This is a genomic window from Xanthomonas floridensis, assembly GCF_001642575.1.
GTDB classification, from domain to species: Bacteria; Pseudomonadota; Gammaproteobacteria; order Xanthomonadales; family Xanthomonadaceae; genus Xanthomonas; species Xanthomonas floridensis.
Genome location: NZ_LXNG01000022.1, coordinates 1 through 57,120, shown reverse-complemented (window position 1 = coordinate 57,120; position 57,120 = coordinate 1). Strand labels below are relative to the sequence as shown.

48 protein-coding genes, 4 tRNA genes and 1 pseudogene (1 of these 53 only partly in view) are annotated in these 57,120 nt (G+C 65.4%); 35 read left to right on the top strand and 18 right to left on the bottom strand.

Going from position 1 to position 57,120, the window contains the following annotated elements; all coding sequences use genetic code 11:
* Positions 1–2,218 carry the 3' portion of an efflux RND transporter permease subunit gene (locus A7D17_RS13440; RefSeq protein WP_064509553.1) on the top strand. It extends 869 nt beyond the left edge of the window, so the window shows 2,218 of its 3,087 coding nt (coding positions 870–3,087); its start codon lies off the left edge, out of view; it ends in the stop codon at positions 2,216–2,218.
* Positions 2,219–2,564: 346 nt separating this feature from the next.
* On the opposite strand, the gene A7D17_RS13435 is transcribed toward A7D17_RS13440, so the two are convergent.
* The 5 genes from A7D17_RS13435 to zwf all read right to left on the bottom strand — a co-directional run bounded on the left by A7D17_RS13435 (position 2,565) and on the right by zwf (position 8,537).
* Entirely contained in the window at positions 2,565–3,224 is a 660-nt protein-coding gene (locus A7D17_RS13435) for a bifunctional 4-hydroxy-2-oxoglutarate aldolase/2-dehydro-3-deoxy-phosphogluconate aldolase (RefSeq protein WP_064509552.1), read from the bottom strand.
* 49 nt (positions 3,225–3,273) lie between these two features.
* Positions 3,274–5,190, bottom strand: coding sequence for a phosphogluconate dehydratase (edd, locus tag A7D17_RS13430; protein ID WP_064509551.1), 1,917 nt, complete (start codon positions 5,188–5,190; stop codon positions 3,274–3,276).
* A 196-nt stretch (positions 5,191–5,386) separates the two neighbouring features.
* The gene (pgl, locus tag A7D17_RS13425) at positions 5,387–6,106 is read right to left on the bottom strand and encodes a 6-phosphogluconolactonase (protein ID WP_064509550.1); all 720 of its coding nucleotides are present in this window, start codon (positions 6,104–6,106) and stop codon (positions 5,387–5,389) included.
* Positions 6,103–7,110 carry a glucokinase gene (glk, locus tag A7D17_RS13420; protein ID WP_064509549.1) on the bottom strand — a complete coding sequence of 336 codons (1,008 nt, stop codon included), beginning with the start codon at positions 7,108–7,110 and terminating at the stop codon, positions 6,103–6,105. The genes pgl and glk overlap by 4 nt, the downstream gene beginning before the upstream one ends.
* On the bottom strand, positions 7,107–8,537 hold the full coding sequence (gene zwf, locus A7D17_RS13415; protein WP_064509548.1) for a glucose-6-phosphate dehydrogenase: 1,431 nt from the start codon (positions 8,535–8,537) through the stop codon (positions 7,107–7,109). Before zwf ends, glk begins: the two co-directional genes overlap by 4 nt.
* Before the next feature lie 419 nt (positions 8,538–8,956).
* Here zwf and A7D17_RS13410 point away from each other — a divergent pair, with 419 nt between their 5' ends.
* Complete coding sequence (locus tag A7D17_RS13410; protein WP_064509547.1) at positions 8,957–10,051, top strand: ABC transporter ATP-binding protein; 1,095 nt, start codon at positions 8,957–8,959, stop codon at positions 10,049–10,051.
* 184 nt (positions 10,052–10,235) lie between these two features.
* Here A7D17_RS13410 and ygfZ read toward each other — a convergent pair whose 3' ends face one another.
* Positions 10,236–11,108, bottom strand: coding sequence for a CAF17-like 4Fe-4S cluster assembly/insertion protein YgfZ (gene ygfZ / locus A7D17_RS13405; RefSeq protein WP_064509546.1), 873 nt, complete (start codon positions 11,106–11,108; stop codon positions 10,236–10,238).
* On the opposite strand from ygfZ, the gene A7D17_RS25110 reads away from it, so the two are divergent.
* From A7D17_RS25110 to lolD, 9 genes are all read left to right on the top strand, one after another.
* Complete coding sequence (locus tag A7D17_RS25110) at positions 11,010–11,318, top strand: DUF1674 domain-containing protein (protein ID WP_228961328.1); 309 nt, start codon at positions 11,010–11,012, stop codon at positions 11,316–11,318. The genes ygfZ and A7D17_RS25110 overlap by 99 nt on opposite strands.
* A 56-nt stretch (positions 11,319–11,374) precedes the next feature.
* Positions 11,375–11,767 (top strand): succinate dehydrogenase, cytochrome b556 subunit, encoded by a 393-nt coding sequence (gene sdhC, locus A7D17_RS13400; protein WP_064509545.1) that lies wholly within the window; start codon positions 11,375–11,377, stop codon positions 11,765–11,767.
* A complete protein-coding gene (sdhD, locus tag A7D17_RS13395) occupies positions 11,764–12,150 on the top strand; it encodes a succinate dehydrogenase, hydrophobic membrane anchor protein (protein ID WP_064509544.1) in 387 nt (128 codons plus the stop codon). Before sdhC ends, sdhD begins: the two co-directional genes overlap by 4 nt.
* 34 nt (positions 12,151–12,184) lie before the next feature.
* Complete coding sequence (gene sdhA / locus A7D17_RS13390) at positions 12,185–13,975, top strand: succinate dehydrogenase flavoprotein subunit (protein WP_064509543.1); 1,791 nt, start codon at positions 12,185–12,187, stop codon at positions 13,973–13,975.
* 229 nt (positions 13,976–14,204) lie between these two features.
* A complete protein-coding gene (locus tag A7D17_RS13385; protein ID WP_029219952.1) occupies positions 14,205–14,987 on the top strand; it encodes a succinate dehydrogenase iron-sulfur subunit in 783 nt (260 codons plus the stop codon).
* 111 nt (positions 14,988–15,098) lie between these two features.
* Complete coding sequence (locus A7D17_RS13380; protein WP_014507842.1) at positions 15,099–15,347, top strand: FAD assembly factor SdhE; 249 nt, start codon at positions 15,099–15,101, stop codon at positions 15,345–15,347.
* Entirely contained in the window at positions 15,298–15,750 is a 453-nt protein-coding gene (locus A7D17_RS13375; RefSeq protein ID WP_064509542.1) for a protein YgfX, read from the top strand. The genes A7D17_RS13380 and A7D17_RS13375 overlap by 50 nt, the downstream gene beginning before the upstream one ends.
* Before the next feature lie 23 nt (positions 15,751–15,773).
* Positions 15,774–17,015 carry a lipoprotein-releasing ABC transporter permease subunit gene (locus tag A7D17_RS13370; protein WP_029219950.1) on the top strand — a complete coding sequence of 414 codons (1,242 nt, stop codon included), beginning with the start codon at positions 15,774–15,776 and terminating at the stop codon, positions 17,013–17,015.
* Between the two features lie 37 nt (positions 17,016–17,052).
* The gene (gene lolD / locus A7D17_RS13365) at positions 17,053–17,763 is read left to right on the top strand and encodes a lipoprotein-releasing ABC transporter ATP-binding protein LolD (protein WP_161946547.1); all 711 of its coding nucleotides are present in this window, start codon (positions 17,053–17,055) and stop codon (positions 17,761–17,763) included.
* Positions 17,764–17,848: 85 nt separating this feature from the next.
* On the opposite strand, the gene A7D17_RS13360 is transcribed toward lolD, so the two are convergent.
* Positions 17,849–18,913, bottom strand: a complete 1,065-nt coding sequence (locus tag A7D17_RS13360) for an SDR family oxidoreductase (RefSeq protein ID WP_064509540.1) — start codon at positions 18,911–18,913, stop codon at positions 17,849–17,851.
* 388 nt (positions 18,914–19,301) lie between these two features.
* Positions 19,302–19,544: a hypothetical protein gene (locus A7D17_RS24120; RefSeq protein WP_153041944.1), complete on the bottom strand. Its 243-nt coding sequence runs from the start codon at positions 19,542–19,544 to the stop codon at positions 19,302–19,304.
* A 164-nt stretch (positions 19,545–19,708) separates the two neighbouring features.
* Between A7D17_RS24120 and A7D17_RS13355 the strand changes: the two are divergent.
* The 13 genes and pseudogenes from A7D17_RS13355 to A7D17_RS13295 form a co-directional block, all read left to right on the top strand.
* A pseudogene (locus tag A7D17_RS13355) lies at positions 19,709–22,252 on the top strand (DNA internalization-related competence protein ComEC/Rec2); the annotation flags it as partial.
* Positions 22,146–22,808, top strand: coding sequence for a MotA/TolQ/ExbB proton channel family protein (locus A7D17_RS13350; protein WP_064509538.1), 663 nt, complete (start codon positions 22,146–22,148; stop codon positions 22,806–22,808). The pseudogene A7D17_RS13355 and the gene A7D17_RS13350, both read left to right, overlap by 107 nt.
* A gap of 3 nt (positions 22,809–22,811) precedes the next feature.
* Entirely contained in the window at positions 22,812–23,267 is a 456-nt protein-coding gene (locus A7D17_RS13345) for an ExbD/TolR family protein (RefSeq protein WP_064509537.1), read from the top strand.
* On the top strand, positions 23,264–25,033 hold the full coding sequence (gene msbA, locus A7D17_RS13340) for a lipid A export permease/ATP-binding protein MsbA (protein ID WP_064509536.1): 1,770 nt from the start codon (positions 23,264–23,266) through the stop codon (positions 25,031–25,033). The genes A7D17_RS13345 and msbA overlap by 4 nt, the downstream gene beginning before the upstream one ends.
* Complete coding sequence (lpxK, locus tag A7D17_RS13335; RefSeq protein ID WP_064509535.1) at positions 25,030–26,067, top strand: tetraacyldisaccharide 4'-kinase; 1,038 nt, start codon at positions 25,030–25,032, stop codon at positions 26,065–26,067. Before msbA ends, lpxK begins: the two co-directional genes overlap by 4 nt.
* Before the next feature lie 296 nt (positions 26,068–26,363).
* Positions 26,364–27,143, top strand: a complete 780-nt coding sequence (kdsB, locus tag A7D17_RS13330) for a 3-deoxy-manno-octulosonate cytidylyltransferase (protein ID WP_064509534.1) — start codon at positions 26,364–26,366, stop codon at positions 27,141–27,143.
* Positions 27,140–27,604: a low molecular weight protein-tyrosine-phosphatase gene (locus tag A7D17_RS13325; RefSeq protein WP_064509533.1), complete on the top strand. Its 465-nt coding sequence runs from the start codon at positions 27,140–27,142 to the stop codon at positions 27,602–27,604. Before kdsB ends, A7D17_RS13325 begins: the two co-directional genes overlap by 4 nt.
* A gap of 23 nt (positions 27,605–27,627) precedes the next feature.
* Positions 27,628–29,046, top strand: a complete 1,419-nt coding sequence (locus A7D17_RS13320; RefSeq protein WP_064509532.1) for a hypothetical protein — start codon at positions 27,628–27,630, stop codon at positions 29,044–29,046.
* Positions 29,043–30,899: an excinuclease ABC subunit UvrC gene (gene uvrC, locus A7D17_RS13315; protein ID WP_064509531.1), complete on the top strand. Its 1,857-nt coding sequence runs from the start codon at positions 29,043–29,045 to the stop codon at positions 30,897–30,899. The genes A7D17_RS13320 and uvrC overlap by 4 nt, the downstream gene beginning before the upstream one ends.
* Complete coding sequence (gene pgsA / locus A7D17_RS13310; RefSeq protein ID WP_047694836.1) at positions 30,899–31,531, top strand: CDP-diacylglycerol--glycerol-3-phosphate 3-phosphatidyltransferase; 633 nt, start codon at positions 30,899–30,901, stop codon at positions 31,529–31,531. The genes uvrC and pgsA overlap by 1 nt, the downstream gene beginning before the upstream one ends.
* A 36-nt stretch (positions 31,532–31,567) precedes the next feature.
* A tRNA-Gly gene (locus tag A7D17_RS13305) sits at positions 31,568–31,643 on the top strand.
* Between the two features lie 67 nt (positions 31,644–31,710).
* A tRNA-Cys gene (locus A7D17_RS13300) sits at positions 31,711–31,784 on the top strand.
* Between the two features lie 81 nt (positions 31,785–31,865).
* Positions 31,866–31,941 (top strand) — tRNA-Gly (locus A7D17_RS13295).
* Positions 31,942–32,508: 567 nt separating this feature from the next.
* Here A7D17_RS13295 and A7D17_RS13290 read toward each other — a convergent pair.
* Positions 32,509–32,592, bottom strand: a tRNA-Leu gene (locus tag A7D17_RS13290).
* Between the two features lie 140 nt (positions 32,593–32,732).
* Between A7D17_RS13290 and A7D17_RS13285 the strand changes: the two genes are divergently transcribed.
* Positions 32,733–34,025: a nucleotide sugar dehydrogenase gene (locus A7D17_RS13285; protein WP_064509574.1), complete on the top strand. Its 1,293-nt coding sequence runs from the start codon at positions 32,733–32,735 to the stop codon at positions 34,023–34,025.
* On the opposite strand, the gene A7D17_RS13280 is transcribed toward A7D17_RS13285, so the two are convergent.
* Both A7D17_RS13280 and A7D17_RS13275 read right to left on the bottom strand, forming a co-directional pair.
* Positions 34,009–35,271 carry a TIGR03862 family flavoprotein gene (locus tag A7D17_RS13280; protein ID WP_064509530.1) on the bottom strand — a complete coding sequence of 421 codons (1,263 nt, stop codon included), beginning with the start codon at positions 35,269–35,271 and terminating at the stop codon, positions 34,009–34,011. The two genes, A7D17_RS13285 and A7D17_RS13280, sit on opposite strands and share 17 nt — an antisense overlap.
* Before the next feature lie 11 nt (positions 35,272–35,282).
* The gene (locus A7D17_RS13275) at positions 35,283–35,714 is read right to left on the bottom strand and encodes an FKBP-type peptidyl-prolyl cis-trans isomerase (protein ID WP_064509529.1); all 432 of its coding nucleotides are present in this window, start codon (positions 35,712–35,714) and stop codon (positions 35,283–35,285) included.
* A gap of 59 nt (positions 35,715–35,773) precedes the next feature.
* Here A7D17_RS13275 and A7D17_RS13270 point away from each other — a divergent pair, with 59 nt between their 5' ends.
* The 3 genes from A7D17_RS13270 to A7D17_RS13260 all read left to right on the top strand — a co-directional run bounded on the left by A7D17_RS13270 (position 35,774) and on the right by A7D17_RS13260 (position 37,912).
* On the top strand, positions 35,774–36,139 hold the full coding sequence (locus tag A7D17_RS13270) for a DUF6164 family protein (protein ID WP_064509528.1): 366 nt from the start codon (positions 35,774–35,776) through the stop codon (positions 36,137–36,139).
* A gap of 154 nt (positions 36,140–36,293) precedes the next feature.
* The gene (locus tag A7D17_RS13265; RefSeq protein ID WP_064509527.1) at positions 36,294–37,055 is read left to right on the top strand and encodes a sulfurtransferase; all 762 of its coding nucleotides are present in this window, start codon (positions 36,294–36,296) and stop codon (positions 37,053–37,055) included.
* Between the two features lie 209 nt (positions 37,056–37,264).
* A complete protein-coding gene (locus tag A7D17_RS13260; protein ID WP_064509526.1) occupies positions 37,265–37,912 on the top strand; it encodes a response regulator in 648 nt (215 codons plus the stop codon).
* A 114-nt stretch (positions 37,913–38,026) separates the two neighbouring features.
* On the opposite strand, the gene A7D17_RS13255 is transcribed toward A7D17_RS13260, so the two are convergent.
* Both A7D17_RS13255 and A7D17_RS13245 read right to left on the bottom strand, forming a co-directional pair.
* Entirely contained in the window at positions 38,027–39,592 is a 1,566-nt protein-coding gene (locus A7D17_RS13255) for a DUF1963 domain-containing protein (protein WP_064509525.1), read from the bottom strand.
* Positions 39,593–40,040: 448 nt separating this feature from the next.
* On the bottom strand, positions 40,041–43,706 hold the full coding sequence (locus A7D17_RS13245; RefSeq protein ID WP_064509523.1) for a ribonuclease E/G: 3,666 nt from the start codon (positions 43,704–43,706) through the stop codon (positions 40,041–40,043).
* Between the two features lie 410 nt (positions 43,707–44,116).
* Between A7D17_RS13245 and A7D17_RS13240 the strand changes: the two genes are divergently transcribed.
* Complete coding sequence (locus A7D17_RS13240; RefSeq protein WP_064509522.1) at positions 44,117–45,103, top strand: RluA family pseudouridine synthase; 987 nt, start codon at positions 44,117–44,119, stop codon at positions 45,101–45,103.
* Between the two features lie 252 nt (positions 45,104–45,355).
* On the opposite strand, the gene A7D17_RS13235 is transcribed toward A7D17_RS13240, so the two are convergent.
* The 4 genes from A7D17_RS13235 to A7D17_RS13220 form a co-directional block, all read right to left on the bottom strand.
* Positions 45,356–47,176 carry a DUF3300 domain-containing protein gene (locus A7D17_RS13235; RefSeq protein ID WP_064509521.1) on the bottom strand — a complete coding sequence of 607 codons (1,821 nt, stop codon included), beginning with the start codon at positions 47,174–47,176 and terminating at the stop codon, positions 45,356–45,358.
* Between the two features lie 536 nt (positions 47,177–47,712).
* Entirely contained in the window at positions 47,713–48,531 is an 819-nt protein-coding gene (zupT, locus tag A7D17_RS13230) for a zinc transporter ZupT (protein ID WP_064509520.1), read from the bottom strand.
* Positions 48,532–48,772: 241 nt separating this feature from the next.
* Complete coding sequence (locus A7D17_RS13225) at positions 48,773–49,195, bottom strand: energy transducer TonB (protein ID WP_064509519.1); 423 nt, start codon at positions 49,193–49,195, stop codon at positions 48,773–48,775.
* Positions 49,192–49,548, bottom strand: a complete 357-nt coding sequence (locus tag A7D17_RS13220) for a 4a-hydroxytetrahydrobiopterin dehydratase (RefSeq protein WP_064509518.1) — start codon at positions 49,546–49,548, stop codon at positions 49,192–49,194. Before A7D17_RS13220 ends, A7D17_RS13225 begins: the two co-directional genes overlap by 4 nt.
* Positions 49,549–49,636: 88 nt before the next feature.
* Between A7D17_RS13220 and A7D17_RS13215 the strand changes: the two genes are divergently transcribed.
* From A7D17_RS13215 to A7D17_RS13205, 3 genes are all read left to right on the top strand, one after another.
* Positions 49,637–50,236 carry an NfuA family Fe-S biogenesis protein gene (locus A7D17_RS13215; protein WP_064509517.1) on the top strand — a complete coding sequence of 200 codons (600 nt, stop codon included), beginning with the start codon at positions 49,637–49,639 and terminating at the stop codon, positions 50,234–50,236.
* Positions 50,237–50,249: 13 nt separating this feature from the next.
* The gene (locus tag A7D17_RS13210) at positions 50,250–52,043 is read left to right on the top strand and encodes a hypothetical protein (protein ID WP_064509516.1); all 1,794 of its coding nucleotides are present in this window, start codon (positions 50,250–50,252) and stop codon (positions 52,041–52,043) included.
* A 122-nt stretch (positions 52,044–52,165) separates the two neighbouring features.
* Complete coding sequence (locus tag A7D17_RS13205; protein ID WP_064509515.1) at positions 52,166–52,816, top strand: TraX family protein; 651 nt, start codon at positions 52,166–52,168, stop codon at positions 52,814–52,816.
* Positions 52,817–52,961: 145 nt separating this feature from the next.
* Here A7D17_RS13205 and A7D17_RS13200 read toward each other — a convergent pair whose 3' ends face one another.
* Positions 52,962–53,831: an NmrA/HSCARG family protein gene (locus A7D17_RS13200; RefSeq protein WP_064509514.1), complete on the bottom strand. Its 870-nt coding sequence runs from the start codon at positions 53,829–53,831 to the stop codon at positions 52,962–52,964.
* Positions 53,832–53,991: 160 nt separating this feature from the next.
* Between A7D17_RS13200 and A7D17_RS13195 the strand changes: the two genes are divergently transcribed.
* The 3 genes from A7D17_RS13195 (at position 53,992) to A7D17_RS13185 (ending at position 57,024) form a co-directional block, all read left to right on the top strand.
* Positions 53,992–54,867, top strand: a complete 876-nt coding sequence (locus tag A7D17_RS13195) for a LysR family transcriptional regulator (RefSeq protein ID WP_064509513.1) — start codon at positions 53,992–53,994, stop codon at positions 54,865–54,867.
* A 224-nt stretch (positions 54,868–55,091) separates the two neighbouring features.
* A complete protein-coding gene (locus tag A7D17_RS13190) occupies positions 55,092–55,739 on the top strand; it encodes an SMI1/KNR4 family protein (RefSeq protein WP_064509512.1) in 648 nt (215 codons plus the stop codon).
* Between the two features lie 595 nt (positions 55,740–56,334).
* Positions 56,335–57,024, top strand: a complete 690-nt coding sequence (locus A7D17_RS13185) for a tyrosine-type recombinase/integrase (RefSeq protein ID WP_239692192.1) — start codon at positions 56,335–56,337, stop codon at positions 57,022–57,024.
* Positions 57,025–57,120: the final 96 nt, after the last annotated feature.

The window sequence follows — 57,120 nt, the reverse complement described above, 5'->3', positions numbered from 1 at the left end:
GGAAGTCTCGCGGCTGGCCTTGAAGGAAGTCGAAGACATCCGCGCAGAACCTGCGATGCGCGACGTGCAGATCAAGGTCATCGACAACCAGGGCAAGGCCGTGACCTCGTCGCTGGCCGAACTCGCCGAAGCCGGCGCGGTGGGCCTGCTGTTGTCGATCACCGTGCTGTTCTTCTTCCTGCGGCATTGGCCATCGACCCTGATGGTGACCCTGGCGATTCCGATCTGCTTTGCGATCACGCTGGGCTTCATGTATTTCGTCGGGGTCACGCTCAATATCCTGACCATGATGGGCTTGCTGCTCGCGGTCGGCATGCTGGTGGACAACGCGGTGGTGGTGGTGGAAAGCATCTACCAGGAACGCGAGCGCATGCCGGGTCAGCCGCAGCTGGCGGCCTTGCTGGGCACGCGCAGCGTGGCGATCGCGCTCAGCGCCGGCACCCTGTGCCACTGCATCGTGTTCGTGCCGAACCTGTTCGGCGAAACCAACAACATCTCCATCTTCATGGCGCAGATCGCGATCACCATTTCGGTGTCGCTGCTGGCGTCGTGGCTGGTGGCGATCAGCCTGATCCCGATGTTGTCCGCGCGCATGAAGACGCCGCCGATGGTGACGTCCGAGCGCGGCGTCATCGCCAAGCTACAGCGGCGCTATGCCCGTATCCTGGCGTGGACGCTGGCGCACCGTGGCTGGAGCGTGACCGGCATTATCCTGGTCAGCGCCATCAGCCTAGTGCCGATGAAGCTGACCAAGGTCGACATGTTCGGCGGCGATGGAGGCAACGAGGCCTTCATCCAGTATCAGTGGAAAGGCTCCTACACCCGCGAGCAGCTGGGCGAAGAGATCGGCCGTGTGGAAAATTACCTCGAAGCCAATCGCGCCAAGTACCACATCACGCAGATCTATTCGTGGTTTAGCGAAGTGGAAGGCAGCAATACGGTGGTGACTTTCGACGCGAGCAAGGTGAAGGATCTGCCGCCGCTGCTGGAGAAAATTCGCAAGGAGCTGCCGCGCTCTGCGCGCGCCGACTACAGCATCGGCAATCAGGGCGATGGCGGTAACGGCAACCAGGGCGTACAGGTGCAGTTGGTTGGCGACTCCACCGAGGCGCTCAAGGCGCTGGCCGACGAGGTGGTGCCATTGCTGGCGCAGCGCAAGGAACTGCGCGACGTGCACGTGGATACCGGCGACCGCACCAGCGAGTTGGCGATCCGCGTGGACCGGGAGCGTGCCGCCGCCTTCGGTTTCAGTGCGGAGCAGGTGGCCAGTTTCGTGGGCCTGGCATTGCGCGGCACGCCGTTGCGCGAGTTCCGCCGTGGCGATAATGAAGTGCCGGTGTGGGTGCGGTTTGCCGGCGCCGAGCAAAGCAAGCCCGAAGACCTGGCCGGCTTCACCGTGCGCACCAAGGATGGCCGCAGCGTGCCGTTGCTGAGCCTGGTGGACGTGCAGATTCGCCCGGCCGCCACCCAGATCGGGCGCACCAATCGCCAGACCACGCTGACCATCAAGGCCAACCTGGCCGAAAAAGTCACCGTACCGGAAGCGCGCGCGGCGATGGAAAAGCCGCTCAAGGCGATGAGTTTCCCCGCCGGCTACAGCTACACCTTCGACGGCGGCGATTACCAGAACGATGGCGAGGCGATGGGCCAGATGGTGTTCAACCTGGTGATCGCGCTGGTGATGATCTACGTGGTGATGGCGGCGGTGTTCGAATCGCTGCTGTTCCCGGCAGCCATCATGAGCGGCGTGCTGTTTTCGATCTTCGGCGTGTTCTGGCTGTTCTGGATCACCGGCACCTCGTTCGGCATCATGTCCTTCATCGGCATCCTGGTGCTGATGGGCGTGGTGGTGAACAACGGCATCGTGATGATCGAGCACATCAACAATTTGCGTCGCCGCGGCATGGGCCGTACCCAGGCGCTGGTGGAGGGCTCACGCGAGCGGCTGCGGCCGATCATGATGACGATGGGTACCGCCATCCTGGCGATGGTGCCGATTTCGCTGACCAGCACCACCATGTTCAGCGACGGCCCGCCGTACTTCCCGATGGCCCGCGCCATCGCCGGCGGCCTGGCGTTTTCCACCGTGGTGAGCCTGCTGTTCCTGCCGACGATCTACGCCATGCTCGACGACATGAGCAACGGCGCAGCGGCACTGGTGCGACGTGCACGCGGTCTGCCGAAGACGCCGCCGGCAAGCGTTGCGTTGGAGTCGTGATCGACCCACCACGCGTCGTTTGAAGCCGCTCTCCCGGCGGGAGCGCCGCTGGCGTGATCGCCTGCCGACAAGCCTCCCCCATCCGCCCTGCGGGCACCTTCCCCCGCACGCGGGGGAAGGGACGTCGTAGCTGGGGAAGGGACGGCGCACGCGAGGAAGGGGCCTCGCAGGTGTGCTGGAACACCAAGATCGCCTGCGCTCTGTCGCGCGGGAGTGGAACACCAAGATCGCCTTGCACCTTAGCCCCTCTCCCGCCTGCGGGAGAGGGGTTGGGGTGAGGGCGCAGATACTCCAAGTACAGCCACTCAGCCGCCCAGCGTCACCACCAGATGCAGCGCTCGGTCAATCAGCCCGCCCGCACCTGCCGCACGATCGCCGCCGCCTTGGCCGAGCTTTCCTTGACCTTGTCCCATTGGCCCTGGGCCAACCAATCCTTGGGCACCATCCACGACCCGCCGATGCAGACCACATTCGGCTGCGCCAGGAACTCGGCGGCGTTGGCTTCACTGATGCCGCCGGTGGGGCACAGCTTGAGGTCGGACAGCGGGCCAGCCAGACCCTTGAGCATCTGCAGGCCGCCTACGGCGGTGGCCGGGAACAGCTTGCAGACGCGGAAACCCAGTCCCATCAGGGTCAGCAGTTCGGTTGGCGTGGCCGCGCCGGGCACCGCCGGGATCGGCGCATCGGCCAGCAGGCGTGCGAGCGGGGCGGGCGTGCCCGGGGTCACCAGGAAGTCCGCGCCGGCATCCACCGACTGACGCAGTTGCAGTTCGCTCAGCACCGTGCCGGCGCCGATCACGATGTTGGGCAGTTCGCGCTTGAGCATGGCCAGCGCATCGATCGCCACCGGCGTGCGCAGGGTCAGCTCGATGGCGGGCAGGCCGCCTTCCAGCAATGCGTCGGCGACGCGGCGTGCCTGGTCCAACGTATCGACGGTGACCACCGGCAGGATGCCGGCGTCGCGCAGCAGCTGTTCGGCGGTGTTCTGGGTCTGGGCAATCGTCATTGCAACTCCATTAGACGGCGGCCCATAGCGGCCGCGCAGAGGGAAGGGATCAGGCGTCCTTGGACTCGTGCGGCGCAGCGGCGGCAGCGGCGTCGGCGCCCAGTTCATATTCGGCGTCGTAACTCCACAACGCGCCGTCCGGATGGGTCGGACCGCAGGAAATGGAGATCGCGCCCTGGTCGGCCGGGCCGACGACCTGGCGGTTGATGCCGAACAGGTTGCGGCCCAGGTCGTTGCCGGCCACCGCGGTGTTCGGCGCCACCTCGCGCGAGGCCCATTCTTCGGCCGATACCAGTACTTCCAGGGTGCCGGCTTCGCCGTCCAGGCGCACGATGTCGCCTTCGCGCACGCGTCCGATCGGGCCGCCGCGCGCGGCTTCGGGGGTCAGGTGGATGGCGGCCGGGAACTTGCCCGACGCACCGGACAGGCGGCCGTCGGTGACCAGCGCCACGCGCCGGCCCTGGTTCTGCAGCAGGCCCAGCAACGGCGCCATCGAATGCAGTTCCGGCATGCCGTTTGCCCGCGGGCCCTGATAGCGCAGCACCACCACGAAATCGTGCGGCAGCACGCCGGCCGCATGCAGCTTGTTGAGCACCTGCGGGGTGTCGATCACCACGGCGGGCGCTTCGATGCTGCGGTGCTGCGGTTTGACCGCAGACAGCTTGATCAGCGAACGGCCCAGGTTGCCGCGCAACAGGCGCAGGCCACCCTGCGCTTCAAACGCATCGCTGACCGGGCGCGCGACGCTGTCGTCGGCGGTGGTCGCGGTGCCGGGCACGTAGCTGACCTTGCCGTCCTGCAGGCGCGGCTCGTTGACGTAGGCGCGCATGCCGCCTTCGACCACGGTGGGCAGGTCGTCGTGCATGTAGCCGGCGTCCATCAGTTCGCGGAACACGAACGCGGTGCCGCCGGCAGCCTGGAAGCGGTTCACGTCGGCCTCGCCGTTGGGATAGACGCGGGTCAGCAGCGGCACGGTCTGCGAGATCAGGTCCATGTCGTCCCAGGTCAGCACGATGCCGGCCGCACGGGCTACTGCGATCCAGTGGATGGTGTGGTTGGTCGAGCCGCCGGTGGCCATCAGCGCGACCACCGCGTTGACGATGGCGCGCTCGTCGATCAGGCGGCCGAACGGGCGGAAATCCTGGCCCAGTGCCGAGATCGCCAATGCACGCGCGGTGCCCTCGCGGGTGAGCGCATCGCGCAGCGGCAATTCCGGGTTGACGAACGAGGCGCCGGGCAGCTGCACGCCCATCGCCTCGAGCAACACCTGGTTGGAGTTGGCGGTGCCGTAGAAGGTGCAGGTGCCGGGCGAGTGGTAGGAGGCCGATTCGGCTTCCAGCAGCTCGGCGCGGGTGGCTTCGCCGGCGGCGTAGCGCTCGCGCACTTCGGCTTTCTGCTTGTTCGGAATGCCGGGCGTCATCGGGCCGGCCGGCATGAAGATCGCCGGCAGGTGCCCGAATGCCAGCGCGCCGATCAGCAGGCCGGGCACGATCTTGTCGCACACGCCCAGGTACACCACGCTGTCGAACATGTCATGGCTCAGGCCAATCGCGGCGGCCTGGGCGATGTTGTCGCGCGAGAACAGCGACAGCTCCATGCCCGCGCGGCCCTGGGTGACGCCATCGCACATCGCCGGCACGCCGCCGGCCACCTGCGCGGTGGCGCCGAGCGCACGCGCGGTATCGCGGATCAGCTGCGGGTAGTGCTCGAACGGCTGGTGCGCCGACAGCATGTCGTTGTAGGAGGTGATGATGCCCAGGTTGGGCGTGGCGGCGCCGCGCAGGCGCGATTTGTCGGTGGGCTCGGAGGCCGCGAAGCCATGCGCGAGATTGCCGCAGCTCAATCGGCTACGGAACGGACCCTCACGCAGGGCGGCATCGATGCCGGCCAGATAGGCCGCGCGCGAAGGCGCGCTGCGCTTGCGGATGCGGTCGGTGACAGCTTGGATGTTCGGATGCAGGCTCATTGGCTACCGGCTATGAGAAACGGGGGGATGTGGTGCGTGGACTTGGAATTCTGCATGTCTGCGCGGCGGCTGGAACGGGCAGGGGGGCACCGAAGCGGCATTCGCCTATCGACACTCTTGCGCGCGCCCTGCAGCGTGCTGGCTGCTGCAGGAGCGCGCCATCGCGTGCATGCCGTAACGGCAACCGCGCTGCGTATTAGGCACACCAGTGCACACGCAGTCTGGGGCCGGGCTGCTGCAAGGCCACGCGGATCGGATACTGGCTGATGTCATCGCCGGCCAGCGCCGCCGTCAGGACGTCGAGCTTCTGCTTGCCGCGCAGCAACAACAGGCGGCTGGGGATCGGTGCCAGCCCGGCAGGGGTCAGGGTGATGCGCAGCGGCCATTGATTGGCGCCCGGACAACCGGTGGCATCCAGCGACGCGTACGGCTGTGGGCTGGCGAGCGCTTTCGGCAGCTCGGTCGAGCCGGGGAACAGCGAGGCGGTATGGCCGTCGCCGCCCATGCCCAGCACCGCCAGGCAGGCCGGCTCGGCATGCGTGGCCTGCAGGTTGGCGGTGTGCACGCATTCGGGCAGTTGCTTGCCAGGGCGAACCAGCGGGATGAAGGTCGCCGCTGGCGCGTGGGTCAGGAAGCTGTGATTCACCAGCCAGGCGTTGCTGTCCTGGTCCTGCGGCGAGAGCCAGCGCTCATCCACCAGGCCCACTTCGACCCGCGACCACTCCAGCGGACGATGTGCCAGCGATTCGTAGACCGGCGCAGGCGTGGTCCCGCCGGAGAGCAGCATGCGTGCCTGCCCGCGACGCGAGATTTCCTGTTCCAGCAGGTCGGCCATTTCGCTGGCCACCGCCTCGGTCCATTCGGCCGGGTCGTCGTAACGCACCAGGGTGATGCGCGGGTCGTCCTGCAGGCTCATCGCTGTTCTCCTGGATGCTGCCGTTCGGCATCCACGGCATATGCGGCCGCGCCGAGCAGTCCGGCATGCGGATGCATGACGGCCAGCGAGGGCACCTTCGACATGATCGCGGAGAACCGGCCCTTGTGCTCGAAACGCTGGCGAAAGCCGGAGTGCTGCAGTGAATCCAGCACCTTGGGCACCAACCCGCCGGTAAGAAACACGCCATCCCAGGCACCTTGCATCAACACCATGTCGCCGGCGATCGCACCGAAGATGGCGCAAAACAGGTCGATGGTGCGTGCCGAGCGCGGGTCGCCTGCGGCTGCGCGCGCGGTAATGTCCTTGGGCTCCAGCGGACCCGGGTCGACCCCGGCAATCTCACTCAGCGCACGGTGGATATTGACCAGGCCCGGGCCGCAGATCAGGCGTTCGTTGGAGACCCGGCCGAATTGCTCGGAAAGGATTTCCAGCACGCGGATCTCTTCCGGCGTGCCCGGCGGAAAGCTGACGTGGCCGCCTTCGGTTTCCAGCGGGAAACAGCGTCCGTTGCGGATGATCAGGCCACCCACGCCCAGCCCGGTGCCCGGGCCGATCACGCCGTAGTTGCGCGGCTGATCGATCGACGCCGGCCGCCAGCTGGCCCCACCCACCTGCACCACGTCCTGCGGACGCAGCAGGCTGATCGCCATGGCCTGTGCGGCAAAGTCGTTGATCAGGTGCAGGGTGCTGAAACCAAGCATGCTGGCGGTGCGCGTGCGCGAGATCACCCACGGATGGTTGGTGATGCGCGCTTCGTCGCCATCCACCCGCCCGGCCACCGCGAACACGCCCTTGGTGGCCTGTACGCCGATCTGGTCGAGGTAGTACCGGGCCGCTTCACCGAGCGAGGCGAACTCCACTACCGCAAATTCGCGCGAGGTGTCGTCCAGCAACGGTACCGAGGCGTCGACGTCGGCCAGCGCAAAACGCGCATTGGTTCCGCCGATATCGGCAACCAGCACCGGCTTGGAAGGAGCGGTCATGCGTTGTTTCCCTGTGCGTCGGTGGCGGGAGGCAGGAACGGGGCAGCGGTGTCCGGGCCCCAGCTGCCGGCCGGGTAGGGCTGCAGCGGAAGTTGGGCCGCAGCCCAGGCATCGCTGACGCTGTCGATCCAGGCCCAGGCGGCCTTGACCTCGTCGTCGCGTACGAACAGCGCCGGGTTGCCGTTGAAGGCATCCACGAACAGGCGTTCATAGGCGATGCGGCGATGCAGGCCGGTAGGCACCGACAGCTCCAGCTCCAGCGGCTGCAGTTCGATCGCGCCCCATTCCGGGCCGGCCAGGCTGCTCATCAGGCCCAGCTCGATGTTTTCCTGCGGCTGCAGCTGGAAGGTGAGGCGGTTGGGCACCGCATTCTGCCGGTCGGGCCGCTCGAACAGCCAATGCGTCACCGGCTTGAGCGTCACCACGATACGGGTGGAGCGCTCGGCCAGGCGCTTGCCGGTGCACAGATGGAACGGCACCCCGGCCCAGCGCCAGTTGTCGATATGCGCGGTCACCGCGACGAAGGTTTCCACGTCGCTGCCTTCCGGCGGGTGGTAGGCCTGCGCGGGCTGGCCATTGATGGTGCCGGCGGTGTAGCGGCCGCGCACGCTGTCATGTGCGGCGTGCTCGGCGGTCATCGGGCGCAGTGCACGCAGCACCTTGACCTTCTCGTCGCGGATGCGGTCGGCTTCCAGCGACGCCGGCGGCTCCATCGCCACCAGGCACAGCAACTGCAGGATATGGCTCTGCACCATGTCGCGCAGCGCGCCGGAGCGGGCGTAGTAGGCATCGCGCCCGTCCACACCTTCGCTTTCGGCCACCAGGATCTGCACCGATTCGATATAGGTGCGGTTCCAGACCGCCTCGAGCAGCGTGTTGCCGAAGCGCAGCGCCACCAGGTTCTGAACCGCCGCCTTGCCCAGGTAATGGTCCAGGCGGAACACGCGGTCTTCGTCGATCAAGGCGCCGATCGACTGCAGGATCTCGCGGGCGCTGTCCGAGTCGTGGCCGATCGGCTTTTCCAGCATCAGCCGGTGCGGTGCGGCCAGCGCGCCGCCCAGTGCCAGGCCCTGACAGGTGCTGATGTACAGGCCGGGCGGAATCGCCAGGTAGCTGACGATGCGGCGGCTTGCCAGCTCGCGGACCGCATCGGCCACCGACTCGGCATTGCGCAGGTCCACCGAGCGGTAATCGATACGCTGCAGCAGCGCCTGGATCTGCTCGGGTGTGGCGATCGGCAGCGCTTCGGTCAGTCGCGGGCGCAGCACCTCGCGGAACGCCTCGGTGTCGTGCGGCGACAACGCCAGCGCACGCACGCGGAAGTCTTCCGGCAGCAGGCCATCGACGAACAGTCGCAGCAGGGAAGGGAAAAGATAGCGCTGGGCAAGATCGCCGGTGGCGCCGAACAGGATCAGGGTGTTGTGCATGGATCGCGTTTCGGATTCTGGGGACATCGTTATCAGCGGCTTGGCGGAAAGGCGCCGGGGTGCCGGCGGTCGGTACGTCTGTTCCTGCACCGCACTTGCGTGCGCGCAGCGGGGGATGGACGCTGACGCCCAATCCCCGATTGTTGCAGCAACTGGCGGTCAGCGGTTAGCGCATCGGCGGTATAGCTGCCCTGCGTGGTGGAATGACCGGCTCCGCATGGCAGCTGACGCCGCGTGAAACAGCAGCGTGGGTCGGTTGCGGCATGATTCCTCCCGAAATCGATGTTGCCATGTGAAAACGATTACATGTCAGAATAAACCAATGCATTCGTTTGCAGGAACATTCCGTGCAGATGGGTCGGTCGTCATTGCCATCGGGAGGGCCGAGGGCAGGGCGCATACACAGTTGAGGCCGAACGATGGCGAAAGTGCAGTTGGAAGGTGTCCGCAAGGTCTATGAAAACGGCCAGGTGGCAGTGCAGGGTGCGAGCTTCGAGGTCGCCGATGGCGAGTTGATGGTGCTGGTGGGGCCATCGGGCTGCGGCAAGTCGACCTTGCTGCGCATGATTGCCGGGCTCGAGGACATCAGCGCGGGCACGTTGAAGATCGGCGAGCGCGTGGTCAACGACGTGGCGCCCAAGGATCGCGACATCGCCATGGTGTTCCAGAGCTATGCGCTGTATCCGCACATGACCGTGGCCGAGAACCTGGCCTTCGGGCTCAAGCTGCGGGGCCATCCAAAGCAGGTGATTGCCGAGCGGGTCAACAATGCTGCCGAGCTGCTCGGGCTGACCCCGATGCTGGACAAGCTGCCCAAGGCGATGTCCGGCGGCCAGCGCCAGCGCGTGGCGCTGGGGCGGGCGATGGTGCGCGAATCGTCGGTATTCCTGCTCGACGAGCCGTTGTCGAACCTGGACGCCAAGCTGCGCCACAGCGTGCGCACCGAGATCGCCCAACTGCACCGCAAGCTCGGCACCACCATGATCTACGTCACCCACGACCAGGTCGAAGCGATGACGCTGGGCCAGCGCATCGTGGTGCTCAAGGATGGCGTGATCCAGCAGATCGATAGCCCGATGGCGCTATACGACCGCCCGGCCAACTTGTTCGTGGCCGGTTTCCTGGGCAGCCCGGCAATGAACGTGCTGCAGGGCCGGCTGGATGAGCAGGACGGCCTGCATCTGGTGATGGCCGATGGCTGGCGCGTGCCGCTGGGTGCTGCGCAGGTGGATCGTCGCTGGTTCGGCCAGGACGTGATTGTCGGCGTGCGACCGGAGCATCTGCAGCCGTCCGGCGATCCGGTGCTGGGTTTCGAGGCGCGCGTCGAGGTCGTCGAGCCGGTGGGCAACGAGATCTTCCTCAACCTGGATCGCGGTGGGCAGCCGCTGGTGATTCGCGTCGCGCCGCAGGCCTTGCCGGCGGTCGGCGAGCCGTTGCGCCTGGCGCTGCGCAGCGATGCGCTGCATTTCTTCGACCCGGCCACTGGCGAGCGCCTGACAAACGCGACTGCCTGAGAACGGCCTCACGCCGCCGGCATCTCAGCGCTGGCGGCGGAGCGAGTCGGTCCGCACCACCGCGGGCCAGCGACGGCTGCGCCAGGCAGGCCCGGCCGCGTCGATTGCCATTGCAGCCGTTCGCGAACTCGCGGCCCCACTCAGCGGGTGGGGCTCAGCAGGTGTCGCAGCAGCTCAGCTCAGCTCAGCGGGTCAGGCCGGGCGTCATCTTCAGCAATCGGGCAGGGGCGTCCCCGGCTTTCAATGCCATGCCATCGCCGACCGCCAGTTCCAGCGGCAGCACGGCCAGGGCAAGGGTGCCCGCGGCACTGACCACGCTGCCCACCTCGGCACCATCCAGGCTGATCGCATCGCCCGGTGCGACGGCGGTGTCGGTGTCGAGCAGTTGCACTGCGCGCTTGGCCTTGCCGAGGAAATGCGTGCGCGCCACGATTTCCTGGCCTGGGTAGCAGCCCTTCTTGACGCTGAAGGCCTGCAGGCGGTCGAGCGCCAGTTGCTGCGGAGTCCACTGCTCACGCTGTGCCTCCGGCAGGCGCACCAGGCCCAATTGCAGATCGGCGCGTCGCCATTGGGCGTCGATGCCGGGCAAATCGATAGGCGCAGCCAATGTATCGCCCGTCAGCAACAACAACGTGCGGGGCAGGGCGCTGCTACCGAGATCCAGTTCGATGTGCTGCGCGGTGATGGCCGCCTGCGCGCCTTGCGCCTGCCGTGGCGCCTGGAAGCCGGCATAGGCTGCGGGCGTGGCAACCGCGAGCTTCAGCTTGCGCCGGAACACGAAACGGCCCAGTTGCGCGGTGATCTCGGCCGCGTTGCCATCGGGCAGCAGCATCAGCAGGTGCGTGTCGTCCTCACGCAGGAGTGCGAAGATGGCGATGACGCGCCCCTTCGCCGTCAACCACGCATTCCATTGCCACTGCCCGATCGCCAGCGCCTGTACGTCGTTGGCAAACTGCGCATGCGCGAACGCCACTGCATCCGTCCCGATCAAGCGGACGTATTGCATGTCGTGCAGGGAGCCAAAACCCTGCGGAATAAGATTCAGGTTGTCAGCCACGGAAGGGGAGGACTAAAATCGCAACGTTGTGAGACCACTATGATAGGCCATCCAACCCCCACGCCATCGCAGGATTCCGAGACGCAGCCTTCCTCTCAGGAGCACATTCCCGAGAAGCAGCCCCTGCCCAAAGAGATCGGTGGGCGCGACGGCCCCGAGCCAACGCGCTATGGCGACTGGGAAAAAAATGGACGCTGCATCGATTTTTGAGCAGCTTTTAGCCACAGCGGCCTAGTGCCGCCCAGCCGAGATAACGAGCCCAGCGAATGGCGATCCGCGAACGTCCCACTTCCCCACATCTGCAGGTATATCGCTGGCAGATCCAGATGGCGACCTCGATCCTGCATCGAGCCACCGGCGTCATTCTTTCCGGAGGGGCGCTGGTCATTGCCGTCTCCCTGCTGGTGTTGATGCTCGGGCAGGACCATTGGTCGTGCCTCACCCAGCATCTTGGCGCCTGGTATGGCCAGCTGTTCCTGTTTGCTTGGTCATGGGCGTTTGCCTATCACCTGTCCAACGGCATCCGCCATATCGTGCAGGACTTCGGTCACGGCTTCAGCATCCCGGCTTTCGTGCGTAGCAGCTGGACCTCGGTGGTCGCCAGCCTGGTCATCACCGCCGCGATCTGGGCCTATGTCTTGACCGGAGCCGCCGCATGAGCCGTTACCGTACCCCGTTGAAGACCGTGCGCGGCCTGGGCGCCGCCAAGACCGGCACCGAGCATTTCGTGCTGCAGCGCCTGACCGCCACTGCGCTGGTGGTGTTGGCGATCTGGTTCCTGGTATTTGTGCTGAGCCTGCTCGGTTCCGACTACCCGACCGCGGTCGAGGCCGTGGCCAGGCCCTGGAATGCCGTGTTGCTGGTGGGTTTCCTGGTGGCGATGTTCTGGCACGCGCAGCTTGGCCTGCAGGTCGTGCTCGAGGACTACATCCACAATTCACTGCTGGCACTGGCGTTGCAGACGACGGTGAAGTTCATCGCCGTGCTTGGCGCAATCGTCAGCATTTTCGCAGTGGCGCGCATCGCGCTGGGCGGTGCCTGAGTCATCGGGCGCACAGAACAGGAATCCAGATTAGATGTCCGCTTACAAGATCACTGAACACAAGTACGACATGGTCGTGGTGGGAGCCGGCGGTGCCGGCCTGCGCGCGACCTTCGGCCTGGCCCAGAAAGGCCTGCAGACGGTCTGCCTGACCAAGGTCTTCCCGACCCGTTCGCACACCGTGGCCGCGCAGGGCGGTATTTCCGCCGCGCTCGGCAATATGGGCGAGGACGACTGGCGCTACCATTTCTACGACACCATCAAGGGGTCGGACTGGTTGGGCGACCAGGACGCCATCGAGTACATGTGCCGCGAAGCGATTCCGGCGATCATCGAACTCGAACACTACGGCGTGCCGTTCTCGCGCACCGAAGAGGGCAAGATCTACCAGCGCCCGTTCGGCGGCATGACCACCAAGTACGGCGAAGGCCCGTCCGCGCAGCGCACCTGCGCCGCGGCCGACCGCACCGGCCACGCCATGCTGCACACGCTGTACCAGCAGTCGCTGGCGCACAACGCGCGTTTCATGATCGAGTACTTCGCGCTCGACCTGATCTTTGATGAAGAGGGTGTCTGCCGCGGCGTGCTCGCGCTGGACATGGCCGAAGGCTCGCTGCACCTGTTCCGCGCCCACGGCGTGGTACTGGCCACCGGCGGTTACGGCCGCGCCTACTTCAGCGCCACCTCTGCCCATACCTGCACCGGCGACGGCGGCGGTCTGGTCATGCGTGCCGGCCTGCCGATGCAGGACATGGAGTTCGTGCAGTTCCATCCCACCGGCATCTACGGTGCGGGCTGCCTGATCACCGAAGGCGTGCGTGGCGAAGGCGGCATCCTGCGCAACAGCAACGGCGAGCGCTTCATGGAGCGCTATGCACCGCACTACAAGGACCTGGCCTCGCGTGACGTGGTGTCGCGTTCGATGACCATCGAGATCCGCGAGGGCCGCGGCGTCGGCGAGCACAAGGACCATATCCTGCTCGACCTGACCCATCTTGGCCCGGAAGTGATCAACGACAAGTTGCCCGGTATTGCCGAGAGCGCGCACATCTTCGCCGGTGTGGACGTGGCCAAGCAGCCGATTCCGGTGCTGCCGACCGTGCACTACAACATGGGTGGCATTCCCACCAACTACCACGGCGAAGTCGTGCGCAAGCAGGGTGATAACCCGGATGCGGTGGTGCCTGGACTGTACGCGATCGGCGAAGCGGCCTGCGTGTCGGTGCATGGCGCCAACCGCCTGGGCTCCAATTCGCTGCTCGACCTGGTGGTGTTCGGTCGCGCGGTGGCCAATCGGTGCGCCGAGACGGTCAAGACCAACCAGCCGCACAAGCCGCTGCCATCCGATGCCTGCGACAAGGCACTGGGTCTGCTGGACAAGTTGCGCCATGCCAACGGCTCCACGCCGACCTCGGTGATCCGCGACAACATGCAGCGCACCATGCAGTCGGACGCTGCGGTGTTCCGTACCAGCAAGACGCTGAAGGAAGGCGTGGACAAGATGGCCGAGATTTTCGCCACCTTCGAAGACGTCAAGGTGTCGGACCGTTCGCTGGTGTGGAACTCGGACCTGATCGAAACCTACGAGTTGAACAACTTGCTGCTCAACGCAGTGGCAACGATCAACTCGGCCGAGCAGCGCAAGGAAAGCCGTGGCGCGCATGCGCACGAGGACTTCCCCGATCGCGACGACGTCAACTGGCAGAAGCACACGCTGGTCACCGTAGACGACAAGGGCAAGTGCGATTTCGAATATCGCCCCGTCCACATGTACACGCTGAGCAAGGAAGTGGATGTGGTTCCGCCGAAGCCGCGCGTGTACTGATCGTCGATGCCGATGCCTGATACCGCCCCAGTCACCCAACCGACCCAACGCCTGGTGCGTCCGGACGTTGCGGTCCCACGGTGCGGAGCAGGGCTGACGCAGGCGCGGCGCCGGCGGCATGTCGGCGGCCGCGCCACCGTATCGGTGGTGGCATCCATCGTTTCCAATTTCATGCGCACGGTGCGGTTTTCGCTCGCACCGCGCGTCGCCTGAGCCAACGAGAGCAGCTATGGCAGAGTTCACCCTCCCCAAGAATTCCAAGATCGGCAAGGGCAAGCATTACCCTGCTCAAGGCGCCAAGAACACGCGCACCTTCAAGGTCTACCGTTGGGATCCGGATGGCGACGCCAATCCGCGTACCGACAGCTACGAGATCGATTTGGACAAGTGCGGCCCGATGGTGTTGGACGCGCTGATCAAGATCAAGAACGAGATCGATCCGACCCTGACCTTCCGCCGCTCCTGCCGCGAAGGCATTTGCGGCTCGTGCGCGATGAACATCGACGGCACCAATACGTTGGCCTGCACCAAGGCCATTGCGGCCTGTGGCAAGGCCGAGGTGCCGATCTACCCGCTGCCGCACATGGATGTGATCAAGGACCTGGTGCCGGACCTGACGCATTTCTATGCGCAGTACGCCTCGATCAAGCCGTGGATCCGCACCCAGACCCCCGCGCCGCCGGACCGCGAGCGCCTGCAGTCGCCCGAGGACCGCAAGAAGCTCGATGGCCTGTACGAGTGCATCCTGTGCGCCTGCTGCTCGACCAGCTGCCCGAGCTACTGGTGGAACGGCGAGCGTTACCTGGGCCCGGCAATCCTGTTGCAGGCCTACCGCTGGATCATCGACTCGCGCGATGAAGACACCGGTGCGCGCCTGGACGACCTGGAAGACCCGTTCAAGCTGTATCGCTGCCACACCATCATGAACTGCGCGCGCACCTGCCCGAAGGGATTGAATCCGGCACTGGCCATTGCCGAGATCAAAAAGCTGATGATGGCGCGTCGCGCCTGATCGCAAGGCGATACGGTCCCGCCTCGCGGGATGTGGTTCGCAGCGGCACCGGCCTCCTGGTCAGGTGCCGCTGTCGTTTTCGGCCTGCCGCAGGGCAGGGTGGAGAAAGAGATGGACGAAGACACACTGCTGAAGAAGCTGCGCTGGCGTTGTCGGCGCGGCATGCGGGAGCTGGATCAATTGTTCGGCCGCTATCTGGACCGACGCTGGGCGCAAGCGCCTGCGGCAGAGCGCGCGGTTTTCCTACAGTTGCTGGATTGCGAAGACGATAAGTTGTGGCGCTGGTTCATGGGATACGAGGCCTGCCCGGATGCCGACAATGCCGCACTCATCGCCGATATCCGCGCCATGCCGGCTTGAATGGCGGCCTTCGCGCGCACTTGCCTGCGCGCTGGTGCTGATGGCGCTGTTGGCCCAGTGCGCGGTGTGGCGCTGCGGCGCGCCGATCTGGGGTGCGCTGGTGTTGTCCGGCTATGCTGCGCTGCTCAGCATGCAGTCGCTGCGCCGCCTGTTGCGCTCGCCGTTGCGTGAGCTGGTGGTGCCATGGAGCGATGCGGCGGCCAGCGTCGACGGAGAGCGGGTGGAGAACATGCAGGTATGCTGGCGCGGGCCGATTGCGGTGGTGTCCTGGCGGGGCAGCGGTAGCCGCCGCAGCCGGCTGCATTTCTGGCCGGATACGCTGCCGGCAGCGCAGCGACGTGAACTGCGTCTGGCCGCACAGGCACATGCGATTTCGTCCCGGGCGCTGCAAGTGGCACCATAGCGTCCCTTTCCCGGTTGAACCGCATGTTCAAACCTATCCCGGTTGCCATCGGCTTGCGCTACCTGCGTGCCAAGCGGCGCAATGGCTTCATCTCCTTCATCTCGATGGCATCGATCCTGGGCATCGCCCTGGGCGTGACCGTGCTGATCACCACGCTGGCGGTGATGAGCGGCTTCCAGAAGGAAATCCGCGACCGTCTGCTGCAGATGGCTGCGCATGCCACGGTCAGTGCCGAAGGTGCGCCGATGCGCGACTGGCAGCACGCGGTCGAGGTCGCCATGGCCGATCCGCGTGTGGCCGGCGCCGCGCCGTACATCGAAACCGAGTCACTGCTGCAGGGCCCGCGCAAGCAACCGGCCATCGTGCGCGGTGTGATTCCTTCCGAAGAGGCCAAGGTGTCGGTGCTGGCCAAGAAGATGCAGCAAGGGTCGGTCGACAGCCTGACGCCCGGCTCCTACAACATCATCATTGGTAAGGAACTGGCGCTGTGGCTGGGGGTGGACGTGGGCGACGGCATCGTCGTGCTGCTCAGCGATACCCAGGCCACCCCGTTGGGCGCAATGCCGCGGCTCAAGCGCTTTACTGTCAGCGGCATCTTCGAGGCTGGCTACAACGAGATCGACCGCGGCCTGGCGGTGGTCAACATGCAGGATCTGGGGCGCGTGCTGCGTATGGACGGCGTGACCGGCGTGCGGCTGCGCCTGCACGACATGGACCAGGCCTGGAACGTGGCGCGCGACCTTGCGCTCAAGTTGCACGGCCCGTATCGCGTCAGCGACTGGACCCAGGAAAACGCCAACCTCTATCACTCGTTGAAGATGGAAAAGACCGTGATGGGCATCCTGCTGTCGCTGATCGTGGCGATGGGCGCGTTCAACCTGGTGTCCTCGCAGGTAATGCTGGTGACCGACAAGCAGGCCGACATCGCCATTCTGCGCACGCTGGGCCTGTCGCCCGGCGGAGTGATGCAGGTGTTCATGGTGCAGGGTTCGCTGATCGGCTTCATGGGCACCATCATGGGCGTGATCGGCGGCATCGTGCTGACGCTCAACCTCGAACGCATCCTGGGCGTGATCGAAGCGGTTTTCAGCGTCAAACTGCTGCCGGAGGACGTCTACTACATTACCGGCCTGCCGACCGACATGCAGACGCAGGACGTGGTGATCATCACCGTGGTCGCGTTGGTCATGAGTTTCCTGGCGACCCTGTACCCAGCGTGGCGTGCCTCGCGGACCCAGCCGGCGGAGGCGCTGCGTTATGAATGAGATCCGGGAATCGGGATTCGCGAAGCGGGAATCGGGAATGCAAAAGCCCAACCAATCCGATCTGGTGATTCGCGCCGAGGCGTTGGGCAAGACCTATGCCGAAGGCAAGATGCGCACACCGGTATTCGACGGCCTGGATCTGTCGGTAGCGACTGGCGAAACGGTGGCCATCGTCGGTGCCTCCGGTGCGGGCAAGAGCACCTTGCTGCATCTGCTGGGCGGGCTGGATATCCCGACCTCCGGCGAGGTCTACGTCGCAGGCCAGCGCATGTCCGCGCTGTCCGACGGCCAGCGCGGCAAGTTGCGTAACCAGGCGCTCGGCTTCGTGTACCAATTCCATCACCTGCTGCCGGAATTCACCGCGTTGGAAAACGTGATGATGCCGGTACTGCTGTCGGGCCAGGAGGTGGCGGTTGCGCGCGCACAGGCGCTGCAACTGCTGGAATCGGTCGGCTTGGGCCATCGCATCGAACACAAGCCCAGCGAGCTGTCTGGTGGAGAGCGTCAGCGGTGTGCGGTGGCGCGAGCCCTGGTCAATCGCCCCGGCTGCGTCCTCGGCGATGAACCCACCGGCAACCTCGACGACAAGACCGCCGGCACGGTGTTCGAGCTGATGCTGGAGCTCAATCGCGCCCAGCGCACCAGCCTGGTGCTGGTGACCCACGACCGCGGTCTGGCGCGCCGCCTGGATCGCGTGCTGGAGCTGCATCAGGGCAAGCTGCGCGAACTGGCGCCTTCGGCGGTGTGAGTGCTGCGCCGCCGTCGGTCCCCCGACGGCGGCGCAAGAAGCAACCGCAGGCCATTGAAGACCCGCGCTGACACTCAAAACAAGATCAAGGAATGATGCGCAGCGCCCGTAGCCGGGTGAACAGTTCGAAGAACGAGGCGCGGCTGTCGTAGAAATCCACAAAGCCCAGTTCGCGGCTCTTGGTCATGTCGTTGACGCACTCGATCTCGCGGCCCAGGTCCGCATCGGTGTGCCACCACGAGGCCAGCCGATTGACGTCCGCTTCCACCAGGCCGTGTGTGGCGGCCAGCTCGGCCCATAGCGCAGGCGCGGACTCGGTCAGGCGTGCTTCCAGTGGCTGTGGCGCGTCGGGGCAGGGCGCCGCATCGAGTTCGAAGAACTGCGCAATCTGCTCCCACATCCAGCGCCAGCGAAACACATCGCCATTGACGGTGTTGAAAGCCTGGTTGCGCGCTGCGGGGCTGAGTCCGGCCCAGGCCAGCTGTCGACCGAGCAGGCCAGCATCGGTGAGGTCGGTGAGGCTGTTCCATTGCGCCCGCGAGCCCGGAAACACGAACGGCTGACCGGTGTGCTTGCACAGCGATGCATAGACCGCCAGCGTCACGCCCATGTTCATCGCATTGCTACCGTTGGCCATGCCGATCATGGTGTGCGAGCGATGCACGCTCCACCCAAAGCCGTGGCGCTCGGCGTTCGCGAACAGCAGGTCCTCGAGCGTGTAGTAGAAATTCTCGCCCGGCTGGCGCGGCTCGCTTTCGCGAAATGGCGTTTCCGCCTTGCCGCTACCGTAGTTTTCGAATGCACCCAGATAGTGCTTGGTGCCGGTAACCAAGGCCATATGCTGCAACGGGGCATGGCTCAAGGCCTCGCAGAGGTTGCGCATCATCGCGCCATTGGCCTCGACGTTTTCGCGCTCGGTGTCGCGCCGCGTCCAGGTACAGAAGAACACGTGGGTAATCGGCAAGCCCTGCAACGCGGTGCGGGTGCCTTCGGCGTCCAGCAGATCGGCAGCGACCGGGATGACACCGTCCTGCGGCAGCGGCCGACGTGCCAGGCCGTAGACGGTCCAGCCCTCAGCCACCAGCACGTTGGCGAGGTTGTAACCGGAAATGCCGGTCACGCCGACAATCAATGCAATGCCCTTACGCATGTGGGGGTACTCCTCGATAACAGCCCCGACCATAGCGCCTGTCCCATGAAATCGAGGCGAATGCTTGATTTGCAGTGGACGGATGGCTGCATGTGGTGTGTCGCATCGCCGGTCTTTGTCCGTCTGTACGGATTCACACACGCACCTGATCGCGCGATCACACACGTGTGCTCTGTGCCAGCGCCATACGTGGAAGAGTTCGGGATGACAACCTGCCGCTTCGATCTTCGATGCCTAACTGGCTGAAGTGAGGTCGCGACGGTTTGGCAGGGCAGTTGCGGGCTGCGACCGGAACGCCTGTCGTCAATGGTGGTGCTCGGCGCCTCACGTGAGGGCACGCGCTTCATCGCCGCTCGGTGCTCCTTTGGGTGCTTTGGCGTCGGATCGGTCATGCCATGCCATGCTGAGGGCGGCCCTTGTGCTGAAGGCCACCACAGTGCCTGCAGATCGCGCCACCGCGGGTCGGTGAGCTGGCTCGACCCGACGGCCCCGATGCGGGAGGCAGCATCCGGATCGCGATGATCGCGATATCGATCGCCAGTTCCTCGAGCGTCGCGAACCGGCAGTGCATCGTGGCGGAGACGGGCTTGTTGCGGATGGCGTTCGACACACACTCCGACGACACCACCACGTATGCGTCCTGATGATTGCTTCTGTCGGTTGGTCGGAGCGCTCGGGATGACGAAGATCCGCCACGGCGAACCGGTCTTCTTCCTACCATGCAGCGGGCAAACCACTGCTATGGACGCTAGACAGCGTGGTCTAGCCTGAGGGCGTGGATTCAGGACGATCAGGATGGCGAGTGGCATGGATGTCTCGGCACCTAGGGTGACACCGGCACCGCTTGCGTCGGCCGTCCCCATTGCGGTGGCCTTGCTGCTGGGTGTGGCCGGCTGCGCGTGGTCACCGGCCGTCGTGTCGTCCGCGATCTATGCAGCCCTTGGCAGCGCAGGCCTGGTGAGCATCGTCGGGATCTTGTGGCGGCGTCCGCGCGCGGCGGTCTGGATGCTGATGCTTGCAACCATGGTGCTGGGCTTCGCGCTTACCGGTTGGCATGCTGGTCGTGCATTGCAGTCGCAGTTGCGTCCAGAGGACGAAACGCACGATCACACGGTCCGTGGCCAGGTGGTCGGGCTGCCCGTGGCCGAGCAGCGGCGCACCCGATTCCAGTTGCGTGTCGATCGCGATCAGGCGCAGCCGGCGGCAGTGCGCGGCAAGCTGCTGCAACTGGCGTGGTACGACGCCTTCCAGGCGCAGCAGGTCGGGCCACGCGCCGCATTGCGGGCCGGTGCCCGGTGGCAACTGCAGCTCAAGTTGCGTGCGCCGCGCGGGTTGCGAAACCCGGGAGGGTTCGATGCCGAACGCCAGGCACTGGCGCAGCGCATCGCGGCGACCGGCTATGTGCGTGACCCCGGCGCCGCCCACCCGCTTGCCGCGCCACGCGGTGTGGATGCCTGGCGCGATCGCATGTCGCAACGCATCGCTGACCAAGTACCTGGCTCGTCGGCGCCGTATCTGCGTGCGCTGGCGTTGGGCGACACCCGCGGTCTTGACGATGCGGCCTGGGCCACCTTGCGCGCGACCGGGCTCAGCCACCTGATCGCGATTTCGGGATTCCATGTCGGCCTTGTCGCCGGCTTCTTCGCGCTGGCGGTCGCAGCGCTGTGGCGATGGCGGCCCGGTCTTGCCTTGCTGATTCCACGCGTTCATGCGGCCGCGCTGGCAGCATTGTTCGGCGCGGCGGCTTACGCCGTGCTCGCGGGGCTGGCGCTGCCCACCGTCCGGACCGTGCTGATGATCGCGGTCGTGGCATTGGCGCGGGTCACGCGGCGACACGCCACGACCGCGCAAATGCTCGCGCTGGCCTTGCTGGCGGTGCTGCTATGGGATCCGCTGAGCGTGCTGGTGGTCGGCTTCTGGCTCAGTTTTGCCGGTGTCGCCTGGCTGGTGTGGTGCCTGCCATCGGATGACCGCGCCATCGTGCGCGGCTTTCTCTCTGCGCAGGCAGTCGCCACTGTGGGCTTGTTGCCGCTCACCATCAGCCTGTTCGGGCAGGCATCCCTGGTGGGGCCGTTCGCCAATCTCATTGCCATTCCCTGGTGGACCTTCGTGGTCGTGCCGCTGTGCCTGATCGGCACGGCGCTGGAAGCCCTGTATGCCGGCGCAGGGGTCTGGGCCTGGCAACTGGCAGGCTGGTGTTTCGAACTGACCTGGCCCGGTTTTGTCTGGCTCGGGCAGACCACTGTGGCGTTATGGTGGGTGCCCGAATCCGATGCCATCGCGCTGATCGCTGCGTTGCTCGGCGCGTTCTGGCTACTGCTGCCGCGAGGCACCCCGGGCAAGGCCATGGCCTGTCTGCTGTGGTTGCCGCTGTTGTGGCCCGATCGCGCCTTGCCCGTCGCGGGCGAGGCCGACATCCATGTACTGGATGTAGGGCAGGGCCTGGCGGTGCTGGTGCGTACCCAGCACCATGCTCTATTGGTGGATACCGGCCCGGCGGTGCGCGATGGCTTCGATGCCGGCGAGCGCGTGGTGCTGCCCGCCTTGCACGCACTTGGAGTGCGCCGGCTGGATGCCATCGTGCTCAGCCATGCCGATGCGGATCACGCCGGCGGCTATGCGGCGGTGCGTGCCGGCATGCCGGTCGCGATGACCGCCGCGCCGCCAGGTGCGCCGCTGGATGTCAGCACGCGCTGTCACTCCGGCCAGCAGTGGGAGTGGGATGGCGTGCGCTTTCGGGTCCTGCATCCCGGGCCGGCGTTTCCGTACCTGCGCAATCAATCCAGTTGCGTGCTGCGGGTCGAGACACGTTATGCCAGCGCGCTGCTACCGGGCGATATCGATGCGCTGGTCGAGCAGAGGCTGCTGCGCGACCACGCACCGCTGTTGCGGGCGGAGTTGGTGGTAGTGCCGCATCATGGCAGTGCGGATGGCTCGCATGCCGGCTTGATTGCCGCCAGCGGCGCGCGGTTGGCGCTTGTGTCGTCCGGGCACGGCAACCGGTTCGGGCACCCGCGGGCGCAGGTGGTACAGCGTTGGCAGGGCAGTGGCGCCGAAGTGCTCGATACTGCCCAGTCCGGTGCGATCAGGGTCTGGCTGGGAGCGGACGGCTTGCAGGTGCGCGAGCGGCGGCATTGGCAGCCGCGGCTGTGGGATGCTGCGGAACGGCGGCGGTCGGCTGCTATCCTATCGGCCAGCGAATAGGCGGCCGCGTTGCCGGAGGAATCGAATCGTGTTGGAGCTGGTCAAGGCGGGCGGTTGGCCGATGGTGCCGTTGCTGTTGTTGGGTGTGATCGCACTGGCGATCGTGCTGGAACGTCTGTGGACCCTGCGCCGCAACGAGGTGACGCCGCCGGGTCTGGGCGAGGAAGTGCGTAACTGGGCCGCACGCGGCAAGCTTGACCCCACCCATATCGAGTCGCTGCGGCGCAATTCGCCGCTGGGCGCCTTGCTGGCGGCCGCACTGGATGTGCGCGGCCGGCCGCGCGATCTGGTCCGCGAACGCATCGAGGACACGGGGCGCCATGTGGTGCACCGCATGGAGCGTTATCTGAACGCGCTGGGCACGATCGCCTCGGCCGGACCATTGCTGGGCTTGCTGGGCACCGTCGTCGGCATGATCCAGATGTTCCTGGGCATCCTCGACCATGGCGTGGGTGACGTAAATCAGCTGGCCGGCGGCATCGGCAAGGCGCTGGTGTGCACCGCCACGGGAATGATCATCGCGGTGCCGGCGCTGATGGCGCACCGGTTCTTCAAGGGGCGCATCGCCGGTTACATCATCGAGATGGAGCAGGAGGCAACGCTGTTGCTGGATACCATGGACGGGCGCGTGGTTGCGCCCTCCGCAACGCCAGCAGCGCCGGGCACCAAGCCGGCCACGGCAAAGGGCTGACGGATGCGCATCGGCAGCGACCGAAACCAGGACGAGCCGCATATCGACCTGGTGCCATTGATTGACGTCATCCTCGTCCTCATCATCTTCTTCGTGGTGACCACGACCTTCGACGCACGGTCCACGCTGCAACTGCAGTTGCCGACCGCCAGCGACCAGAACACCAGCGCGCCGCCGCGCTCGCTCAGCGTGCTGGTCAACGCCGACGGGCACTACTTCATCAACGATCAGGAAGTGCTGCGCTCGGATGTCGAGTCTTTGAAGCAGACCATCGCCCAGATTGCCGGCGATGACCGCGAACAGACAGTGCTGATGCGCGCCGATGCGCGTACGCCGTACCAGGCCGTGGTCACTGCGCAGGACGCGCTGGGCCAGCTCGGCTTCCGGCGCATTGCCATCGCCACCGCGCCGCAGACCGGCAGCGGCGGCAACACCAGCAAGAACGGAACCCGCCAGTGACCACCCCCAACGACCGCCCGGCGCCAGTCTCGTCCTGGCGCACGTACCGTCGCCTGTTGGCCTTCGCCAGGCCCTATCGGCTGTTGTTGATCGCTGCGTTGATCGCCGCACTGGTGGAGGCGGCAGGCACCACCGGTTTCCTGGCGTTGATGAAGCCGATCACCGACGAAACTTTCATCTACAAGAATCCCGAAGTCAGCCGCTGGCTGCCGGTGCAGATCATCCTGCTGTTCGTGGTGCGTGGCGTTGCCGGCTACATCACCGATATGGCGATGGGCAAGTCCGCGCGCAGCATCGCACGCGATCTGCGCGTCAAGGTGATGTCCAAGTATCTGCGTCTGCCGGGTTCGCGCTTCGATTCAGAGCCGGTACCTTCGATGCTGATCCGCCTGGGCTCGGATTCGGATCAAGTCGCGCAGGCGGCCGTGGACGCGGTCAAGGTGATGATCCAGCAATCGCTGCAGGTGATCGGCGCACTGGCGCTGATGCTGTGGCATAGCTGGCAGGTCACGCTCACCATCGTGGTGCTGGCGCCGGTGCTGGCCTGGGTGATGGACAAGGTGGCGCGGCGCTATCGGCGCATCAGCCACAGCATCCAGGAAAGCGGCGCGCACTTGCTGCAGGCGGCCGATCAGACCTTGTCCAGTCATCAGGAGGTCAAGATCTACGGTGCCCAACAGACCGAGATGGAGCGTTACGGCGCGCTGGCCGACCGCAACCTGCGCCTGGCGATGAAGGTCGAATCCACCCGCGGCATTTCCACCGCCACGGTGCAGATGATCGGCGCGATCGGCCTGTCGGCGCTGCTGTTCGTGGCCGGTGCGCAAGCCCTGGCCGGGCGCCTGACCGCAGGCGACTTCGTGGTGTTGATGACCTCGATGCTGACGATCATCCCGGGCCTCAAGCAGCTCACCAATGTGCAGAACATGGTGCAGCGCGGCCTGGCCTCGGCCGAGCGGCTGTTCTCGGTGCTCGACAGCCCGGACGAGCCGGATCAGGGCACGTTGCCGTTGACGCGTGCCAAGGGCTTGATCGAGTTTCGCGGCGTGACCGCGCGCTATCCGGAACAGGTGAACCCAGCCCTGGCCGATGTCAGCTTCGTCGCCCAGCCCGGCACGGTCACCGCGATCGTTGGTCGTTCCGGCAGCGGCAAATCCAGCCTGATCAAGCTGATCCCACGGTTCTACGAGGCCGAGGCTGGGCAGATCCTGCTCGACGGGCATCCGGTGCAGGCCTATTCGCTGGCCGACCTGCGTCGCCAGATTGCGCTGGTCGGCCAGCAGGTGATGCTGTTCGACGGCAGCATTGCCGACAATGTCGCCTATGGCGAAATGCGCAATGCCGATGCCGGGCAACTGGAGCGCGCCATTCTCGGTGCCAACGCCATGGAGTTCGTCGCGCAGTTACCTGAGGGCTTGCAGTCGCATGTCGGCGCCAAGGGTGGGCGCTTGTCCGGCGGCCAGCGCCAGCGTCTGGCCATCGCACGCGCGATGCTCAAGGACGCGCCGATCCTGATCCTGGACGAGGCCACCGCTGCGCTGGACAACGAGTCGGAGCGGCTGGTGCAGGACGCCTTGCACAAGCTGATGCCCGACCGCACCACGCTGGTGATTGCACACCGCCTGTCCACCATCGAACACGCCGACCAGGTCCTGGTGATGGACCAGGGCCGTATCGTCGAGCGCGGCACCCACACCGAATTGCTGGCGCAGGGCGGGTTGTATTCGCATCTGCACGGCATGCAGTTTCGCGAACGTCAGGCATGAGCAAGCGTGGCGCCCGCACGCCGGGCTATTGGTACGACAACACTCCGATTCCGCTGCCGGTACGCCTGTTGGCACCGATCTACGGTGCCGCGATTGCAGTACGGCGCGGCCTGTATCGCCGCGGCTGGCGCAAGCGGCACGGCGTGCCGGTGCCGGTGATCGTGGTTGGCAACGTCACCGCAGGCGGCACCGGCAAGACGCCGCTGACCATCGCGCTGGTGTCCAAGCTGCAGGAAGCCGGCTGGACTCCCGGCGTCGCCAGCCGTGGCTACGGCCGCGACGACGCCGGCACCGCCCGCTGGGTCGACGCGGACACGCCAGTGGCACTGGGGGGCGATGAGCCGGTGTTGATCGCCTGGAAGACCGGCGCACGCGTCCGCGTGGACGGCAACCGTGTGGCGGCTGCACGCGCCCTGGTCGAAGCGGGGTGCGACATCATCGTGTGCGACGACGGACTGCAGCACTACCGGCTGGCCCGCGATGTGGAAATCGAAGTGGTCGATGGCCAGCGCCGCTACGGCAATGGCCGCCTGCTGCCTGCCGGGCCGCTGCGCGAACCAGCTGCACGCGCGCAGGAATGCGACTTCCGCGTGATCAATCTCGGCCAGGCCAGCGCTTCTGCCGCGCCGCAGGCGCCAGCCGATGCCGGTTTCGGTGAGTGGCAGATGCGGCTGAGCATCGACAGCGTGCAGCCGATGGATGGGAAGCGGGCACAGCCTTTGAGTATGTTGGCCGGGCAACGCGTGCATGCGGTTGCCGGTATCGCCAATCCAGAACGCTTTTTCGCCATGCTGCGCGCGCGCGGCATCGGGGTCGTGCCGCACGCATTCCCCGACCATCATGTCTACACGGCAGCGGATTTCAGTTTTGGTAGCCGCCTGCCGGTATTGATGACCGAAAAGGACGCGGTGAAATGCCGTCCGTTCGCCGATGAGTGGCTGTACAGCGTGCCGCTCAGGGCCGAGCTGCCGGCTGCGTTCTGGGTGAGCCTGCTGGACCGGTTGAACACCCTGGCGAGCCGCCAGGGCGCGTGAGGGGGGCGTGCGGCACGCGCGGGCGCAGCCTGAGAAAGGCTGGATTGAGCCCCTGCCGGGGTGTCGAGGCAGCGTCGCTGACAGCCCGCATCGGCGGCCTGTCTAGGATGTCAGTTGCAATCGCTGTGGCGAACCCGCACATGCCCCGGCATCCACACTCCGGTCGATACACTGACAACCCCGCGACGTTACCCCCCGCAGCAGGGCCATGACACTGCCATCAGCGCCGATCACGCGCTGCAGGTGGCACCACCAGGATTTCCGCTTCCATTCACCGCCGTCGAGAACGTCCACGCATGACCCATCCATCGCCTGTCGATTTCGTCGTTGCCATCCCGGCGCGCTATGCCTCCACCCGCCTGCCGGGCAAACCGCTGCAACGTATCGGCGACCGCCCGATGATCCAGCATGTGGCCGAGCGGGCGCTGGCTGCCGGTGCCAGAGAGGTCTGGGTGGCGACCGACGATGCGCGCATCGCCGAGGTGGTCGAACGACTGCCTGGCGTGCACGTTGCCATGACCGGCCAGGCGCACGTCTCTGGTACCGACCGGCTGGCCGAATGCGCACGCATTGCCGGCTGGGATGCGGACACTTGCGTGGTCAACTTGCAGGGGGATGAACCGTTCGCGCCGGCGGCCGGTATTCGCGCGGTAGCCGAGCTGTTGCTGCAGTCCGGCGCCGACATGGCCACGCTGGCCGCACCGGTCGATAGCGCGCATGACCTGTTCGATCCCAATGTGGTGAAGCTGGTCCGCACCGCTGGCGGCGATGCGCTGTATTTCAGTCGTGCGCCGATTCCCTGGCATCGCGACAGCTTCGCCAGCCAGCGCGAGCGGCTGCCTGACGACGTCCAGTGGCTGCGCCATATCGGCATCTATGCCTATCGCGCCGGCTTCCTGCAGCGCTTTGCGGCGATGCCGCCGGGCCTGCTGGAGCGTATCGAATCGCTGGAACAACTGCGCGCCATGGAAGCAGGCCATCGCATCGCGGTCGCACTGACGCCGGAGCAGTTTCCGCCCGGCATCGATACTCCTGACGATCTCGCGCGCGCACAGGCGCGGGTAGCGTCGGCATGAAGCTGTTGATCGTCTGCCTGGGCAATATCTGCCGCTCGCCGATGGGCGAGGGTGCCTTGCGTGCGCGGCTGGATGAAGCCCGTTTGTCGCGGCGCATCCAGGTCGATTCGGCCGGTACCGGCGACTGGCATGCGGGCGAGCCGCCGGACCCGCGCGCCATCCGCTGCGCGCGCGGGCACGGCGTCGATATTGCCGACTTGCGTGCGCGGCAGGTACGGCACGAAGACTTCGAGCATTTCGATTGGCTGCTGTGCGCAGATACCAGCAACCTGCGCGATTTGCAGCGGCTGGCACCGGCGCCACAGCGCGACAAGGTCGCGCTGTGGTTGCCATGGGCCGGTGTGGACGCACGCGACGAGATCCCCGACCCGTACACCGGCGGCAGCCAGGATTTCGAGGATGTCTGGCAGTTGGTCGATACCGCCGCGCGCCAGACCGTGGCCAGACTCACCCGCGACTAATCACGCTTGGGCATAATTACGCCATGACTGCCCAGCTCACCCAGGAACTGCCGGAATTTCCCACCTGGCTCAACGCCAGGCCCTCCACCTTGCAGGAGCATCGCGGCCGTGCGCTGGTGCTGGCGTTCGTCAACGCCAGCTCGGTGTGGTGCGCCGAACGCCTGGCCGAGCTTGCGCAGTGGCAGGCGCGCAGCCCCGGGCGCCTGCAGGTGATCGTGGTGCAGGTGCCGCGCTTCGACAGCGAGCGCCTGCCGCAGCGCTCGCTCAAGCAACTGCGTGGGCACGGCGTCAGCGCGCCGATCCTGCTCGACAAGGACTGGGAAACCTGGCGCCGGTTCGGTATCGAATCCTGGCCGACACTGGTGCTGCTCGACGCGCATGGCCGCGAGCGCCAGCGGCTGGTCGGCGTCACCGGCGATCTGGACAAGGCCCTGGCCGCCTTGTGCGACGGCCAGCAGCAGCCGTCCGACGCCGACCTGCAAGGCGTGCCCGAGCGCGAACCCGAGCCGCGCCTGGCATTGCGGTTTCCCACCGGCTTGGCCGCCACCGAGGACCGGCTGTACATTGCCGACACCGGGCACCATCGTGTACTGGAATGCACCCACAGCGGGCGCGTGCTGCGGCAGTTCGGGCACGGCAATGCCGATCTCATCGATGGCCGCATCGGCGAAGCTGCCTTCCGCCGCCCGCAGGGGCTGGCGCTGGAGCGCGACCAGTTGTACGTCGCCGACACCGGCAACCATGCACTGCGCCGTATCAACCTGGGCAGCGGGCAGGTGGATACCTTGTGTGGCACGGGTCGCGCCGGCGACCCGGTGGAAGGTCCGCTGGCCTTCGCCGGCGCCTCCGCACTCAACTACCCGCAGGGGCTGGCGATTGCCGACAACCAGGTGTTGATCGCCATGGCCGGCGACAACCGCATCTGGAGCTACGACCTGGGGCGTGCCGCGCTGAGCGCACGTGCCGGTACCGGTGCACTCGAACTCCGTGATGGCAGCGGGCATCTGGCAGCTTTCGCGCAGCCGGCCGGCCTGGCGGCGGTCCAGCAGGTGGCCTATGTCTGCGACGGGCTGGGCTCATCGATTCGCACCATGCAGCTGCGTGGCGATCTGGTGCAGACCCTGGTCGGCGGGCAGGGCATCTGGCAGTTCGGTGATCAGGACGGGCCGCGCGGCACCGCGCAGCTGCAGTTCCCGCAGGCCATCGCGCTGGCCGCCGACTCACCCTTGCTGTGGATCGCCGACACCGGTAATGGCCGGCTGCGTTGCCTGCGCCTGGGCGGTGGCGAACTGACCACGGTGGAGCTGCCACGGCGGCTGCATGGTCCGGCCGGGCTGGCGGTTGCGGCAGGTGCGGTGTGGATTGCAGAAACCGACGCCCACGCCATCCTGCGTTACGACCTGGCCAGCGGCGCATTGAGCGATGTTGCGATAGACGAATGAACGCAAGGCCCAAAGCCGATTTCGATGGGAAGGCGTTTGCTGCGCAACTGAGTACCGCGCCCGGCGTGTACCGCATGTACGCGGCCGACGACACGCTGCTGTATGTCGGCAAGGCCGGCGCGCTGCGCAAGCGCGTGGGCAGCTATTTCAACGGCACGCCGAAGAATGCGCGGCTGACCTCGATGCTGTCGCAGGTCGCGCGCATGGATGTCACCGTGACCCGCAGCGAAGCCGAAGCGCTGCTGCTGGAAAACCAGCTGATCAAGTCCCTGTCGCCGCGCTACAACGTGTCGCTGCGCGACGACAAGAGCTACCCGTATGTGTTGCTGACACGCGAAGACTGGCCGCGGATTGCGCTGCATCGTGGCCCGCGTGCGGTGCAGGGGCGCTATTTCGGCCCCTATACCGGCGTGACCGGGGTGCGCGAGACGCTGAGCCTGATGCACAAGCTGTTCAAGCTGCGCAGCTGCGAAGACAGCGTGTTCCGCAATCGCTCGCGGCCCTGCCTGCAGTACCAGATCGGCCGCTGCAGCGGTCCGTGCGTGGACCTGGTGGCCGCGCCCGACTACGCCGAGTCGGTGCGACGCGCCACGATGTTTCTCGAAGGCAAGAGCGACCAGCTCGGCGAAGAGATCATGCAGTCGATGCAGCAGGCCAGCGAAGCGCTCGAATTCGAGCGTGCCGCCCGCCTGCGCGATCTGTTGTCGTCGCTGCGCAGCATGCAGAACCGCCAGTACGTCGACGGCCGCGCCGCCGATCTGGACGTGCTGGCCTGCGCCACGCAATCCAGCCAGGCCTGCGTGCTGTTGCTGAGTTTTCGCGATGGCCGCAATTTGGGCACGCGTTCGTTCTTCCCCAAGACCAACGGCGAAGACAGTGCCGACGAAATCCTGGCCGCGTTCGTGTCGCAGTACTACGCCGAACATTCGCCACCGCGCGAGATCCTGCTGGACCGCGAAATCCCTGACGCCGAGCTGATCGAAGCCGCACTCAGCGCCGCAGCCGAGCACAAGGTGGCGCTGAAGTGGAACGTGCGCGGCGAGCGCGCCGGCTATCTGCTGTTGGCCACGCGCAACGCGCAGCTGACCCTGGTGACCGAGCTCACCAGCCAGAGCGCGCAGCACGCGCGCAGCGAAGCCTTGCGCGAAATGCTGGGCCTTGCCGAGCCGGTCAAGCGCGTGGAGTGCTTCGACATCAGTCACACCATGGGCGAAGCCACGGTCGCCTCGTGCGTGGTGTTCGATGCCAGTGGCCCGGTGCGTGGGCAGTACCGGCGCTTCAATATTTCCGGCATTACCCCGGGCGACGATTACGCTGCCATGCGCCAGGCGATCGAACGGCGCTTCCGACGCGCGGTGGAAGAAAACGGCGTGCTGCCCGACGTCCTGCTGATCGACGGCGGCGCCGGGCAGCTGGCCCAGGCGCAGGCCGCGCTGGCAGACCTGGGCGTGGAGAACGTGTTGCTGGTCGGCGTAGCCAAGGGCGAGGAACGCAGGGCAGGGCACGAGGCGCTGATCATGGCCGATGGCCGTGAGCTTCGCCCGGGCGCCGCATCGCCGGCGCTGCAGTTCATCCAGCAGGTGCGTGACGAAGCGCACCGCTTTGCGATCACCGGGCACCGCGGGCGCCGCCAGAAGGCGCGCATGACCAGCAAGCTCGAGGATATTCCCGGTATCGGGCCACGGCGACGGGCCAGCCTGCTCAAGCATTTCGGTGGTCTGGTCGGTCTCAAGGCCGCTGGCGAAGCCGAGATTGCCCGCGTGGATGGGGTCAATGCCGCACTCGCCGCGCGAATCTACGCTAACCTGCACGGGCTGGCGCTTCCCGATGCGCCAGGCGAGTCGAGCCCGTAATGAAGTTGACCATCCCCACGTGGCTGACACTGCTGAGGATCCTGATGATCCCGGTGTTGGTCGTGGTGTTCTACCTGCCATACACCTGGACGAATTTCGCATCCGCCGGCGTCTTCGCGTTGGCCGCCATCACCGACTGGCTGGATGGCTGGGTGGCACGCCGCTATCACCAGTACTCCGCGTTCGGCGCCTTCCTGGACCCGGTGGCCGACAAGCTGATGGTGGCAGTGGCACTGTTCCTGATCGTGCAGGGCCACCCTACGCCGTGGATGGCGTTTTGGGCGGCAGTCATCGTGGGGCGAGAAATCGCGGTCTCCGCGTTGCGTGAGTGGATGGCCGAGATCGGGCAGCGTGCCAAGGTGCGCGTGGCGGTGATCGGCAAGGTCAAGACCACCGCGCAAATGGTGGCGTTGCTCTGCCTGCTGTATTCGGTGACGCCAGGGCAAATGCCTACGCACGAAATCTGGCTGGGCAACCTGATCTTCCGTGCCGGTTACTGGACGCTGGCAATCGCCGCGCTACTGACGCTGTGGTCGGGATTCCAGTACCTGCAGGCGGCGTGGCCAAGCCTGCGCGCCGACGAAAAAGCGGCGATCAGCAACAAACCGAAGAAAATCGAAAGCAACAGTTGACACCTATGCTGTTCGCTGTAGAATTTCGCCTCCCAAGCGGGAATAGCTCAGTTGGTAGAGCGCAACCTTGCCAAGGTTGAGGTCGCGAGTTCGAGTCTCGTTTCCCGCTCCAGTGTTAGACAAGGCCCCGTGTCGGGGTCTCGTTGTTTCAAGGCAGGATGCCTTGGGTTTGATGTTTCGGCCTGGTGGTAGAGTGGTTATGCAGCGGACTGCAAATCCGCGTACGCCGGTTCAATTCCGGCCCAGGCCTCCACATCGCATGCGCAGTTTTTCGCATCGGCAACGATGACAGGACTAGCGCAACGAGGTGACAAGCTGTACAATTTTGCTCCACGCGGGAATAGCTCAGTTGGTAGAGCGCAACCTTGCCAAGGTTGAGGTCGCGAGTTCGAGTCTCGTTTCCCGCTCCAAATTCGAACCCTGGATATCAGACGATATCCAGGGTTTTTCATTTGTATCTGCTTGTCTTGATATGCACCGCGACGCGCTTGGGTGAGGCGCTTCGGCAAGTATTTTCTAGCGGTGGCGTAGTGGGCGCTGCCTGATGTGGAGTTGCAGCCGCCTACGCGGCAACGCATTGCGGTAGTGCAGCTCTCCGCACCCGTGTGCCCATAAGCAATCTCTCCCGGATATATCGGTGTGCGGCCTTGCATCAGCGATGCCGATGCATACCGAATAGCGATAGCCGGTTTCTGCCTCGACTGGATCGTGGCTGCCATTCGGGTTCGATGGGTACTCACCGAGCGTGACGCCGACACTTGTGAAGTGGATGACTGCGACAGCGGGTGGCGCCGATTGACAGACTGCCAACGCAGCTCATCGCCCTATGGCCTGCTTTAGCATGAGATGAGCGGCGACTGCTGCAGACAGTGAAAGCACGTCACGTTGAGGTGTTGCGAAGTCAACTCGGTCTGCCATCGGATGACGGTAGCCTCACGTCATCCGGTGCAGCAGCAGGCGTGTGCTGCGGTGGAGTGTGCCCGGGGCGGGGGTCGAACCCGCATAGCCTCACAGCTGAGGGATTTTAAGTCCCTTGCGTCTACCAATTTCGCCACCCGGGCATGGCGATAGCGTGCCTGATTGTGCGGCGATTGTGAATCTCCAGACGAAGATCGCGCCCACTGCCGGTCCAAATCCCGCGTGCGCTATGCTGCCGCCGCACAGCTGCGCGGCGACCGATCGCGCGATCCCGAGGAATTGCATGTCCGGCACCACGCTTGTCCAACCGCAGCACGCACGCATCGCCGTCATCGGACTGGGCTATGTCGGCCTGCCACTGGCCGTTGCGTTCGGCGAGCAGCGCGACACCCTGGGGTTCGACATCGATGCGCAGCGGGTTGCGCAGTTGCGCGAAGGGCACGATGCCACGCTGGAACTGGACGATGGCGAACTGGCTGCGGCCACTCAGCTGCGCTATAGCGCGGCGGCGGAGGACCTGTCGACGTGCAGCATCTTTATCGTCACCGTGCCCACGCCGATCGACAGTTTCGAACAGCCGGATCTGGAACCGTTGCGCAGCGCCACCACGTTGATCGCTGCCGCGCTCAAGCCGGGCGCTCTGGTCATCTACGAATCGACCGTCTATCCGGGCACCACCGAAGAAGTCTGCGTGCCGTTGCTGGAAGCGGTGTCCGGCCTGCGGTTCAACACCGATTTTTTCTGTGGCTACAGTCCGGAGCGGGTCAATCCGGGCGACCGGCAACGCCGGCTACGCGATATCCGCAAGATCACGTCCGGCTCCACGCCGCAGGCGGCCGATGCAGTCGATGCGCTGTATACCAGCATCATCACTGCCGGCACCTGGCGCGCGTCGTCGATGCGGGTGGCCGAAGCGGCCAAGGTGGTGGAAAACATCCAGCGCGACGTCAACATCGCGCTGGTCAACGAGCTGGCGTTGATCTTCGACAAGCTCGGTATCGACACGCTCGATGTCCTGGAAGCGGCAGGCACCAAATGGAATTTCCTGCCGTTCCGCCCCGGCCTGGTCGGCGGGCATTGTATCGGGGTGGACCCGTACTACCTGATGCACAAATCCGAAAGCGTGGGCTACCACCCCGACCTCATCCACACCGCGCGGCAAGTCAACAATCGCGTGGGCCGGCACGTGGCCGAGCGGGTCTGCGGCATGCTGGCGATGCGCGGCGTTGCGCTCGCGCAGGCGAGGGTGCTGGTATTGGGTGCCACCTTCAAGGAAAACTGCCCGGACCTGCGCAACAGCCGTGCGCTGGAGCTGGTGCAGTTGCTGCAGGCAGCCGGCGTGCAGGTCGACACCTGCGATCCCTGGGCCGACCCTGCAGAGGCGCTGCTGCATGCCGGCGTGCAGTTATGCGAAGGCCCGGAGGAGGGCGTCTACGACGCGGTCGTGCTGGCGGTGGCGCATGCGCAGTATCGCGACTACGACGCCCAGCGCATTGCTGCACTGGGCAAGCCGGGTGCGGTGGTCTACGACGTCAAATCGGTGTGGCCGCGCGTGGCCGTCAGTGATCGGCTGTAACTCGATTGCCGTGCTGCCTTAGCCACTGCATCGCACCAAACGCAGCGCGACGCCCGCTGGCGAAGCAGGCGGTCAGCAGGTAGCCGCCGGTCGGTGCTTCCCAGTCCAGCATTTCGCCAGCGCAGAACACGCCGGGGCGGGCCAGCGCCATCAACTGCGCGTCCAGTGCTTCCAGTGCCACGCCACCGGCCGAGCTGATCGCCTCTGCGAGCGGGCGCGGCCGCAGCAGGCGCAGCGGCAATTGCTTGAGCGTGCGTGCCACCAACGCTGCATCGTCGCCGGCCTGTTTGCCGAGCAGTTCGTAGACCAGCGCGGCCTTGACGCCCTCGATGCCGACCTGGCGGCGCAGATGTTCGCTGAAACTGCGCCCCTTGCGCGACCTGGCCAACTCGGTGTCAACGCGCTCTGGCGAACGGTCGGGTAGCAGATCCAGTGCCAGTTCCGCCACGCCATGCGTCTCGATCTGCGTGCGCAGCTCGGCCGCGATCGCATAGATCAAGCTGCCCTCGATCCCGGTTTCAGTGATCACGCATTCGCCTTGCAGCGCGTGCTGCACGCCTGCGCTGTCGCGCCAATGCGCGACCACCGGTTTGAGCGGTGCGCCGGCATGCCGTTGCGCGAAGTGCGCACTCCAGTCGAGATCGAAGCCGCAGTTGGCCGGCACCAAGGGGCGCACGGCGATGCCATGCTGCTGCAGTGGTGCCTGCCAGGCACCATCGGAGCCGAGCTGCGGCCAACTGCCGCCACCCAGTGCCAGCACCGTTGCATCCGCCTGGCGATCGAGAGTGCCGGCGGGTGTGGAAAATCGCAGCGCACCGTCAGCGCTCCATCCCAGCCAGCGATGCTGGACATGAAAGGTGACGCCCTGATCCTTGAGCCTGCGCACCCAGCCGCGCAGCAAGGGCGCGGCCTTGCGATCGATCGGAAACACCCGCCCGGAGCTGCCGACATAGGTCTCCACGCCCAGCTCGCGCGCCCAGGCACGCAATGCGTCGGCATCGAACTCCTGCAGCCACGTCGCCACCGCTGGCGTGCGCTCACGGTAGCGCTGGGCGAACAGTGGCATCGGATCGGAGTGGGTGAGATTGAGCCCACCCTTGCCGGCGATCAGGAATTTGCGCCCCACCGAACCTTTGGCCTCGTACAGATCCACGGCGATCCCGGCAGCGCACGCCACTTCGGCAGCCATCAATCCTGCAGGCCCGCCGCCAATGACCGCCAGCCGCGGTCTGCTCGCATCCATCATCGTTCTCGCACTCAGCGCGGTTGCACGCCGAGCAATTCCACATCGAACACCAGCGATGCGCCCGGCGGTATGACTCCGCCTGCGCCGTTGTCGCCGTAGCCGTAGTCCGGCGGGATCATCAAGGTGCGCTTGCCGCCCACGCGCATACCGGCCACGCCATCGTCCCAGCCGCGGATCACCTGGCGGCCACCCAGCACGAACTGGAACGGTTCGGCGCGATCCAGCGAGCTATCGAACTTCTTGCCGTGTTTGTCGGTGGCCTTTTCGTCGTACAGCCAGCCGGTGTAATGCACTGTCATCAGGGAACCGGGCGTAGCTTCCGCGCCGGTACCGGCAGTGCGGTCGATCCGCTCGAAGCTGGCGATGGTGCCACCGGAGGGCGGCAGGGCAGGCGCACAGCTGGCAAGCAGCAGGGCGGCACAGAGCGTCAGCACAAGGCGCATGGGCATGTCCATGAAGGAAGACGGCCATTATCGCACCTGGCTCCCGTTATCATCGCCCCATGGCCAAGCTGCTGCTCAACCTGCGCAATGTTCCCGATGACGAAGCCGACGAGGTGCGGGCGTTGCTGCGCGAGCATCTTGTGCAGGTCTATGAAACCCGGCCCAGCAACTGGGGCATTTCCGCAGGCGGTATCTGGCTCGGTGACGACGCCGACTATCCGCGTGCCAAGGCGGTGCTGGATGCCTATCAGGCCCAGCGCGGCGCGATTGCCCGTGCACAGCGCCAGGAAGCCATTGCCGCGGGCACGGCAGAAACCTTCGGTGCATTGCTGCGCAAGCGCCCGGTGTTCGTAATCGTCACGTTGCTGGGCATGCTGATCGTCGCATCCCTGGTGTTGCTGCCGTTCCTGCTGCTGCGCGGCTGACCGCCGCCAGCTGTAGCGTCGGTGTCCCGGGTCGATAGCTTCGTCCCGCACCCGGGTGCGCAATGGCGTGCAGCAGCAGGCGCAATCAGGTCTGATCGGGGCAACTGACTGGCAAGCGCTCGCTCCCCGGGGGCAGGCGCTTTAAAATAGCCGGATGATCACCAACACCGCGGCTTATCAATTCGTTCCCATTCACGGCCCGCAGCATCTGGCCGACAGCGTGCTGGCGCAGGCACAGCAGCAGGAACTGAAGGGGTCTGTGCTGATCGCGGAGGAAGGCATCAACCTGTTTCTGGCGGGCGAAGCGGACCAGGTCCAGGCGTTCTATCAATGGCTGCAAGCCGACCCGCGCTTTGCGCAGATGCGCATCAAGTACAGCCAGAGCGCGCAGCAGCCGTTCGCACGGCTCAAGGTCAAGGTGAAGCCGGAGATCATCAGCTTCCGCCGCGACGACGCCTCGCCGCTGCAGGGCCGCGCGCCTGCGGTGACGCCTGCGGTGCTGCAGCAGTGGCTGCGCAACGGGCAGGACGACCGGGGACGCCCGCTGGTACTGCTGGACACGCGCAATGCGCAGGAAGTGGCCTACGGCACCTTTCGTGGCGCATTGACCCTGCCGATCGACAAGTTCACCGACCTGCCTGCCGCGCTGGAGCCGCACCGCGCCGCCTTGGCCGACGCCACGGTGGTGAGCTTCTGCACGGGTGGCATCCGCTGCGAAAAGGCCGCTGTCTGGATGCAGGCCGATGGCATGGACAACGTGCTGCAACTGGAGGGCGGGATTTTGGGCTATTTCGAAGAAGTCGGCGGCGAGGGCTACGACGGCCGCTGCTTCGTGTTCGATGAGCGTGTCGCACTCGATCCCGACTTGCGCCCGTTGGTGGACGAAGCGCGGACCACCGAGCCAGTGAAAATCTGACCAGGCGCGACTGCGTTGCCCGATACGGCCTGCATTGCAGGCGCTTGCATCATGCGGACACACGACAACGACACAGGCAAACACGTGTCGCTGCCCGCAGAACGCGCGTCTACCGCTCTAACTCTTGCGTAATACGTCGCATCGAGCTTGCCCTGAATTATTCACGGAGCTAGGCTGCACCAGCCAGCCGCACAGCGAGGACAACAAGGATGACCATCAGAGTTTTTCTGATCGACGATCATGCACTCGTGCGTACCGGCATGAAGATGATCCTGTCCAAGGAAGTGGACGTCGATGTGGTGGGCGAGGCAGAAAGCGGCGAAGCGGCGCTGCCGCAGATTCGACAGCTCAAGCCCGATATCGTGCTGTGCGATCTGCATCTGCCCGGCGTGAGCGGCCTGGAAATCACCGAGCGCATCGTCAAGGGTGATTACGGCACGCGCGTCATCATCGTGTCGGTGCTGGAAGATGGCCCACTGCCCAAGCGGTTGCTCGAAGCTGGTGCGTCCGGCTATGTAGGCAAGGGCGGCGACGCGCATGAGCTGCTGCGGGCGGTGCGTGAGGTTGCATTGGGACGGCGTTATCTGGGCAATACGATCGCGCAGAATCTGGCGCTGTCCAATCTGGAAGGTGGCGGCTCGCCATTCGATGCGTTGTCGCCGCGCGAGCTGGAGGTCGCCTTGCTGCTGACCCAGGGCTTGCGTCAGGAAGACATCGCCAAGCGCCTGAATCTCAGCGCCAAGACCATCAATACGCACAAGGCGCGCCTGTTCGAGAAGGTTGGCATCCAGGACAACATTGCGCTGGCGCGCCTGGCGAACCAGTACGGCTTGACCGACCCTTCCAGGATTCTGTAAGCCGACACCTTGCGGGCAGCGAGCTGCCCGTAGCGCGCCGGGATATCAGTTAAAGCATGCTGCTTGGGCGGACATTGCCTCTTGCCTCAGTGCGCTTGTGTCCCGTCAACGGTGTCAGCTGGATTCCACCAACGCATAGACGCGCGAAAAATCGCCCTTCGCGGCGTCCTGGCGATGGGCCAGGAAGAGGTAATCGCCATGGTCGGAAAAGCTGAAGTCGGCGCCGCCGCCAGAGGCCAGCTTGAGCAGGACGAACCAACCATCGGGTGCAGCGATGTCGGCCCAGCCTTGCCTGGCCGCATGCTCAGCGGCCAGCGCCTGGATGCTGTGCCATTCGCGCAGGCCGCACACCCCGAACATCTGATGCTGTGGCCCATCACCGACCCTGAACCCTTCCGCCAGCGCCAGCGCGAAATTGGATAGATCCTCCATTCCCGCATCCGCATCAATATGTGGATCGCCGCTATCGGCGAAATGCAGGGGCATACTGAGCAATCGCTCCAGCCGCAATGCCTGTGCCGATCGGCTGATTTCATATTCGGAGGCGAAGACCATCACCGCATGACCGTCACGCTGGAAATGCAGGCGTCCGTGTTCGTCGGTTTCGACCGACAACCCGTCCACGTTCGTATCGTTGGCAGTGAAGCGTTGCCGCGCATTGTCCCAGCCGACCATGCGCGTTGCGGCTTCGGTCGTGTCGATCGCGTCGTCAGGCAGGGCATGAGCCACCAGCGCGGTGCCCGGTGGAGTGAACACGACACGCCAATCGGAGTAGTCCGATCCGGGGAAAAACGCCAGTAGCCCCGCCTCCGGCAGGGTTTCGGCGCGCTCGGGCAATTCGGACAGCGCGATCTGCGCCAGAAAATTCAAGTACAAACCGCTGGCATCGCGTGGCCAGTCCTGCCCCGCGGCGAGATCCGGGCCGCCGCCGATCCGGCTGATACCGATCCTGTTCGTCTCCGCAATGCCGCGCTCGGTGAGGGACACAGCTGGCAGTACGATCCGGCGCAGGATCTCGCGCTTGCCATCCAGGCCGAGCATGGCAATGGCTGCATCGAAGCGCGTCTGGACATCGGCAACCGGCACATGGAGCCGCGTCGCATCAGCGGTGCGTGCCACTGCCGTTTCGCGTGCCTGTCGGGCTTGCGCGGCGGTGTCGATTGCATGCCTGATGTCAGCCAATACTGCCGCCTGTTCGGCGTCTCCCGCGGCTTGTTCCTGGCTGGCCGCAGCGCCCTCCAGCTTCACCTGGATGGAGCCGAGCAAGCGCAGGAAGTCCGCTTCGATTGCTGCACGATCGCTCTCACTCGTCATCGCGGTGGCGTGATACCAGGTGCGGCCATCAGGCGCGACCAGTACCGCGCGCAACCGATACCAATCCCGCACTTGCCTGGTTTCCCAGTCTTCGAGGCGTCCCTTGAGGGTGATCATCTCGCCGTGCATTCCGGCAACGCTCACTGGCTTTCGCTCGATCACCGGGTCGTCGTCGCGCGTCAATTTGGTCAGCCAGGTCTTTGCCGACAGCTTGCGCTCGGCAGCGGCCGTCCACACGCTGATCTGCGGCGAGAACGTGGTCTGCTGCGCGTGTCTGAGACTGATCGAGCCGCCGAACACGCGTGTGTTGTCGAAGATCGGATTGGCTTCGATGGAAAATTCCGCTGTCTCGAGACGTTGCATCATCGCTGCTCTCCACTTGGACTCCCCCGCGTCTGGAGGGCGAGGCGCCTGTTGACCCGGATCATAACGATGCGCGTCGAATGCAGATGTGCAGCACTGGCGCTGCGCATGAGCACGCACGCGACGTGCAAAGCGCCTTGCTGCGGGAGTGGCCGGGAGGCATCAGCACGCTCCTGCGCTTGTCTCGAGTCCAACGCGCGAACGGTTCTCTCATCATCCGCGCGAACTTGCTGTTAGCGCACTGCCGTGCGGCAATTTCCGCGCCGAAACAGGCGGTGCGCGGGGCTTTCCACAGACGCGGTGACTGAAAGCCGTATCGGGGTATGCGCCGCGGCATGTGCAGTGCACCACCCTGCAGGCGCGCATAAAAAAACAGCGGCCCGAAGGCCGCTGCTTTTCATGCTGACATGGCCCGTTAGCTCACAGGCCAGCCCGATCGATCAGGTGAGGATCAGTGATCGCCATGCGGCTTGTTGCTGTCGTCATCCTTCGCCTCATCGGCGTCAGACGACGGGGCAACCGGCTTTGCTGGCTCGGACACGATCACCGTCGGCTTGGGCTTGTCTGCCGCCGTCTCCTGCATTGCGGCAGGGGCTGTCGGCGCTTGGCTGACCGAAGATGCGGGGGCGGCAGCATCGTTGGGGCTCAGCGCATCGAGCAGGGTGGTCTGCACCGGAGCATAGGGCTTGCGCACCGGCGCGGCGTCTGCCGTGGAGCTGGTCGGCACGACCGCTGCAGTGGAAGTGACAGCGACCTCGGCCGACGGTGACTGCGGGGCAGACGGTGCAGTGTGCGGCGCGTTGACCGTGACCACTGCCGCCTGCGCCGTTGGCGTTGCCGCCGCAGGCAGATCGGCAGCAGGCTTCACGGTGGTGGCTTGCGCCGGCGCCGATTGCACCACAGGCGTTGCAGTGCCCGCCGAAGCAACGTGCTCCTGCTTGTCGGCTTCCGGTGCAGCGGCCTTGCCGGCCACGGGCGCAGCGGCATTGGCCGATGCGGAGGGCTGGCGTTGAGAGCCGGCCTCAGCCCCTGCTGCCACCGGCGTTACAGCAGCCGGTGCCGGTGTTGCAGGCGCGGTAGCTGGCACCGATGCGGCAGCCGCAGTCCCAGTAGTTGCCACACGTGCCGCAGCGGATGCCGGGGTGGTGGCTGTAGCGACAAGTGCCGGCGCAGCGGAGACCTGCGGGGCGACCGGAGCCGGGCGCTGTTCTACCGACTGCGTTGCGGCAACGTCTGCACCAGCAGCCGTCGACGGCGTCGCAGCAGGCTTGGCAGGTGCCTCGGCGGCAACAGCCGGCGCCGCAGGGCGGTCGCGAGTGGCATCAGCTGCGGCAACCGGCACCGCTGCCGAGGGCTGCGACGACGGCACGGCGTTGGAAACCGGCGCGGTGGTCGAGGCCGTCTCGCTGCCGCCTTGCGGCTCTGCACGTTCCTTGGGAACCGGGCGCGGCTTGGCAGCTGCCTGCGTGGCAGCTTCGGGCTTGCGCACGGCAGCTGCCGGCGCGTCGTCGTCGAAGTCGAACTCCGGCTGGCCGGCACGCGGCGCGGCCGAGGCGTGAGCCTGCGGACCGGCATCGTCACCTTCGCCATCACCGTCCAGATCGGTGTCGGCATCGCCGTCCAGATCGTCGGCCTCCAGACCATCGACGCTGCTGCCGCCCTCACCATTGGCACCGGCGCCACGACGACGACGGCGTCCGCCGCGACGTCCGCGACGACGACGGCTTCCGCCTTCGCCATTGGCCGCATCGTCGCCCGAGGCCTCCTGGGCCGGCGCAGCCGCATTCGCGTCGGTGCCGCGGTCGGCAGTGGATTCGCTCACCACAACCTCGACCGGATGCGCTGGGGTTGCCTCGTTGGCATTGCTCTGGGTGTTGACCGGTGCAGCGGTTTCGGCGATGGCAGACACCACGCTCGACGTCGTTGCCGTTGCGGCAGTCGCGGTAGTGGTCTGCGCTGCCGCCGTCCCCTCATCCTGGCGTGCCGGACGCGGCTGACGCTCGGACGGCGCACCGTCCTGCTGTGCGGGCGCACGCGGCGGGCGCGGGGCCTGGTTCTGCGGCTTGGGCTTCTGCTGCTGCGGTTGCTGCGGTTGCTGCTGCTTCGGTGCCTGCGCTTCGTTGCGCGGCGGCTTGGGCACCTGCACCTGCTGCTGTGCCTGGGCGCCGTTCTGCGCACCCTGGCCGCTGGCCGGCTGGCGTCGCTCATCGCGACGCTCCTTGTTGGCACCGTTGCCGTTGCCATTACCGCCATTACCGCGGCTCTGGCCGCCGTTACGGGCATCGCGACCGTCGCGACGTTGACCACCGCGCTCGCCGCGCTCGTTACGATTGTTGCGGCCGGCATCGTTCTGGCGCGGACGCGGAGTCGACTCGGGCGCGGGAGCGACCGGCTCGACGCCACCGAAAATACGCTTCAGCCAACCGACCACGCCGGTGACCGGCGCCGGAATCGGCACGGTCACCACTGGCGCCGGCGCGGCGACAGGCGCAACCGGGGCAGGGGCCTCTTCGCGCACCGGAGCGGGCTGGCTTGGCTTGATCGAGGTCACCGCCGGGGCGGCCGGGATGTTCAACTGCGCCTTGGTCAGCGCATGCACCGGCAACTTGCGCGGGGTGCCGCGCTGATAGCTCGGCTTGCCGCTGTCTTCGCCCAACTCGTTCTCGCGCAGACGGGTGACTTCGTAGTGCGGGGTATGCAGCTGCTCGTCGGCCACGATGATGATCGGCGACTCGTGGCGCTGCTCGATCTCACGCAGCGCACTGCGCTTTTCGTTGAGCAGGTAGTTGGCGATTTCCACCGGCGCCTGCACCAGCACCTGCCCGGTGTTCTCCTTCATCGCGTGCTCTTCGGCCACGCGGATGATCGACAGCGACAGCGACTCGACGCTGCGCATGCGGCCATGGCCATCGCAACGCGGGCAGACGATCTGGCTGGATTCGCCCAGGCTCGGACGCAGCCGCTGACGGCTCATTTCCATCAGGCCGAAGCGCGAGATGCGACCCAACTGCACACGGGCGCGGTCGTACTTGAGCGCGTTCTGCAGCTTGTTTTCGACTTCGCGCTGGTGCTTGGACGAGGCCATGTCGATGAAGTCGATGACCACCAGGCCGCCGAGGTCGCGCAGGCGCAGCTGGCGCGCGACTTCTTCGGCCGCTTCCAGGTTGGTCTGGAACGCGGTTTCCTCGATGTCGCTGCCCTTGGTGGCGCGCGAGGAGTTCACGTCGACGGCGGTCAGGGCTTCGGTCTGGTCGACCACGATCGAGCCGCCCGACGGCAGGCGCACGTTGCGCTCATAGGCGCCTTCGATCTGGGATTCGATCTGGAAGCGGTTGAACAGCGGGATGTCGTCGGTGTAGTGCTTGAGCTTGCGCAGGCTCTGCGGCATCACCTGCTTCATGAATTCCTGGGCGTCGGCATACAGCTCCGGCGTATCGACCAGGATCTCGCCGACGTCGGCGCGCAGGTAGTCGCGCAATGCGCGGATGATCAGGCGCGATTCCTGATAGATCAGGAACGCGGCCGGCTTGCTCAGCGCAGCCTCGGCGATCGCCTTCCAGGTCTGCAGCAGATAATCCAGATCCCACTGCAGTTCTTCGGCGTCACGGCCGACACCGGCGGTGCGGATGATCACGCCCATGTCGTCGGGGATATCGAGCTTGTCCAGCGCTTCCTTCAGCGCGGCGCGGTCTTCGCCTTCGATCCGGCGCGAGACGCCACCGGCGCTGGGCGAATTGGGCATCAGCACCATGTAGCGGCCGGCCAGCGAGATGAACGTGGTCAGGGCCGCGCCCTTGTTGCCGCGCTCTTCCTTGTCGACCTGCACCACGATTTCCTGGCCTTCGCGCAGCAGCTCGCGAATGGTCGACTTGTTGTGGTCGACGCCGGCCTGGAAATAATCGCGGGAGATTTCCTTCAGCGGCAGAAAGCCATGGCGCTCGGCGCCATAGTCCACGAACGCCGCCTCCAGAGAGGGCTCAAGCCGGGTGATACGGCCCTTGTAGATGTTGGACTTCTTTTGTTCCTTGGACGGCTGTTCGATGTCGATGTCGTACAGGGTCTGGCCGTCCACAATCGCCACGCGCAGCTCTTCGGCCTGCGTTGCGTTGATCAGCATTCGCTTCATTGTTGCGTTCCTCGCGCGCTCTACCGCGCGGAACGCCGTGACGTTTCGCCTCTGGAACAGGTCGCCGGCCTTTCGCGCAACGCGCGGACAGGCCTGGCTAGGGTTTCCAGCGCTGCAACACCACGGCAGGCCGCGGGAGCGCTTCTCTTAAAGTTTTTAGGTGTTTCAGGGCCGGCGCTGCGTCCAGACGATACCGGGGCCGCGCACGGGACATGTTCAACGCAACGGTCAAAGACCGCTGGCGATGGCCGGGCAGGCCGGTGAGCCGCTAACATGGCCGCCCCGGGGGCGGTGGTCGCGCACTGTGCCGGAATCATCGGAAGTCAGGCTTCTGGCCAATCAACTTCCAACGAAATCAAACCCTTATCTCGCTCGCCGAGTGTAACAGAATAAAGAGCCGGATGACCGACCCCCAGCCCCCCAAGCCACCTGCCGACCGTGTAGGCGTGCGCATTCTCAAAGTTCCGGAAGACCGTACTGGGCAGCGGCTGGACAATTTCCTGCTCGGCCAGCTCAAGGGCGCTCCGCGTAGCCTGATCTACAAGCTGGTGCGCAGCGGTCAGGTGCGCGTGAATGGCGGGCGGGCCAAGGCCGAACGCAAGCTGGAAGGCGGCGAAGAAGTCCGCATCCCGCCGGTGCGCGTGACCGAGGAAGGCGACAAGACCGCGCCACCGGCGTCGTTCCTGGCCCGGCTGGAAGCGGCCATCGTGTTCGAGGACGCGCGCCTGCTGGCGCTGAACAAGCCTTCGGGTGTGGCCAGCCATGGCGGCAGCGGAATCAGTTTCGGTGCGATCGAAACCCTGCGCGCGCTCCGCCCCAACCAGAGCCTGGAGCTGGTGCACCGGCTCGACCGCGATACCTCCGGCCTGTTGATCGTGGCCAAGAAACGCTCGGCGCTGACCGAATTGCAGGCGCTGATGCGCGAGGACGACCGCGTCGAAGGCCGCGGCATTACCAAGCGCTACCTGACCCTGCTGGTCGGGCGCATGCCCGATGGGGTGATGACGGTCGATGCGCCCCTGCATATCGGCCTGCGCCAGGGGGGCGAGCGGCACGTGCAGGTGAATGCGATCGGCAAGCCCTCGCTGAGCCACTTCAAGTTGCTGGAGCGGCGCGGTGGGCATTCGTATTGCGAGGTCCGCATCGAGACCGGTCGTACCCACCAGATCCGCGTGCATGCCCAGCATCTGGGCCACCCGGTGGCCGGCGACGACAAATACGGCGAGGCGGAGGTCAACAAGCGCCTGCGCGACCAGCTTGGCCTGAAGCGACTGTTTCTGCACGCCGCATCGCTGGAGTTCGCGCTCGACGCCGGCAAGACCCCTTACGTGCTCAGCGCGCCGCTGGCGCCGGAGCTGGCCGAAGCCCTGGACCGCCTGGGGCGCTGATGCGGGCGCTGCGCGCGCCCGCGCTTCGGATTGAGAGATGACGTGTAAGGCGAGGCTGCGCACTGGATCTTGTTGACTCCCTTGCTGGGCCACGTAGCGATGGGCTTCTAACAAGGGGCCCCATGCCCACCTGCCGACGATCCTGATCCGTTCAACGCTGTGCCTCAGCTCTCGGAGCGATCGTCGTGCTGCCGCGGTGCCTGCGCGTACATGCGCTGCGGGTACGCTTCTGACCGATCCATGAGATGTGCCTCAGCTGTCGCGGCGGTGGTCATGATGCTGCGACGGTTGCGCATGCGGGCGCTGCGGATGCGGTTCGGCCGGCCGGGCAGGGGCCTGGTGAGGTGCCGTAAACGACGCCACCCGCTGCGGGTGCTGCTGCGGCGGCGCCTGCACCACATGATGTTGAACCGGTCGCGATGGCTGTGGCCGCTGCTCGACCCGTTGCTGTTCCACGAAAGCGGCATGTTGCTGGGGCGGGGCGCCTGATTGTCCACGCATCGGGGTGTTACGCAGCTGCCGCGCCTCCCGTTCCGCCTGTCTGGCCTCACGCGGTCGCTGGTTGGCGAAGGCCTCGCGCGGTGGCAGCGAAGTGCGCGGCGCAGGTTCGCTGGCTGTCAGGCTGGGAAACGCTCTCGGCGAGGAGCGTGGCGGCTGAGGCATCGCCGCACGCGGGGGGCGCGTGCTCTGCAATGCAATACTTCGCGTGTCCGGGTGTCGAATGTCCGGATGATCGGCTGAAGCGACCATCGGGGCAGGGGCATTCTGCCCGTGCGGCGCCACCTGAGCTGGCGGCGGCGGAGTGGCTGGCAGCGGGGAGGGCGCATGCGTCGCCACCGGGCGGCCTGGCTGCAACATCTGTGCATTGAAACGCGGCGCAGACAGATGCGCGTCGTCGGGCGGGCGATGCGGGTCGCCTGGCGCAGATGCAAATGCGCCGGGACGTTGCGCAGCCTGCAAGGATTGCGCGATTGCCGGCAGCGCGACCGGCGCAGCCATATGCGACATCGGGCCGTCTGCGGCCACCACTGCCGCACCAGGCGCAGACGGCAGCGCGCTGTTCGACCACCGACGTTGGTCCTGATGCACATAGGAGCGGGCATCGGTATAGGTAGTGCGGTTGTTGATGATGGTGGTCTGCGGCGCGTACACATGTTGCTGGTAGACCACGTAATGCGGCGCTGCAGGCGGCGCATTCCAGTCCACGCGCCAGCTGTTCCAGCCCCAGCGATGCCATGCGGGCGCCGGGGTTGCCCAACCAAACCAGCCATGATGGTGTTCCAGCGCACTGCCGACCAGCACGCCGACACCAAAGGACACCACGCCGGTAGCCACCACATCGCTCTGGTCGTACCAACGCACCGGGTGATAGCGATAGGTGCGGTCCACATCGACCGGTGTGCCGTAGACCACGCCTGGGTCGTAGCGCGGCACGTAGACCACGTCCGGTTGCGCCGGTTCGATGGTGATCACTTGCGTGGGCGGCGGCACGCGGCCCGCGTCCAGGATCGGCGTGACCACCACATGCCGCGCCACCTGCACCTGCTGTTGCGGCGTACTGCGCAGGTGACCACTGGCCTGGGCGCGCTGGCGCATGATCTGCACTGCGTTGAGCACGTCATTGGGATCGTGCGCGTAGGCATCGCCCAGCGCCCGCGTCCAGTCGAGATTGCCGGCGAGCTGGTCCACCACGTCCGGAAAAGCGGTCAGCGCCTTGATGCTGGGGTCCCAGGATTGCGAGACGGTGGCCTGCGCGCGGTCGCTGGCGCTCAGGCCGCCATGACCGCGTAACCAGTCCTGCGCGGTGATGAGTTGATCCGGATACACCGAAGCCGCCAGCGTCTGCGCCAGCAGCTTGTCGGGAAACAGGGCGATTGGAGCGACCAGCTGGTAGAGCTGGTCGGCAGTTGGCGGCGTATACGCAGGCGCTGCGGCAACCGGAGGCGATGGATCGGAGGGCGGCGCTGCCGTCTGCGAGGGCGGGTGACGCTGGCAGCCGCCGAGCACCATGGCGCCGGTGGATGCGACGGCGAGTGCCCAGGCCAGGCGCTCCCGGGACTGTGTGTGTTGCATACGGCACCTCGCTCAGTGCGCGTGGATGACGCGCGTACCATGCGCCGCGTTGAATGTCTGGAAGCTTGCTGGATCGGCGGTTTGGTGCACGCGCGTAGCCGTGTTCAGCGTGCAGGCGGCCAAGCGTCGACGAACCAACACGACGCATCACCTGCATATTAAAAGCGCGTTGAAAGTGCGTTCGAACTCGCTGGGGGAGGCTGCTCGTACCAATTTGCAATGTGCGGGGAATCTGGCGGCTTCCGTGGCGTTCGCTTGCGGCCTAAACGCGCTGATTGATGCGGTCATCGGTGGTGCAGGTGCAAGTGCAGGGAGTAGGTGGTTACCTGCAAGCGCGTGAAGCACCGCTCAGCGGTGTTGCCAACCACGTCCGATCGATATCGTCACGCCGCCGAACCCTCCGTCACCTGCATCTGACTATCGCCATCAGGTTTGGCGACCAGTGCAATGCTGGCCAACTCGCGTCCAGCCAGCATCTGCTATCGCGGTGTCGTGGCTGGACCACCGATCACCTTAAAGCGGTGAGGTGAGGCAGCTCAAGGCGCGGCAAAGCGGAACAACACCAGGCTGATGGCAAGCGTGCCCATGCCCGACACCAGGCCATACACGGTCTCGTGACCTTTTGCATAGCGCTTGGCGGCCGGTAGCAGTTCGTCCAGCGCCAGGAACACCATCACCCCGGAGATCAGCCCGAACACCGTGCCGAACACCGCTTCGGACAGCACGTCCGCCAGCGCCAGATAGCCGATGCCAGCACCGATCGGTTCGGCCAGTCCGCTCAACAGGCTGGCACCGAAGGCATAGAACTTGTTGCGGGTGGCAAAATACACCGGCACAGCGATCGCGATGCCTTCGGGAATGTTGTGGATGGCAATGGCGAACGCCAGCGGCATGCCGACGGCAGGGCTTTCCAAAGTGGCGAAGAAGGTTGCCAGACCTTCGGGAAAATTGTGCGCGGTGATCGCGATCGCGGTCATCAGCCCGACGCGCCGGATGTAGGCGCGGTTGTCGTCGCGAAACTGTGGATCGTCGGTGGACAGGCTCTGGTGCGGGTTGGGCACCAAGCGGTCGATCACCATGATCAGCACCATGCCCGCCAGGAAGGTCAGCGTGCCGAAGGTGAAACCCAGTTTGTCGTTGTAGGCATTGGAAAACGCCGCGATCGACTTGTTGAGGATCTCGGACAACGACACGTACACCATCGCGCCGCCGGCAAATGCCAGCCCGAATGCGAGCAGGCGCGGGTTGGGCTTCTTGGCAAACACCACCATGAGGCTGCCCAGGCCAGTAGCCAGGCCCGCGGCCAGGGTGACCGCCAGCGCGATCCAGACGTTGTGTGACGACACCTCAAGCATGCGATGGGACGACCTCGTGGAATGGAGCCTGGTCCTGTGGCAAATGCATCACGCACTCGCCCAGCGGCGTTGCAGGATGGCAATGCCGCAATGACGAACGCGTGGTGCCGCCGGCGCTCACTGAAGCCGATACTCGCGGCGATGCACGGCGACGGGTGTGTCGTCATGCAATGAAATGCAATGGCGGGCACCTCGGCCCGCCTTGCACATCACAGTCCCGCCGCCCCGGCAGCGGCCGTGCTCAACCGCCGCGCCGGGCCCGCTCCTCGATGGCGAAGCATTCGTCCGGCCGTGGTACCGGCGGCTTGAAGGCGACCGGCACCTGGATGGTTTGCGGCACCGCCTGCCCATTGCGCGTGGCGGGCTTGAACTGCCATTCGCGCACGCGCTTCAACGCAGCCTCGTCCAGCACTGGCTGGCCGCTGCTCTGAGTCACCGATACATCGGTGGGCTTGCCCTCGGTTCCGATTACCACGCGCAGCACGCTGGTCCCGCCGACGCCGGCGCATGCCAGTTCGGGCGCGTATTCCGGAGGCGGAGTCTTCAGCGCGGCCAGCTCGGTGGGGGCCACCGTGGGCGCTGCCGGCTGCTGCGGGGACTTGCCGCAGCCGGTCAGGCCGGCCGCCAGGGCCAGGCCGGCGAGGGCGGCGCGAGACATATTCATGCAGTGACTCCCTGATCGTAGAGTTGCGCGGCCTTCGCGGCGCAGATGAAGTCGTTTTCGCTCAACCCGCCCACGTCGTGGGTGGAATAGCGCACCACGACCCGGTCGTAGTGCACGCCCAGGTCCGGATGGTGGTCTTCGCGGTGGGCGATCCAGGCCAGCGCATTCAAGAAGGCCAGGGTGCGGTAATAGTCGGCAAACCGGAACGTCCGCGTGATCGCGGTACCGGCCTCGGCCAGCTCCCAGCCGGGTACCTGCGGCAGCAGTTCGGCCAGGCGCGCTTCGCCCAGTTTGTGGTCGCTGCCCTTGCGCGGGAGGCAGTGGGCCTGCTCCAGGGGGATCAGATCGGTCATGGCGGTCTCGCAGGGGTGGGCGGACGGCGCCCCGCCAGGATCACGGTGTTCCATGAGCGAGGGCGCATTGAGCGCTAGAATAACCCGCATGATCCAGATATCCGACAAAGCCCAGACCTATTTCCGCAAGCTCATCGAACGCGAGGGCGTGCCCGGCATGGGCGTACGCCTGAGCGCGGTGGACCCGGGGACCCCGCGTGCCGATGCCAGGCTCGAGTTCGCAGAGCCGGCCGATCTCGCCGGCGATGAGTGGGCGATCGATTGCGACGGCTTCACCTTATATGTGGTCGCCGCCAGCGTCCCGTGGGTGGATGGTGCCGAGATCGACTACGTCACCCAATCCACCGGCAACCAGCAACTGACCATCAAGGCGCCCAAGATCAAGGGCGAGGCGCCGGCCGAATCGGCGTCGATGGTGGAGCGCGTGCGCTGGGTGGTCGAGAACGAGGTCAACCCGCAGCTCGCCTCACACGGTGGTCGCGTGGCAGTGCAGGAAGTCTCTGCCGATGGCGTGGTGCTGCTGCGCTTCGGCGGCGGTTGCCATGGCTGTGGCATGGCCGATGTCACGCTCAAGCAGGGCATTGAGAAAACCTTGATGGGACGCGTGCCCGGGGTGACCGCGGTGCGCGATGCGACCGATCACGCCACCGGCGACGCCCCGTACATTCCGCGCGACAGCGCGGCCTGATTCCGCACCACCGGTGACAACGGCTGCCGATCTGCTGCAGGCACTGCGCGCGCGCATGCCGGCCAAGCTCATTCTGGATCGGCGCACCGGGCTGCCATACGGCTGGGCGATCTGGATGCGCAGCCGTGGCGATGCAGCGGCGCCATTCAACGATGACCACGTGATGGACGTGCTGCTGGCGCGTCCATCGGCTGCGGATGGCACTGGCGCTGCGCGGCTGCTGACGCCGTTTCAGGCGTTCCGCAGCCTGTGGTGGCAACACTGGGACCCACGCCCGCGCGATCAGCGCACGCAGCACTGGCTCGCCTTGCTGGGCAGCTTGCTGATCCACATCGGCTTTATCGCTTTGCTGATCTGGGTGGTCGCCGTGCGCTGGGCGCCGGAGGAGACCACCCAAGGCGAGGAGTCGCGAGTGCGGATGACGTTCATCGGCGATGGCGCGGCCGAGCAGGGGGGCGGGCAAGGGGAACCGTCCGCAGCCTCGCCGCCTGCTGCCGGCGAGGCTGCCACGGCGCAGAACGCCAGCGCAGCAAGCGGGAATCCTGCCGACGCCACGCCACCACCCTCGGTGCCGCCGCAGGCAACCGAACCCACTGAGTCCGCCAGCACAGCGCAGGCGGCGGATACCGCACCCGGACCGGCGGTCGCTACTGCCAGCGAACCGGTGGCACCTGAGGTGCCGCAAGTGACGGTGCAGGTGCCACCAGTCACGATCGAATCGCCGTTGCAGGTGACCGAAACACCGATTGCCACGACCGATTTCGTGGTGCCGCCACCGCCGAGCATCACCGTGGCGCCACGCCCCGTGGCGCCGTCGGCACCGCAGATCGAGGTGCGTCAGCGCGACATCCAGACCGTGGCCGAGCGGCCGGCACTGCGCGAGCTGCAGCGCCCGGCGCCTTCGGTGGCGGTGCGTGCTGCGCCGGCGCCGGCGGTGCGCGAGCGCGAGATCGTGGTGCCCGACCAACCCCAGCTCAGCGCGCCAGCGATCCGGCCGCGCGAGCTCGCGCCCAGCGTGCGCATGCCCGAGGTTGCGGTGCGTGCCACCGAACTGCCCAGCGTGCCAGAACCCACTCCGGTACCGCCCGCGCCGCCAGCTCAACCGGCACCGGCCAAGCCGGCGACTTCGTCGGCGACGGCGAGCCCGGCTGCTGCGCAGCCTTCGCCAGCCAGTTCGGCCCCACAAACCGCGCAGGCCAAAGCGGCCACACCTGCGCAAGCTGACACGGCGGCAGCCTCTTCCGCTGCCACGCCTGCTGCCAGCAGCAAGGCCGGCCCGCAAGCGGCCGACCGTAGCGGCGGCTGGGATGTCGCGGCCAATGCCGACGATTGGAGTAAATCCGAGCGCAGCCGGCGCGGCGACAGCAGCGGCGCGAACGGCCAACGCGATGGCGTCTTCAACAGCGACGGCAGTGTGCGGGTGGCCGGCAGCGGCGAGACCGGCAGCGGCGCGGGCGATCGTGGGCCGCCGGGCAGCGAGACCGACACCTGGACCCGCGACCAGATCGCCCAGGGCGGCACCTGGCTCAAGCGGCCGCCGTATGGCTACACGCCGACCTCACTGGACAAGTACTGGATGCCGAACCAGTCGCTGTTGCAGGAATGGGTGCGCCGCGGACTGAAGAAGATCGAGATTCCGATTCCAGGCACCACGACCAAGATCAGCTGCGTGGTGTCGCTGCTGCAATTTGGTGGCGGCTGCGGTCTCAGTGACCCCAACCTCAACGACCAACCGGCCACTGCCAGGCCGCCGCCGGATGTGCCGTTCAAGCGCGAGTTGCAGGAAGACAACGGAGCGGTGCGGTGATGGCGAATGATCCTGCGGCTCAGTGACCAATGCCGGCGACGCCGCCGAGTGAATTGGCGCCTGCTTCCTGGAAAGACCGGCAGAAAACAGCGGGCATCCGACCCACAAGGCGAGATGCAACGGTGACCAGTGGTGGGCGCGAATTCCTGAAGTGGCTAGCTGCCGCCTTCATGACAGGCGATCACGTCTTGAAGATTCTTGCGATTGGATACGTTCCAGTCGTTACAGAACTAGGGCGGGTGGCATTCCCGCTGTTTGCGCTGGTGCTCGCCTATAACCTTGCCCAGCCCAAGGCGGATGTCGAGAAGTCCGTGAAGCGGCTGTTTCTCTGGGGTCTTATCGCCACGCCGGTTGCAGCTATCGCATTTCAACGCGTGTTTCCGCTTAACGTTCTGCTGGCTTTTGCATTGGCAGCGGTCTGCATTCTGGCGATCGAGCGCGGCCGCTGGGTCTTCTTTGCTTTATGCGCGCTCCTGGCGCCAGCGGCGGTCGACTATCGATGGAGTGGGCTGGCGATCGTACTGGGCGCGTGGGTGTTCTGGCGTAACCCATGGCAGTGGCGCCTGTCCAGGGTGGTACTGGCGCTGGTGCTGATAGTGCTGCCGGTGGCGCTGCTGTGCTTGGTCAACGAGACCCCTTGGGGATTGCTGGCGCTGCCATTGCTGTTACTTGCGAAAGTGCGCATACCGGTTCCGCGCTCGCGCCGGGCATTCTATTTTTACTACGTGGGGCATCTACTGGTATTGAGCCTGCTGTCTTACGCAATGCTCTGACGCCTGGCGGCCTTTGCTCTGTGCTGCCTGGTCAGTCAACGCAGGCCGATGATGTCGATACAGGAATTCCAACGGTCGGAATGAACGAAGCGATCATCGCGGCGCAGCACGCGCGGGACGCCCGCACGTGCTGCGCAAACCACACTCAAGCGATTGCGATGGCTTCGCGAACGAAGTGCTCGTAGGTCCGCAGCGGGCGACCCAGGATGGCTTCCAGGGTCTGTGTGGCGCCGTCATCCGCCCGCATGCCGATGGTCTGGATGCCGGCCAGCATCAGGCGCAGGTCGTAGGCCAGCCATGAGGGGCTGTATGCCGCCATCTGCGCTTCGAACGCGGCCACATCGTCACCGGCGTAGGCGATCTCGCGCCCGAGGACCGCGCTCCACATCTGCGCCGCAGACGCACCCGTGATGGCTTGCGGACCAACCAGGTCGAGCGTGAGGCGCGGCAGTGTGCCGGTTGCGCGGTCGCGTCGCAGCAACTCGGCTACGGCGATGTCTGCGATATCGCGGGCATCGATCATGGCCACACCTGCTGCGCCGATCGGCATCGGATAGATGCCGTAGTCCTGGATGGTCTGCCGGATCAGGGTGTCGTTCTGCATGAAGTAGGCAGGACGCAAAATCGTGGCCGGAATATCCAGGCTTTCGATCATGCGTTCGACAGTGTGCTTGCCGGTGAAGTGGGGCACGTTGGTGTACTTGTCGGCATGGATCACCGACAGATACACGATGCGCTCGATTCCGGCTTCCTGGGCCAGATTCAAGGCGATCAACGCCTGCGTCACTTCGTCGGGGGTAACGGCGTTCAACAGGAACAGGGTGCGTACCGATGCCAGTGCCGCGCGCATCGAGCCCACATCGGTCAGGTCGGCGACGACCTCGGTGACACTCTTGGGGAAGTTGCGTTTGCCCGGCTGGCGAACCAGCGCCTTGACCTGTGCACCTGCAGTGGCCAGGCCTTGGGTGACCAACGAACCGACGGTGCCGGTGGCACCGATAACGAGAATGCTCATGGTGAATCTCCTGCGGTGGATGAAGGGCGAACAGTGCGGATGCGCTGCTGGGGTGTTGCCGGCGCATCGCGTTGGCGTTGCGGTGAACAGACTGTATGCCGTTGCGAATCCGATACGAAGACTCCAGAATTCATACACCTGGTTTCAAATGTAAAACACCATGGATCTGAATGCCCTGATCGATTTTTCGCTGGTCGCCGCAAACCAGGGCCTGGGCAAGGCCAGCCGTGCCAGTGGTCGGTCGAAGGCGACGTTGTCGCGCCGTCTCGCCGAGCTTGAGGAACAACTCGGCGTGCGACTTGTGGAGCGCAGCGCACGTGGGCTCAGACTGACCGAAGCCGGGCAACTGCTGATGGATCGCACCGAAGCACCGTTGAACGAAGTGGCCGAGGCGATGACCGCTGCACGCGAGGGACTGTCCACGCCGCGCGGCAGGTTGCGCGTGGCGGCGCCCGTCCTGTTTTCGCAACTGGCGATGGGGCAGCTGGGTGCCGAGTTCTGTGCCGCCTATCCGGAGATCACGCTGGAAGTAGTGGCCGAAGACCGCATCGTCGACCTGGTCGACGAGCAGTTCGATGCGGCCATCCGGATCAATCCCGATCCGGATAGCCGCCTGGTCGGCAGATGCTTCGCGAAGGATCGGCTGGTTGTCGTGGCAGCACCAAGCATCGCGATACCGCCCGCTGGTGCAGTGACACAGGTGCCCGCTGTGGTGACCACGAATTTCCAGCCGACCACCTGGTCGCTCGACGGCGGCCGCCTGCTGCTCGAGCCCATACCGAAGCTTCGGTTCTCCTCGCTATTGATGGTGCGCGACGCAGTCGTTGCCGGCGCCGGCGTGGCGCTGATTCCACAGTCGATTGCAGGCGCTCAACTTGCACGCGGCGCGTTGGTGCAATGGGGAACATTCCCGGGCATGGAGCCATCGCTTTGGGTCTTGCATACCTCCAGACGGTTGGCTGCACCGAAGGTGCGCGCCTTCGTCGATTTCATGTGCGCGCGGTATCCAGATGCGGCCCTGGTGCTGGATGCGTAGATAGGACAACGTCCATGGGGCAGGGTAGTTGCGACGTGCATTGCCCGAGTTCTCGCTGCCGATTCATGCGCTTAACGTGTGCCGCATGCCCGCCGAATCAATAACGGTTGGCTGGTCTCAGCAGCTTCAATGAAAGGCGATGACTGCACCGATTGAGCCCGGCCTCGCTAGCCAATACACGCGCGTTACACTCGTGGGCCATTGAAGGAACGGGGTGCACTGCGATGCTTGAAGGGATTCGCGCACAGTTACGGCGCATAGCGCCCGACATCGCCAAGGCGCTGCTGCCACCGGCCAGCAAAGCACAACTTGCCGCCCTGGAATCGGCGCTTGGCCAACCAGTGCCCGCGGACCTGGCAGCGCTGTACCGCGAAAGCGCCGGGCTGGACCCTGATGCAACGGCCAACTTTGCGCGCGCACTTTCATTGATGAGCGTGGATGAAGTGCTGGATGCCGTGACGCGCGATCAGAACACCGATCCCGTCGCAGCGCGCTTTGCGGACAAGGGAGTTCGGCCGGTGATGACGATGCACAAGCAGCGCATTGTCATCGGGACTGATTTTGCCCGTTGCCGCCTGTGTGTCGATCTGATTCCAGGGGTTGGTGGTACTCCTGGGCAAATTGTGTTTCTCGACAGCGAGCATGCTGTCGCCTTGCTGCTGGCGCCATCGATGAGCGAATTCGCCCAACAGTTCGAAAGCGATCTGGCCAACGGCAGATACACGCTGGCAGCCGATGCACTGGAAGACGGCGTGCAATGGCTGCAGGCAGCACGAGAGATCGGTGTCTGCAACTGGTACCGCTCGCCGACGTGGGCGTATGTGGGACGGTCGTTGGGCGAAGTGTCTGGGCATAACCCTAGCCGCATTTGACATAATATACATTATGCGAACTCATGGTACTATGGAGCCTGTTGCGTAGAGAGAGCCTGGAAGTCAGCCCAGACCGCAACACCAGCGTGATAGATGGTACTAATCATGTTGTTCTCAACGAGCTCTCCTAATGCTTGCTTTCCTACGTGACCCGCAAGTCCCCAGCTCGCTTCACGGTGCATTGATCATTGATGACGAGCACAAGCTGCCTCGTTATTGGGCTGCCGTCTGGGACTTGATGACGAGCTCTGACCTCGCTGACTCAAGCCGGATCAAGAGACTCCGTCACGTCGAAAACCTCTACAAGCATGCAGATCGGATGTTTGGAGCCTCCGCATTGGACGATGCGTTGGCTGGTCTGGATGACGTCCGACTCGCGGAGATCCTTGAGTCTTGGTTTGTCTCGATTCGCAACCAAGCATTTGTCAGCTAGACTGACGAATTGCGCTGGAGAACTGGATTTTGCTTTGTGCGCTCCGTGGTTACTTGGCTGTCGAAGTCAACTCTCCCAACGGATCGTCTAAAACAGATTGAGGGTCGGCTGCATAGGCTGTCGCATCTGTATGGACAACTTCACGTACAAAAATCGAGACAGATGAGCCAGCTACGCTCGCTACCGGCCAGCGTGGTGGAAGCGTTATACGAAATGCTGGATCCCTCCTCCTCTAGCAATCCTTTTTTACGAACGCATACCCGATGGCTGGCGTTCGTCGCATTTCTCCTGATGCTCCACCAAGGCCTGCGCCGAGGCGAAGTTCTTCTTCTCACGGCAGACGTGGTTAAGAGTGGTTTCGATGAAAGACAACAACGCCCGCGCTACTGGTTGAACGTGCAAAAAGGCAAGTATGCGGACGAAGACGACTCGAGATACTCGCGACCGAGTATCAAGACTGCAAACTCCATACGGCAGTTGCCTTTGAGTAGCACGATGTCCGGTCTCATCCAGACCTATGTGGAAAACCACAGAGGAAGGCCAAACCATGCGTTCTTGCTCAACACTCAACAAAATAGTCCGTTATCCACAGAGTCTTTGACAAAGATATTCTTGAAAATATCAGGCCATCTGCAACCTCATGTCATTCAAGAGCTGAAGGATCGAACGGGCAAGATTTCCGTGACGCCGCACGACCTTCGCCATACATGCGCAGTCGTTCGCCTGCATCAACTCCTGGATCAAGGCGACCCCATGGATGAAGCCTTACAGAAGTTACGAGCTTTCTTTGGATGGTCGAAAGATTCTCAGATGCCGGTTAGGGATGGTCTGATCAACGCCATCGGAGGATGAGGTAAGCCGCATCGGTCGCGCCAATGACGCTCAGGCCTGCGGTTTTTGGCCGTTTCCGGCGCATGTGCGCGGTGTTGCCCCTGCTACAGGCACACC

Excerpts from the sequence above, each read along its gene's own strand:
- A7D17_RS13435 (WP_064509552.1), bottom strand. The coding sequence starts at position 3,224 with ATGACGATTGCCCAGACCCAGAACACCGCCGAACAGCTGCTGCGCGAC.
- edd (WP_064509551.1), bottom strand. The coding sequence starts at position 5,190 with ATGAGCCTGCATCCGAACATCCAAGCTGTCACCGACCGCATCCGCAAG.
- pgl (WP_064509550.1), bottom strand. The coding sequence starts at position 6,106 with ATGAGCCTGCAGGACGACCCGCGCATCACCCTGGTGCGTTACGACGAC.
- glk (WP_064509549.1), bottom strand. The coding sequence starts at position 7,110 with ATGACCGCTCCTTCCAAGCCGGTGCTGGTTGCCGATATCGGCGGAACC.
- zwf (WP_064509548.1), bottom strand. The coding sequence starts at position 8,537 with ATGCACAACACCCTGATCCTGTTCGGCGCCACCGGCGATCTTGCCCAG.
- A7D17_RS13410 (WP_064509547.1), top strand. The coding sequence starts at position 8,957 with ATGGCGAAAGTGCAGTTGGAAGGTGTCCGCAAGGTCTATGAAAACGGC.
- A7D17_RS25110 (WP_228961328.1), top strand. The coding sequence starts at position 11,010 with ATGCGCGAACGCCACTGCATCCGTCCCGATCAAGCGGACGTATTGCAT.
- sdhC (WP_064509545.1), top strand. The coding sequence starts at position 11,375 with ATGGCGATCCGCGAACGTCCCACTTCCCCACATCTGCAGGTATATCGC.
- sdhD (WP_064509544.1), top strand. The coding sequence starts at position 11,764 with ATGAGCCGTTACCGTACCCCGTTGAAGACCGTGCGCGGCCTGGGCGCC.
- sdhA (WP_064509543.1), top strand. The coding sequence starts at position 12,185 with ATGTCCGCTTACAAGATCACTGAACACAAGTACGACATGGTCGTGGTG.
- A7D17_RS13385 (WP_029219952.1), top strand. The coding sequence starts at position 14,205 with ATGGCAGAGTTCACCCTCCCCAAGAATTCCAAGATCGGCAAGGGCAAG.
- A7D17_RS13380 (WP_014507842.1), top strand. The coding sequence starts at position 15,099 with ATGGACGAAGACACACTGCTGAAGAAGCTGCGCTGGCGTTGTCGGCGC.
- A7D17_RS13375 (WP_064509542.1), top strand. The coding sequence starts at position 15,298 with ATGCCGACAATGCCGCACTCATCGCCGATATCCGCGCCATGCCGGCTT.
- A7D17_RS13370 (WP_029219950.1), top strand. The coding sequence starts at position 15,774 with ATGTTCAAACCTATCCCGGTTGCCATCGGCTTGCGCTACCTGCGTGCC.
- lolD (WP_161946547.1), top strand. The coding sequence starts at position 17,053 with ATGCAAAAGCCCAACCAATCCGATCTGGTGATTCGCGCCGAGGCGTTG.
- A7D17_RS13360 (WP_064509540.1), bottom strand. The coding sequence starts at position 18,913 with ATGCGTAAGGGCATTGCATTGATTGTCGGCGTGACCGGCATTTCCGGT.
- A7D17_RS13345 (WP_064509537.1), top strand. The coding sequence starts at position 22,812 with ATGCGCATCGGCAGCGACCGAAACCAGGACGAGCCGCATATCGACCTG.
- lpxK (WP_064509535.1), top strand. The coding sequence starts at position 25,030 with ATGAGCAAGCGTGGCGCCCGCACGCCGGGCTATTGGTACGACAACACT.
- kdsB (WP_064509534.1), top strand. The coding sequence starts at position 26,364 with ATGACCCATCCATCGCCTGTCGATTTCGTCGTTGCCATCCCGGCGCGC.
- A7D17_RS13325 (WP_064509533.1), top strand. The coding sequence starts at position 27,140 with ATGAAGCTGTTGATCGTCTGCCTGGGCAATATCTGCCGCTCGCCGATG.
- A7D17_RS13320 (WP_064509532.1), top strand. The coding sequence starts at position 27,628 with ATGACTGCCCAGCTCACCCAGGAACTGCCGGAATTTCCCACCTGGCTC.
- uvrC (WP_064509531.1), top strand. The coding sequence starts at position 29,043 with ATGAACGCAAGGCCCAAAGCCGATTTCGATGGGAAGGCGTTTGCTGCG.
- pgsA (WP_047694836.1), top strand. The coding sequence starts at position 30,899 with ATGAAGTTGACCATCCCCACGTGGCTGACACTGCTGAGGATCCTGATG.
- A7D17_RS13285 (WP_064509574.1), top strand. The coding sequence starts at position 32,733 with ATGTCCGGCACCACGCTTGTCCAACCGCAGCACGCACGCATCGCCGTC.
- A7D17_RS13280 (WP_064509530.1), bottom strand. The coding sequence starts at position 35,271 with ATGATGGATGCGAGCAGACCGCGGCTGGCGGTCATTGGCGGCGGGCCT.
- A7D17_RS13275 (WP_064509529.1), bottom strand. The coding sequence starts at position 35,714 with ATGCGCCTTGTGCTGACGCTCTGTGCCGCCCTGCTGCTTGCCAGCTGT.
- A7D17_RS13270 (WP_064509528.1), top strand. The coding sequence starts at position 35,774 with ATGGCCAAGCTGCTGCTCAACCTGCGCAATGTTCCCGATGACGAAGCC.
- A7D17_RS13265 (WP_064509527.1), top strand. The coding sequence starts at position 36,294 with ATGATCACCAACACCGCGGCTTATCAATTCGTTCCCATTCACGGCCCG.
- A7D17_RS13260 (WP_064509526.1), top strand. The coding sequence starts at position 37,265 with ATGACCATCAGAGTTTTTCTGATCGACGATCATGCACTCGTGCGTACC.
- A7D17_RS13255 (WP_064509525.1), bottom strand. The coding sequence starts at position 39,592 with ATGATGCAACGTCTCGAGACAGCGGAATTTTCCATCGAAGCCAATCCG.
- A7D17_RS13245 (WP_064509523.1), bottom strand. The coding sequence starts at position 43,706 with ATGCTGATCAACGCAACGCAGGCCGAAGAGCTGCGCGTGGCGATTGTG.
- A7D17_RS13240 (WP_064509522.1), top strand. The coding sequence starts at position 44,117 with ATGACCGACCCCCAGCCCCCCAAGCCACCTGCCGACCGTGTAGGCGTG.
- A7D17_RS13235 (WP_064509521.1), bottom strand. The coding sequence starts at position 47,176 with ATGCAACACACACAGTCCCGGGAGCGCCTGGCCTGGGCACTCGCCGTC.
- zupT (WP_064509520.1), bottom strand. The coding sequence starts at position 48,531 with ATGCTTGAGGTGTCGTCACACAACGTCTGGATCGCGCTGGCGGTCACC.
- A7D17_RS13225 (WP_064509519.1), bottom strand. The coding sequence starts at position 49,195 with ATGAATATGTCTCGCGCCGCCCTCGCCGGCCTGGCCCTGGCGGCCGGC.
- A7D17_RS13220 (WP_064509518.1), bottom strand. The coding sequence starts at position 49,548 with ATGACCGATCTGATCCCCCTGGAGCAGGCCCACTGCCTCCCGCGCAAG.
- A7D17_RS13215 (WP_064509517.1), top strand. The coding sequence starts at position 49,637 with ATGATCCAGATATCCGACAAAGCCCAGACCTATTTCCGCAAGCTCATC.
- A7D17_RS13200 (WP_064509514.1), bottom strand. The coding sequence starts at position 53,831 with ATGAGCATTCTCGTTATCGGTGCCACCGGCACCGTCGGTTCGTTGGTC.
- A7D17_RS13195 (WP_064509513.1), top strand. The coding sequence starts at position 53,992 with ATGGATCTGAATGCCCTGATCGATTTTTCGCTGGTCGCCGCAAACCAG.
- A7D17_RS13190 (WP_064509512.1), top strand. The coding sequence starts at position 55,092 with ATGCTTGAAGGGATTCGCGCACAGTTACGGCGCATAGCGCCCGACATC.
- A7D17_RS13185 (WP_239692192.1), top strand. The coding sequence starts at position 56,335 with ATGAGCCAGCTACGCTCGCTACCGGCCAGCGTGGTGGAAGCGTTATAC.